This window comes from Intrasporangium zincisolvens, from assembly GCF_034724055.1.
In the GTDB taxonomy this organism is placed as follows: domain Bacteria; phylum Actinomycetota; class Actinomycetes; order Actinomycetales; family Dermatophilaceae; genus Monashia; species Monashia zincisolvens.
The window spans coordinates 54,692-109,858 of the sequence record NZ_JAWIIL010000014.1 but is presented as its reverse complement, the minus strand read 5'-3'; the positions used below and the strand labels follow the sequence as shown (position 1 = coordinate 109,858).

The following is a 55,167-nucleotide window of genomic DNA, read 5'->3' as shown; positions in this document are numbered from 1 at the left end:
TCACCGACGGCCATCGCATCACCGCGCGACGGGTCCTGGTCACCACCGGACTGCACGACGAGGTGCCCGACGTCCCGGGCCTGTCCGAACGCTGGGCCAGGGACGTGCTGCACTGCCCGTACTGCCACGGGTGGGAGGTGCGGGACAGGCGGCTCGGCGTCCTGTGGCACGGCGCGGCGACGGTCCGGTACGCCCACATCGTCCGCCAGTGGACGCCCGACCTCGTCCTCTTCGTCCCCGAGGGACTGCTCACCGATGAGGACCGGTCACGGCTCGTCGCCCGCGCGATCGGGATCGTCGAGGGCGACGTCGAACGCCTCGTCATCGAGGACGACGCCCTCCACGGGGTCGCGATGAGCGACGGCCGCGTGGTCCCGCGTGACGCCCTGTTCGTCCCGCCGCGGTTCACCCCTCACGCCGACCTGCTCGCCGGCATCGGGTGCGGCCTCGACGAGCACGGCTGGCCCACGACCGGCGCCGACGGTGCCACCACCGTGCCCGGGGTGTGGGTCGCCGGCAACGTGGCCGACCCCCGGGCCCAGGTCGTCACCGCCGCGGGCCAAGGGTCTGCCACCGCCATCGCCATCAACAACGACCTCGTCGACGACGACATCCGCACGGCTGTCGCGCTCTTCGACGAAGGATCGCTCGCCTGACCCGACCTGGTGCCGCCCCGGCACGAGCGTCCTCACCACCACACGACCCAGGAGGTCACCCATGCCCCACTCCCACACGCCTGCACCCGGCTCGGCCTCCCCGTCGCCGGCCGTCGCGCCCCCGACCAAGCACCAGCTCGCCCTGATGATCTGGCTCAGCGTCTTTCCGACGCTGACCCTCATCAACCTGGCTTTCGGTGGCTGGCTGGTGAGCCTGAACCCGGTGCTGCGCACCCTGGTGCTCGCCACGATCGCCGTGCCCGTCGTCATCTACGGACTCATGCCTCAGCTGCACAAGGTTCGGGTGCGCCTGGTGACTCGCTCCTCCGCGCGGTAGCGCTCGCGACGGGCGCAAGCCCCTCTGGCGTCGGCCTCGGCTGTTCTACGCTGCAAGCAGCCAGCTGGGGTGTCACGAACGGAGCAGGCATGACGGGTCCCCTGCTCAGCAGCAAGCTGTACGTTCCCGGCCCCAGGGCGGGCGCGCTCGAGCGGGCCCGCGTCAGCGACCTGCTCGACCGCGGCACGACGACGAAGCTCACCCTCGTCTCGGCCCAAGCCGGGTTCGGCAAGACCACCGCGATCGCCAACTGGGTGCAGCACCGTTCCGCCCCGGGTGGGGTGGCCTGGCTCTCCCTGGACCCCGGGGACGCGGTGCCGGACGGCTTCTGGACGTACGTCGCGACCGCTCTCTCGGGCGTCGACCCGGACCTCGCTGCCGGCGTCGCACCACTGCTGGCAGCGGGAGCAGCACTGCCGGCCGTGCTGACCGAGCTGCTCAACCGGCTCGCGGACCTCGACCACGACCTCGTCCTCGTCCTCGACGACTACCACCTCGTCGACGGCCCCGAGATCGCCGACGGGCTCGCGTTCGTGCTCGCGCACCTGCCGCCGCACGCCCACGTCGTGCTCAGCACCCGCGCCGACCCGAGCCTGCCGCTGAGCCGGCTGCGGTCGCACGGAGAGCTCGTCGAGATCCGCGCCGCAGACCTGCGGTTCACCAACGACGAGGCGACCAGCTACCTGCGCAGCCACGGAGTCGACCTCACCCCCGCCGACACCGCCGCGCTGGAACGGAAGACCGAGGGCTGGGCGGCGGCTCTCCAGCTGGCCGTCCTCTCACTGCGCGACCGCGCAGATGTCAGCGAGTTCCTCGCCGGCTTCGCCGGTGACGACCGGTTCATCGTCGACTACCTCGTCGAGGAGGTGCTGAGCCGCCAGCCCCGACCCGTTCGCGACTTCCTGCTGCGCACGTCCGTCCTCGATCGCCTGACCGGCAGGCTGTGCGACGCCGTGACGGGCCACGAGGGCGGCGGCGAGCTGCTGCGCGAGCTGGAACGCCAGAACCTTTTCGTCGTCCCGCTCGACGCGCGTCGGCAGTGGTACCGATACCATCACCTCTTCGCCGACGTCCTTCGCGCGCACGCCGCGTCGGACCCCGCCGTGCCCTCCTCGGGCACGCTCCACCGACGGGCGAGCGCCTGGTACGAGCGGGACGGCCAGCCGGTCCCTGCGGTCCGGCACGCCCTGATGGCAAGCGAATTCGCGCGCGCAGCCGTGCTGATGGAGAGAGCCGTCCCCGACCTGCTCCGTCAGCGACAGGAGGACATCATCGTCGGCTGGACCGTTGCCCTGCCCGACGACGTCGTCCGCACCCGGCCGGCCCTGGCCATGGGCCTCGTCGCGGGGCTCATGGCCCGCAACGAGGTCGACAGCGTGCCCCGGCGCCTCGACGAGATCGAGGACCTGCTCGAACGGCACCGTGCCGCGGCCACGGCCGGATCGGCCCCGATGGCGGTGCTGGTGGAGGACCCCGGTGAACTGGCTCGGCTACCGGGCAAGGTCCACCTCTACCGGGCGGCGCACGCCCTGGTGAGCGAGGACCTCGAGGCCACGCAGCGGTACGTGCAGCTCGCCACGGCGACGGCCGCGCCCGACGACCACCCCACCCGCGCCGGTGCGTGGGGCCTGTCCGGGTTGGCGCACTGGCGAACCGGCGACGTCGAGGCCACGCACCGCTGCTACTCCCGATGCGTCGAGGAGCTCCTCGAGGCCGGTCACCTCTCCGACGTCCTGGGATGCACGACGACCCTGGCCGACATCCGCATCTCCCAGGGCCGCATCGGGGAGGCGGAGCGGACCCTGCGACGTGCCCTGGCCCTCGTGGCGGACGCGGACGAGACGCCGCGGGGCGCGGCCGACATGCACACCGGCCTGGCGGGCATCGCGCTGGAGCGCGGCCAGCTCGACGACGCCGAGAGCCACCTACGTCGTGCCCAGCAGCTCGGCGACGCGGCGGGCATGCCGGCGCACGCCGCCCAGGTCCGGGTGACGATGGCCCTGGTGCGCGCGGCCCGTGGCGACGTCGACGAGGCGCTGACCCTGCTCGACGAGGCGGAGCGGCTCTACGTCGCCGACTTCAAGCCGGACGTCCGCCCGGTGCACGCCACTCGCGCACGCGTTCTCGTGGCCGCCGGTCGGCTGGGGGAGGCCCGGGCCTGGGCCGTCGAGCACGGGCTGCGCACGGATGACGAGCTGTCGTACCTGCGCGAGTACGAGCACGTCACCCTGGCCATGGTGCGTCTGGCCGAGCACCGAGAGGGGCTGCGCCAGCACGTGGGCGAGACCCGGGCCTTCCTGGGCCGGCTGCACACCTCCAGCGAGGCCGGGGGCAGGGCCGGCCCCCTTCTCGAGATCGCACTGCTGCAGGCAGTAGCCGCGGACGCGGCCGGTGACGCCGATGCCACCACGACGCACCTGCGGCTGGCGGTGCGCCTGGGTGAGCCAGGACACGTGGTCCGGCCCTTCACCGACCATGCGGCCGACCTGCCCCGGCTGGTCGGGACGCTCGACCCCGAGGAGCAGCAATCGCCTTACGTCCGAACGCTGCTCGCGGCGAGCAGTCCCGTTGGCCCACGCATCACGGAAACTGCGCCGCCGCCGCGCCAGGACCTCGTGGACCCACTCAGCCGGCGCGAGCTGGAGGTCCTGTGTCTGCTCGCCACCGACCTCAGCGGGCCCGAGCTGGCCCGGCACCTGGTCGTGTCGCTCAACACCGTGCGCACCCACACGAGGAACGTGTACAGCAAGCTCGGCGTCAGCGGTCGACGCGCGGCCGTCAGCCGCGCCCGCGAGCTGGACCTGCTCGGCCGGGACGGCTGACAGCGACGCCCGACGCCCGACGCGTGTCCGCGCGCTCCGGCGTCCGGGGTCCGGGGTCAGCGCAGCGCCTTCACCGGGAGGATGGCGAACGCCCCGGCGGCTGCGCACGCTGCCGCCACCGCGAACAGGACGCCGTAGCTGCCTGCGCCGAGCGACAGGATGGCCGGAGCCACGGCGGGCGCGAGCGCGAACGGCAGGGCTCCGGCGTAGTTGAAGACCCCGAGGTCCTTGGCGGCGTCGGCCGGATCCGGCAGCACCTGGGTGACGAGGGCGAGGTCGACCGCGAAGTAGAGGCCGAACCCGAGGCCGCTGAGGGTCACCGCGACCAGGTATCCCGTGAGGCTGGTCGCGACGCCGAGCAGCCCCATGGCCAGGGCGTACACGAGCGCGGCGGCCCCCACGAACACCTTGCGGCGCCCGGCCCGGTCGGAGAGGCGCCCGCCCACGAGGGACGCCAGCACGACGGCGGACGACTGCAGCAGCGTCGCCAGGAACACGAGGCTCGGGATCTCGGCCTCGGTGCGGTGCAGCCGGTCCAGCAGGAAGTACACCTGGTAGGTCGTGAGGAACGCGTACGCCATGACGAGGAGGAACCTGCTGAGGAAGGCCCACGCGAAGTCCGGGTGACGCCGCGGGTCGACGACGAGCGTGTCGACCGCGACGCGCCAGGTCCACGCCGGTCTCGCCTCGGGCGCGAGCCGGCGGTCGTCCAGGTTCGCGGCGAAGACCACGACGAAGAGGCCGCCGATCGCGCACGGCAGCAGGAACATCGCCAGCTCGTGACCGCTGAACATCCTCACGACGAAGGTCGCACCGATCGACGCGACGGGCAGGCACACGCCCAGGACGCCGGACACCCGGCCCCGCTGTGTCGTCGGAACCTGGTCGGGCAGCACCGCGACGTGCACGGCCAGGACGGCGTTGAAGGACAGCTGGGCGATGCACCAGCCGAGGACCACCGTGGCGACGTTCGACGCAGTGGCCACGAGGAGGATGCCCGCCGTGCCCACCAGCAGTCCGCCGACCATCCACGGCCGGCGCATCCCCCATCGTGACGTCGTCCGGTCGCTGAGCCGGCCGAAGACGGGGTTGCCGACGAGAGCCACGGCCGAGCCGGCGCCGGCCACGAGGGCCAGGCTGCTCGGAGCGGACGCCGACCCCACCAGGTCGTTCACCTTGAGTGCCAGCGTGACCGTCAGCGGCGCGATGAACAGCAGGCACGTGCCCAGGTAGGAGAGCGTGTAGAGCGTCACGAAGCCCCGCCCGACCCGACGCCCGGGCCGGGATGGGCGAACCGTGTCGGTGGACTCCTCGTGCACGTGCGCCCTTTCGGGCGACCGCCGGCCGGCGTCGGTCACAGTTCACACGGTAGGCAGCGGACGCGCGGCGCGGGGCTGAAGGGCGCAGGTCGGGGCGCCCTCGCGCGGACGCGAGATTCACCGCACCGCTCACCATATGCGGTGATGCCCGCTCACCACCCCCGCTCCTAGCGTGCGCCGTACCGACCCTTGCACCACTGCAGCGCCGACCCGGCGCCGGCCCCGAGGAGAGCCATGAAGGACCACATCGCCGACACCGGCCGTGACCGGGCGTGGTACGAGATCCGCCTCCAGGGACAGCTCGGCGCCCACTGGGCGAGCCGCTTCGACGGCATGAGCCTGGCCCCGCTCGAGGACGGCACGACCGTCCTGCGCGGTCCGGTCGCCGACCAGGCGGCGCTCCACGGGCTCCTGCGCCAGCTCGGCGACATCGGCATCCCCCTGCTGTCCCTGCACCGGCAGGACCCCGACACCACCGCCCCGCAATCCGCAGCAACCGCAGCAACCGCAGCAACCCCACCGACCCGACCGACCCATCCAGGAGACTGACATGGCCACCACCACCGCGACCGCGCCGACGAACGTCGGGCGTCCCGCCGCCGACTGGACCCGCAACCACGCGCGGGCATCCGGCATCTTCTACCTGCTGACCTTCGCCTCGTCGATCGCGGCAGTCGTGTACTTCCTCAAGCCGATCCTCGACGACCCCTTCTACGTCGTCGGCCCGGGGCAGGACACCCGGGTCATCATCGGGTGCCTGCTCGACACCGTGAACGCCGTCACGGCCGTCGGCTCGGCCGTCGCCGTCTACCCGGTGGTCAAGCGGCAGAACCACGCGATGGCCCTCGGGTTCGTCACCTCCCGCATGTACGAGGCGGCCGTCATCATGGTCGGCGTCCTCGCGCTCCTCGGCGTCGTCGCCCTCCGGCAGAGCAACCCGGGCGGTGACACGGCCGCCCTCCTGACGACCGGCCACGGCCTGGTGGAGATGCGCAACTACTCGTTCCTCTTCGGGCCGAACCTGGCGCCCGTGATGAACGCGGTGCTCTTCGGCACCCTGCTCTACCGGTCCCGTCTGGTGCCGCGCTTCATCCCGATCATGGCCCTGGCCGCCGCCCCGCTGCTGCTCGTCCCGACCGTCGCCACCATCCTCGGCGCCACCGAGCACGGGTCCGTCTGGTGGGCCCCCGGCGGCGTGCTCATCTTCGTCTGGGAGCTGACCGTCGGCCTCTACATGACGTTCAAGGGCTTCAAGCCCACGCCCCTGACGGCGAACCCACCCCGGTCGTGACCGCCCGGCACCGAGCGACCTCGAGAGAAGGACCCACTCATGATCACCGTGGAACGACTGACCAAGCGCTACGGCCTGGCTGTCGCCGTCGACGACATCTCCTTCACCGCCCGACCCGGACGCGTCACCGGGTTCCTCGGCCCCAACGGGGCCGGCAAGTCCACGACGATGCGGATGATGGTCGGTCTCACCTGGCCGACAGCCGGCACCGCGACCGTGCTGGGGCGCGCCTTCACCGAGCTGCCCAACACCGGCCGGGAGGTCGGCGTCCTGCTCGACGCGTCCGCCCAGCACGCCGGCCGGACCGGGCGCGAGACCCTCACCCTGGCCCAGCAGACGATGGGTCTCCCGTCCGACCGGGTGCCGGAGTTGCTCGGCACAGTCGGCCTCACCGACACCGAGGCAGCCCGACGCGTCCGCGACTACTCCCTTGGCATGCGGCAACGCCTCGGCATCGCCACCGCCCTCATCGGCGACCCGCAGGTCCTCATCCTCGACGAGCCGGCCAACGGGCTCGACCCCGCGGGCATCCGGTGGATGCGCGACCTCCTGCGCGGCCACGCCGACCGCGGCGGCACCGTGCTGCTCTCCTCCCACCTCCTGCACGAGATCGAGGTCATCGCCGACGACCTCGTCGTCATCGGCCACGGCCGGATCGTCGCCCAGGGCACCAAGTCCGACCTGCTCGCGACCACCGGGACCCTCGTGCAGACCCGGGACCGCGCCCGCCTCGCCACGGCGTTGGCGGATGCCGGGATGGCGTTCACCGACCACGGCCCCCGCACCACCACCGGCGTCTGCACGCTGCGCGTCGACGCCGACCCCGAACACGTCGGTCGCGAAGCCGCCCTCGCCGGCGTCGCCCTGCTCGGCCTGCGCCCCGCCGAGGGCGCCGGCCTCGAGGAGATGTTCCTCGAGCTCACCGCCCAGACCCAGCGAGAAGGAGCAGTCGCATGAGCACCACGACCCGGCCCGAGCCCATCACCCAGGTCGCCACACGACCTCTCCACGCGCCGACCCGCCTCCCGGTGCACCGCCTGGTCCGGGTGGAGCTGCGCAAGTCCCTCGACACGCGCTCCGGTTTCTGGCTCCTGGTCGGCACGGCCCTGACGGCCGTGGCCACGACGATCCTCGTCATCGCGTTCGCGCCGGCAGACCAGCTCAGCTACGCCACCTTCACGCTGGCCATCGCCAAGCCGATGAGCGTGACGCTGCCGCTCATGGCCGTCCTGTCCGTCACGGCCGAGTGGACCCAACGCAGCGGGCTGAGCACCTTCACCCTGGTCCCGCACCGCGGGCGCGTCATCCTCGCCAAAGGCATCGCCATGCTCCTGGTCGGCGTCCTCGCCATGGTCCTCGCGTTCCCGCTCGGTGCGCTCGGCAACCTCGCGGGCAGCGCCGTCCACGGCCTCGAGCCCGTCTGGGACCAGAGCGCCGTCGACCTGGCCTACTTCGCGCTCGCGAACACCCTGCTCATGGCGGTCGGCTTCATGTTCGGCGTCCTGATCCGGGCCTCCGCGGGCGCCATCGTCGCCTACTTCGTCTACGCCTTCGTGGCCCCGACGCTGCTCACCTTCCTGGCCATGGGTCAGGAGTGGTTCCGCACCGCGCAGCCGTGGGTCGACCCGAACTACAGCCAGGACGCCCTGTTCCACGGCGGCTTCGGCGCCGAACAGTGGGCGCAGCTCGGGGTCACCACAGCCGTGTGGCTCGTGGCGCCGCTGGTCGTCGGCGTCATCACCCTGCGGCGCACCGAGGTGAAGTAGCGGGCACCGGCCACGGCCCGCGCTCCGCCGATCTCGCTGACCTTCGCACGGCCGCGCTCCTACACTCGGCGCGTGGCCGTGTTGGGGACCAAGCTCCACCTGCCTGCCGCGCGCCCCGGTCTCGTCGCGCGCCCCCGGCTCAGCGGTCGCCTGGCCGGCGCCGCCCGTCCCCGGGTCGTGCTCGTCTCGGCCCCGGCCGGTTTCGGCAAGACGACCCTCCTGACGCAATGGCTCACCACCGCGGCCCCCGCCACCACCACCGACGACGACGAACCCCGACGCGTCGCCTGGGTCTCCCTCGACGACGACGACAACGACCCGGCGCGTCTGCTCGAGCACGTCGTCGCGGCCCTGGCCTCCGTGCGCGACCTGCCGGAGGCGTCGCGCCTCATGGCCGACGGCGGTGCGCCTCCACCGCAGGCCGTGCTCACGAGCGTCGTCAACGACCTCGACCTGCACGAGGGCCAGACCGTCCTGGCCCTCGACGACTACCACGTCATCGACGCCCCCGAGTCGCACGCCATCACCTCGTTCCTGATCGAGCACGCCCCACCCCGGCTCACCCTGGCCATCGGGACGCGGGCGGACCCGCCACTGGCCCTGTCCCGCCTCCGCGCGAGGGGCGAGCTGCTCGAGATCCGCGCCGCCGACCTGCGGTTCACCCCGGACGAGACCTCCTCGTTCCTCGACCAGGTCATGGGCCTGTCCCTGTCCCCGGCCGACGTGCAGGCGCTCGCAGACCGGACCGAGGGCTGGGCGGCCGGTCTCCAGCTCGCGGGCCTGTCGCTGCAAGGTGTGGAGGACCGCACCTCGTTCGTGCAGGAGTTCGCCGGCACCCACCGGTTCATCCTCGACTACCTCGTGGAGGAGGTGCTCGCACAGCAGCCCGAAGACGTCCGTCGGTTCCTCCTCGACACCTCCGTGCTGCACGAGCTGACCGGTCCGCTCACCGACGCGCTGACCGGCCGGCACGACGGACGCGCGGTCCTCGAGGCCCTCGACCGAGCCAACCTCTTCGTCGTCCCGCTCGACGACCGACGGACCTGGTACCGGTACCACCACCTGTTCGTCGAGGCGCTCCGCGCCCGGCTGGTCGCCGACGACCCCGACCGCGTCCCACGGCTGCACCACGCGGCCAGCGTCTGGCACGCAGGACACGGCCGACCCCGGGACGCGGTGCGGCACGCCCTGGCCGCCGGTGACCCGGACCACGCGGCCGACCTCGTCGAGTGGGCGCTGCCCGACCTTCGGCGCACCCGCCACGACCGACTCTTCCGGGACTGGCTGACCGCCCTGCCCGACGACGCCGTGCGGGCCCGGGCACTGCTGGCCACCTACCGGGCGTGGACCCGGCTCGTGGATGCAGACCTCGACGGTGTCGATGCGTGGCTCGCCGCGGCCGAGGCCGCCTTGGCCGCCCACCCGCCGGTCGCGGCGCCGGACGCGTCGGAGGTCACCCGCGAGGAGGTGCGGACGCTGCCCGCCACCATCGCGATCTTCCGGGCCTCCGCCGCCCAGGCCCGCGGCGACACCGCCGCGGCACAGTCGCACGCGCGGCATGCCCTCGACCTGTGCGGACCGGAGGACCACATGGCCCGAGGCGGGGCCGCCGGGTTCCTCGCGATGGCCGCCTGGGCCGACGGTGACCTCGTCGAGGCGGTCGCGACCTTCCAGGGCGCGCTGGAGGACCTCACCGCCGCCGGTGACGTCGCGGACGAGTTCGGCGGCACCGTGCCCCTGGGCGCCATGTGGACCGCCCGCGGGCGACCCGACGAGGCCCGGCGCCTGTTCGAGCGGGCCCTCGCTGCGGCCGAGGCCCACCCCGGCGCCGCCCTCGCGACCCTGGGCGACATCCACGTCGGTCTGGCGGACGTCCTCGTCGAACAGGGCCACCTCGACCGTGCCGACGCACAGCTCGCGGCGGCTTCCGCGCTGGGGGAGTCGGCGTCCCTGCTGGAGAACCGGTACCGCTGGGCGATGACGGCCGCTCGCCTGCGCCGCGCGCTCGGCGACCTCGACGGAGCTCTGCGGCTGCTCGAGCAGTCCGCCGACGCGTACCGGGCCGGCTTCTTCCCCGACGTGCGGCCCCTTCCGGCCCTCCGGGCCCGCACCCTCATCGCCCAGAGCCGACTGGCCGACGCCCGGGAGTGGGCGACCGCCACAGGCGTCGAGCAGCGACCGGCAGGGCGCTACCTCGACGAGTTCAACCAGGCCACCTACGTGCGGCTGCTGCTCGCGGAGCACCGCGCCGGCCCGGAGTCACACCCGGTCGCCGAGGCACTCGACGAGGCCGAGTCGCGCCTCGCCGCCATCGCTCGGGACGCCGACCGGGGCGGTCGCGGCGCGAGCCTCGTCGAGGTCCGGCTGATGCAGGCTCTGTGCAGCGACGCCCGCGGCGACCACCGCGTTGCCGTCGAGCGGCTGGCCGAGGCCCTCACCCTCGGCGTGCCGGCCGGGTTCGTCCGCCTCTTCCTCGACGAGGGTGAACCGCTCGAGCGGCTCCTGCCGGCGGTGGAGCGGCACCCGACCGCCGGTGGGCAGGCCCGCGCCCTCCGGCACGCCACGTACCGCCCGGTCGCGGCGTCCGCACCGACCTCCGCCCCGGACGCCCCCCGTCCCGACGCGCTCAGCGAGCGTGAGCTTGACGTGCTCCGCCTGCTCGCGACCACCCTCAGCGGCCCTGACATCGCCCGCGAGCTGTACGTGTCCGTCAACACCCTGCGCACCCACACCAAGCACATCTTCACCAAGCTGGACGTCAACACCCGCCGCGCCGCCGTCGAACGCGCCCGCGAGCTCGGCCACCTCTGAGCGGGCCGCGCCACCGCAGGCGAGCAGCCCGGTGGCACCGCAGGTCACCACCCGGATCACCACCGATGGTGATCCCGCGTCACCCGTGCGGTTCCTACCGTCGAGCCCATCGGCAAGCCCGCCGAGCCACCGAACAGAGGAACCGCCATGAACATCTCCACCGCCCGCCTCGGCCAGGCCGCCGGCGTGGCTGCCGCTGCAGCCGGAGCCATCTACATCGCCGTCCAGGTCAACCACCCCGCCATGACCGTCGAGTCGGCCACCACGACCGACTGGGTCGTCCGCAACGCGGCCAAGACCGCCATGGCCGCGCTGGCCCTCGCCGGGATCACCGGCATCTACCTGCGCCAGCACGCCAGGGCCGGGCTCGTCGGCCTCGTCGGGTACCTCGTCCTCTCCGCAGGCTTCCTCATGATGTTCGCCACGACGTTCATGGCCGCGTTCGCCCTGCCCACGACGGCCCGCACCGACCCCGCGTGGACCGGTGACGTGATCCAGGCGGCCTTCCACGGCAGCGCGGGCGGCGACATCGGCGCCCTGACCACCGTCTTCGCCGTCACGGGTGTCGCGTACGTGCTCGGCGGTCTGCTGTTCGGCGTCACGACGTTCCGTGCCGGCATCCTGAGCCGGTGGGCCGCGGTGCTGCTCGCCGTCGGCAACGTCTCCACCGCAGCCCTCGCCGTCCTGCCGCAGTCGTTCAACCGGCCCCTCGCCGTCCCCACCGGCCTCGCGCTCATCGGCCTCGGGATCTCCCTGTGGCGCGACCAGCACACTGCGGCGGGCGCGGTCACGACCCCGGCCCCGCAGGGCCGGCCCGCCGCGTCGGTCCGATGAGACACGCCCACGACGCCCGGGACATCGCCCTGACCTGCACACGCAGGTCGGGGCGATGGTGCGACCGGACCCCGAGCGGCCCGGCCGCTAGCTGCCGGTGGGCGTGACCGGCGACACCGTCGGCAGCCCGAAGCCGTCGACGAAGACGTTGACGGTGGCGGTACCGGCCCGGGCGAAGCGGAACTGAACCGGCAGCAGCCGGCCGGCTCGGACGTCCACCTTGAGGTCGACGAGCTCGAGGTGGGTCTGCCCCGGGTACTGCATCGAGACGACGCCGTGCGCGGGGACCGGCACGTTGACAGGGCGTTCGGCACCGTCGGCGCCGTCGCGCAGGATGGTGCGCGTGGCGTAGCTCGTGGACACGGCCACGAGCGTGTCGGCCTGGCTCCCGTCGTTGGCGAGCGTCGTGAACAGCCCGGTGCTCGTCGCGGCCAGCACCTTGCGCTCCTCCGGGGCGTCGATGCGGGTCGCGAGCAGGCGGATGTCGCCGACCTGGGCGTTGACGCTGTTGCCGCGCGCCGGGTTGTCGATGCGGGCCTGGGTGCTGTCGGGCTGGCTCTCGCAGGCGGCGGCCACCAGCGCTGCCGGGAGGAGCGCCAGGGCCACGAACGCCGTCCGTGGTCGTCGCCGCCGGGAGCGGACTGCGCTCCGGGTGCCGCGCTGCCGGGCTGTGGGTCGGTGAAACGCTCTCAATCTGCTCATCTCCCGTACGGTGCCTGGTCAGTAGTCGACGGGGTCGCGGACGATCGGGCAGGTCATGCAGTGACCACCCCCGCGGCCGCGTCCGAGCTCGGCCCCGACGATGGTGATGACCTCGATGCCCGCCTTGCGCAGCAGCGTGTTGGTCACGGTGTTGCGGTCGTAGGTGAACACCACGCCCGGCTCCACGGCGACGGCGTTGTTGCCGCTGTCCCACTGCTGGCGCTCGGCCTGGTAGACGTCGCCGCCCGTGTCGATGACGCGGATCGAGGGCAGGCCGAGGGCGCCGGCGACGACGTCGACGAACGCCGCGCTGCCCTCGTCGACGACCTCCACCCCGGGTGCCTTGTCGGTGGGGAGCAGCGTGAACGTGTGCACCGCGTCCATGATCGTGCGGTAGAGCGTGACGACGTCACGGTCGACGAACGTGAAGACGGTGTCGAGGTGCATCGCCGACCTCAGCCTCGGCATGCCGGCGACGACGACCCGTTGGGCCGCGCCCTGGCCGAACAGTGCCGCGGCAACCTGCGTGATCGCCTGGCGCGAGGTCCGCTCGCTCATGCCCATGAGGACGACACCGTTGCCGACCGGCATGATGTCGCCGCCCTCGAACGTGGCCTGGCTCCAGTCCTTCTCGGGATCGCCCCACCAGACCGTCGACCCGGCGTAGTCGGGGTGGAACTCGTAGATCGCCTTGTAGATGAGCGTCTCGTCGTGGCGCGCCGGCCAGTACAGCGGGTTGAGGGTGAGGCCGCCGTAGAGCCAGCAGGTGGTGTCGCGGGTGTAGAGGGTGTTCGGCAGGGGCGGCATCAGGTACTCGCGCGCGCCGGTGTGCTCCCGGGCGAGAGCGATGTAGCCGGTGCGGTGGTCCTCGGGCAGGTCGTCGGTAGCGAGCCCGCCGATGAGGAACTCCGCCAGCTCGCGGGGCGCCAGCGACTCGAGGAAGGCGCGCGTGCCCTCCACGAGCCCGAGCCCGACGTGGTTCGGCTCGATCTTGCGGTCCAGCAGCCAGTCCCGCGCCGTGGAGTCCTTCAGGGTCTCGGCGAGGAGGTCGTGCAGCTCCACCACCTCGACGCCGCGCTGGGTGAGCTTGTTGACGAAGTCGGCGTGGTCGCGCTGGGCGTTCTCGACCCACATCACGTCGTCGAAGAGCAGGTCGTCGCTGTTGGTGGGGGTGAGCCGGCGATGCGCGAGGCCGGGGGCGCACACGAGCACCTTGTGCAGCCGGCCGACCTCTGAGTGCACTCCGTACGTCGTCGCTGGGCTGGTCATCCGGTCGCCTCTTCTCGGTGGGGTCAGATGGTGATGCGCCCGGTGACCAGGCCGACGACGCCGGCCACGCCACCGAGGACGATGAGGACGAAGAGCGCGAGCTCGGAGGGCGTGAACAGCCGCCGCCCCTGCTCGCTGCGAGCCTTGATGTAGAGCAGCGAGGCCGGGGCGAGGATCACGGTCATGAGGAGCACGAACTTCAGCCCGGCGGCGTCGAACAGGAAGATCGTGTACGCGGTGGCGACGCCGGCGACGACGGTCTCCCTGCGTCGGGTCCTCGGCGCCACGTCCTCGTAGCTCTCACCCGTGAGCCCGAGCTTCAGGGCGTAGGCGGCCGCGAGGAGGTAGGGCAGGAGGGCGAGGCTCGTCGAGAGGTCGAGCATGAAGTTCAGGGCGTCGTCGACGAAGAGCGTCAACGAGAGCAGCGACTGCACCCCGATGGAGGTGACGACGAGCGCCGTGATCGGGGTGCCCTTCGCGTTCTCGTGGCCGAGGAAGCGGGGGAAGTCGTCCTGACGGGCGGGGATGAACATGACCTCGGCGGCCATCAGGGTCCAGGCGAGGTAGGCCCCGAGCACCGACACGATGACGGCGACGCTGATGAACACCTCGCCCCAGTCGCCGACGACCGAGCGGAAGACGCCGATCATCGACGGCTGGCGCGTCGCCGCGAGCTCCGGCTGGGGCACCACGGAGTAGCTCGACAGGGTCACCAGCGCGAAGATCGACAGGACGCTGAGGAAGCCGAGCACCGTTGCGCGGCCGACGTCCTCGCGGCGCCGGGCGTACCGGGAGTAGACGCTGGCCCCCTCGATGCCGATGAAGACGAACGTCGTGATGAGCATGGTGTTGCGGACCTGCTCGTTGAGGTTGCCGAGGTCGCCGTAGCTTCCGGCCGTCCAGTTGTCGGCGAAGACTCCGGCGTCGAAGTTGACGAACATCACGACGATGAACACGAGGATCGGCAGGATCTTGAACACCGTGACGATGCGGTTGATGACCGCTGCGTCACGCACGCCCCGGGCGATCAGGTAGTGGAAGAACCACACGCCGGCACTGGAGAGGCCGACGGCCAGGACGGTGGCGCCGTCGCCGAAGCCGCTGACGAAGGTGCCGAGCGTGGCGCTGATGAACACCCAGTAGAAGGTGTTGCCGGCGACGGCACTGGCCCAGAAGCCGATCGCGGAGTTGAAGCCGGCGTAGTCGCCGAACCCTGCCTTCGCATAGATGAAGACGCCGGAGTCGAGCTGGGGCCGGCGGATCGCGAGGCTCTGGAACACGAAGGCCAGCATCAGCATGCCGGTGCCCGCGACGGCCCAGGCGATGAGGGAGCCGAGGATGCCCGTGGCGACGCCGAACCGCGCCGGGAGCGAGAACACCCCGGCGCCCACCATGCTGCCGACCACCATCGCGGTCAGGGTGGGCACGCTCATCCTGGCGGCAGCAGGCTCTCCACCCTCCGTCGTCCCGGCCGTCCCAGCCGTCCCGATCGGCACGTCCGCCTGGGTCGAGGGGCTGCCCCCCGAGCCGGCGGACGGGACTCGCAATCCGTCTTCCTGAGTGCTCATGCGACCTCCTCGGCTGGCACTCGTGATCGACCTACGAGCAGGTGGGCATGCGCACGACGCGGTGGCGCCCCTTGCGCGCGTGGGGCGGCGCCGCGACAGGCGGCGAGCCGGGCCCGGTGACTGAGGCATTCATGACGGCAGCGTGGAGCATCTGCGGTCCTGTTGTGCGGCAAGCCGATTCGAGGCCGAAGCGGGTCGGCGTGGTGGGGGAGGGGCTGGTGCGGTGGCGCGGCCCATCCACGACCCGAGGCGTCCTGCCGGACGCGTGAGGCGATGGTTTCATCACGGCCTCCTCGAGCAGCACCCCTCGTGCCGCGCGCCTCACCAGCATGAACCCCGACGGGCGGTCGGATCAACCCTCACATTCTGGGTGGACGTCGCGTCACCGGACGGCGCCCGACGTGGCAGTTTCGGTGGGGATGGGTACTTCCACGACGTGAGCGCAACCGGGCGCGACGGCGAGGGGATCGGTCATGCGGCGCAGGACGTCGCAGACCTCATCCCTGTCGTGCGGCGCATCGTGGGCGCTCGCCTCGGGTCACACCCGGCAGCAGAGGATCTCGTGCAGGAGACCCTGGCCCGGGTCCTGGCAGCCTCCGACACGATCGAGCCGGGCATGCTGCAGCCGTACGCCATCGCGACGGCACGCAACGTCGTCGCGAGCCTGTGGCGGGAGGAGGATCGCCGGCGCCGCAACCAGCACCGTGTCGTGGACCTCAGCACGCCCGAGCTGCCCGAGGACCACCTGGTGGGCGGGGAGGACCACGGCGCGATGACACGCGCGCTGGCCCACCTCAGCGAGCAGGAGCGAGAGCTGCTGATCGACCACGAGGTCGAGGGCGCGACCACCCGGGCCATCGCCGAGACGGCCGGCAGCACTGCGGGGGCGGTCGGCGCCCGGCTCAACCGCGTCCGGGCCCGGCTGCGCGTGGAGTACCTGCTCGAGCTGGAGGACGCCACGACCGTGACGGACCGGTGCCGGCCGGTCCTGCTCGCGCTCAGCGGTGGGGACCAGCGTCGACAACGTGAGGTCGGCGTGGCCCAGCACGTGCTCGAGTGCGACCTCTGTGCGCGACTGAGCGAACCGCTCCTCGAACGAGGACAGGGCCGCGACGACGACACGGTGCGCATCGCGATCGAACGGGACGCCGACATCGTCCGGGCGCGCGGGGCGGCCCGGGAGCTCGCCTCGCGGCTCACCTTCGGGGCCACCGAGCTGACGCTCATCGCGACGTCCGTCTCGGAGGTGTGTCGCAACATCGTGCGGTTCGCCGGCAGGGGCGAGGTCGTCATCGAGCTGGTCGAGCAGGACCGGCGCGGACTCCGGGTGACCGCCCGCGACGGTGGTCCCGGCATCGCGGACGTCGATCGGGCGATGAGCGACGGGTTCAGCACGTACGGCGGCCTGGGGCTCGGCCTTCCGGGCGTCCGGCGTCTCATGGACGACTTCGCCGTGCTCAGCGGGACCGGGCACGGCACCACGGTGACCATGACCAAATGGGAGAGGACCTGACATGGAGGACCAGCACACCGACGGCGGCCGTGAGGAGAGCGGCGGGGGCGAGCACCTCCTGTCGCAGCTCGTCGCGCACCTGCGCGAGCACCGGACGCGGCTGCGTGAGGAGTGGGCCGAACGCATCCACCAGGCCCATCTCCTCAACGCCATGACACCGCAGGAGATGGCGGCGGAGACGACCTCCGTCTACGACAACTACGTCGAGGTGCTCGAGACCGGCAGCGTCGAGGCGCTGCAGCACTACGCCCGTGACCTGTCCGAACGCATCATCCCGCGCGGGGTCGAGACCCACGAGGTCGTCGGCATCGTGCTGCTGCTGCGCGACGTCCTGGCGCGCTCGCTGTTCGAGAAGTACCAACGCGACTTCGCGCTGCTCAACGAGGTCCTCGACGCCTACGAACCGGCGGCGAACCGCATCGCGAACACCGTCGCCGTGAGCTTCGTCGACGAACGCGAACGCGTCATCCGCCAGCAGCAGGACTCGATCCGCGAGCTGTCGACGCCGGTGCTGCCGGTGCGCGAGCGGCTGCTGATCCTGCCGATCATCGGCGTGCTCGACAGCGAGCGCGCCCGACAGCTCACCGAGCAGCTGCTCACCGGCATCCGCACGCACCGCGCCAAGGTCGTCGTCATCGACATCACCGGTTCTCCCGACGTCGACCAGGCGGTCGCCAACCACCTCGTGCAGACGGTCGACGCGTCACGCCTCATGGGTGCGAGCGTCATCATCACGGGACTGTCGCCGAAGATCGCCCAGACCCTCGTGACCATCGGGGTCGACCTCAGCAAGATGAACACCATCGGCGACCTGCAGGGAGGTCTCGAGGAGGCGGAACGACTGCTCGGCTTCAGCGTGATCCGGAAGGAGGTGGGCACCAGCTCGTGAACGGCGGTCCCGCTCTCGTGTCGATCATGCGTCAGGGTCACACCCTGATCGCATCGATCCACACCGCTCTCGACGACTCGGAGCTCGCGCGCTTCGAGCGGGACCTCGTCGACCGCATCGGCGAGCACCGGTCGCGCGGGGTGCTCATCGACGTGGCGGCACTCGATGTCATCGACTCGTTCGCCGCCCTGACGCTGCGCCGGATCGCCGAGATGGCACGGCTGCGTGGAGCCCAGACGGTGATCGTGGGGATCCAGCCCGAGGTGGCCTTCACCATGGTGCGGCTCGGGCTCGGGCCGGGGCACGTGCCGACGGCGCTCGACCTCGAGGAGGGTCTGCTCCTGCTCGCGACGCTCGTGCAGCCCGCCCCGTTCGACGCGCCCCGGGACGTCGACCCCGAGGAGCGCCGGTGACGCGGCTGCCGGCGGACCCGGACGAGCTGGACCGGTTCGCCCGCAACTACCGCCCGCTGCTGCTGCGGTTCCTGCCCCAACGGGCCGAGGAGGTGCGAGCGGAGGCCTACGACCTGGGCCGTGCCGCCTTCGCCGACGGCGTCGCCCTGCTCGACGTGTGCCGGATCCACCAGGAGGTCACCGGCGAGGTGCTGTCCGACGCCAGGCCCGACGAGGTCGTGCACGTTCACGCCACCTCCGGCGAGCTGCTCCTGGAGCTGCTCGCCGCGTACGAGATGACGCACCGGGCAGCATCCGGACGCTGACCCGCGCACGGGACGCCTTGGGTGCCGGTGCATGACGCGGCGACGGCGCCGGCCCTCGGAAATGCGTGGCGGTGCCGGCCGCGCGTCCGAGCGTGGGTGCCGGGCCGACTGGCCCGAACCGGCTCCGTCCGCCGTCCACGAGGCCGCGTCATGCCGGGCGGGTCTCGGCATCGTCAGTGGTGACCGACGGCCCACCCGGCCTTCCCGCACGAACCAGGAGAAACGCCCATGAAGTTCGCCTCCAAGCTGTACGCCAGCGGCGCCGCCCTCGCGACGACGGCCGCGCTCGGACTCGTGCCCGCTGCCGCCGCCTCCGCCGCACCGTCTGCGGCACCGGCCGCGCCCGCCGCGTCGACCCCGAGGGCCAGCGCGTCCTCGACGATCAACCAGGTCATCTCGGGCGTCGGCACCTTCACCGGCTCCTTCACGCCCACCGGCTTCAGCAACCAGAACGGCGCCCTCGGCGTCACGGGGCTCGTGACCGGCACGCTCACCAGGCTCGACGGCACCGTCGTGCCGGTGTCGCAGACCGTCACGACGACCGTCCAGAACGCGACGACGGCGGGCTCGTGCGACATCCTCAACCTCGTCCTCGGGCCCCTGCACCTCAACCTGCTCGGCCTCGTCGTCGACCTCAACCAGGTCGTCCTGAACATCACCGCGCAGTCGGGCGCCGGCAACCTGCTCGGCAACCTGCTGTGCGCGGTCGCCGGGCTGCTCGACGGCAACGGCGTCAACGGTCTCGCCGCCCTCCTGAACCGCCTGCTCGGACTCTGAGCGACGCGGCCCCTCACTGCCTCCGCGCCGGCGTCCGGAGGCAGGGGCGGCGCGGCCTGCTCCCCCCGCTGCGCCGCCACACGCGGCACCCCGCGACCGATCGGCTCGGTCGCGGGGTGCCGTGCCCGGGCCCGCGGTACGCCGGTGACCAGCGCTTCCGCCGCGGAGCCCGGCCAATCCATCCATCAGACCCACCACGGGCTGTCCCCTCGGCACACTGGGAAGAAGACCCGGCTCGGGGGCGACACCCAGGAGCGAACGCATGCGACCCCTCACCAGGACCGACCCGGTGGGCGCCCTCGTCCTCTACACCGGGCGCGCGGACCCCGTCCTCGTCACACGCCCCGATGCCGTCGACGCCGGCCGCGTCCTGGGCGAGCACCACCCCGGCACCGTCACGGACGTGGACCCCGTGGACGGTGTGTGCGTGTCCTTCCTCGGGCTCGAGGACGAAGACGTGTGCCGTGCCCGGTTCGCACCGGACGCCGACGGTCACGTCCCGGGTCTCGTGCACGTCTCGGGCGCCGAGTGGGAGGCCGCCCGGACCACCGGCTGGTGGTCGAGCCTGGCCGGCTGACCGCGGTGCGGTCCGCGGCGCTCCCTCCGGCACCGTCGTCGGACCGCTGCGCGTCCCCCGTCAGAGGACGGTGGTGCCGTACATCTCGCCGAGCGGGTCGGCGATGAGCTCGAGCCGGGCGCCGTTGGGGTCGCGGAAGTAGATCGACGTGCCGCTCTCCTGGAGGTACTCGACGCCGGCGTCGTCGAGCCGGCCCCGGAGCCGCTCCCACGTCTGCGGCTCGACCGAGATGGCGATGTGGTGCAGGCCTCCGAGCACCTCCGCGTAGGGGCCGACGTCGAGCCCCGGGAAGTCGAAGAACGCCAGCAGGTTGCCGTTGCCGATGTCGAAGAAGAAGTGGTTCGAGCCCTTGTAGTCACGGTTCTCGAAGATCTCCGTCAGCGGGAACTCCAGGACGCCCTGGTAGAACCGGATGGTCTCCTCGACGTCGCGGGCGACGACGGCGAAGTGGTGCAGACCTCGCGCGCTCGAGACCGGGCGGCGCTCGGCGGGCTGGAGGTAAGCGCCACGGATCCGCTCGCGCTCGGCGTCGACGGCGGCGAGGTCGATCTCGGTCATGTGTGCCTCAGATCCTGAAGAAGATGTTGAGGAAGCGGTCCGCCATGGCGCGGTCGCCCCTGATCGTGCCCGCGTTGCTGCGCCCGAACGCCGTGAGCACGAAGCTACCGGGGTCGAACTCGAGGACGGTGAGGTCGGTCGCCTCCCCGGGAGCGTACGAGAACCCCGCTTCGGTCAGGGAGACGCGCGTGTCGCCGGCATGGGTACCGGACGTGATCCGGATGCCGATCTCGCACGCGTCGTCGGGGGTGACCGGCTTTGTCGTGTACTGCCACAGCACGAACATGAAGGGCGTGAGCAGGTCGGCCGCCTCGCCCGAGAGGCCGTGCGCGCGCCCGGTGCCCTGGCGGATGTCCCAGGAGTGGACGCCGTAGTCCATCAGCTGGAAGGCGGGGTAGAAGAACGACGGCAGCGGCCCCATGTAGAAGTGGGCCACCTGCAGACCGGTCCAGTCCTCGTCGGTCAGCTCGTCGAAGGTCTTCATCATCGTGTCGAAGTCGGTGCGCGCTCGCGCCACCAGCTCCCTACGTGGCAGGTCCCGGAGCGCCCGGGCCATCGTGTCGACGCGCTGGGCCATGCCGGGCAACCCGTACGCCGGTTCGACCTCGCGGTGGTTGCGCGCGGCGTCGAAGGCCACGAAGTACGCCTCGGTCGTGTCGACGAGGTGCCCGACGACGTCGCGGACCTCCCAGTGTCCGGCGCCGGTGGGCGCCGCCCAGGCCGAGTCCTGGTCGACGAGGGCGAAGAACTGCTCCGCCTCCTGCCGCACGACCCGCAGGATCGTGCTCTTGCCAGCCGGGGTCATGGCGTTCCAGTCGTCCATGCCCACACCTCCGCAGACGAGTCGGTGAGCGGTAGTTGCGCCTTCAACTCAGGCTAGTCCTGCAGGGGGCCGCCGCTCCAGTGCTCGCGACGGGTCATCTCGGCCACGGCCACCCGCCGCAGCCGCGTCAGCTGCTTGACCGGCTTGCCGAGGGGGACGACCGCGGCCACGGCGAAGGGCTCCGGGATGCCGAGCAGCCGTTTGAGGGCAGGCTCCTCGGCGACGGCCATCGTCGTGATGGTGCCCCCGAAGCCCTCGTTGCGGGCAGCGAGCAGGATGTTCCACACCAGGGGGTAGACCGACGCGCCCGCGACGACGCCGACGCGGTCGAGGTCCTGGTCGAGCGCGGCCACCGCGCGCAGGTCGACACAGACGACGAGGACCACGGCGGCGCGGCGCAGCGGCTCGGTGACCCAGCCCGGGACGACGGTCCGCGCGACCTCCTCCTCGGTGACCGAGCTCGGGGTCCAGGCGCTCCACGGGCCCTCGCCGGCGGCCCGCTGGGCGTGGTAGCGCCGGGCCCCCGGCTCGGTGATCTCGACCAGCCGCTCGCGGACGGCGGGATCGCGGACCACGACGATCTGCACGCCCTGGCGGTTGCCGCCGCTGGGGGCGAACCGCGCGTTCTCGAGGATCGTCTCGAGCACGGCGTCGGGCAGCGGGTCGTCGGTGAAGTCGCGGACGGCCGCCGTGGTGCGCATGACCTCGTACAGGTCCATGCGGGCACCATAGCCCCGCACGCGCGACCCGCGAGGGCCCTACGCGCGCAAGGGGCTCGGGACGGCGGTGCTCGGCACGACGGTCACGGGGCAGGACGCGTGGTTGAGCACGGCGCGGCTCACCGAGCCGAGCACCATGCGCTCGAGCGGGCCCAGCCGCCGCGACCCGAGGACGAGCAGCCCCGAGCGTCGGGAGTCCTCCTCCAGGGTGGGTGCCGCGGGGGTCTCGGGGGTAACGAGCTCGACCACGAGGTCGTGGGCCACCTGCCTGGCCAGCCCGGCGGCGTCGAGCGCAGCGCCACGAGCCATCTCGAACCGCGTCCGGGCCCACTCGTTGATCTCGTCCGGCGGCTGGTGCGCCAGCCCGGCCGCACCCTGGTTGAGCAGGGCCCACGCCGAGACGATGCGCAGCGGGACGCCCCACCTGGCAGCCTGGTCCGCCGCGAAGCGCACGGCAGCGCCGGACGGCTGCAGGTAGTCCACGCCCACCGTGACCGGACGCCGCCGGTCGGGTTCGTCGACGGCTCCGCGCACGACGGTCACCGGACAGTAGGCGTGCCGAGCCACCGACGCGGACACCGAGCCGAGGACCGCCGAGCCGAACGCCCCGTGCCCGCGGTTGCCGACGACGACCAGCCGTGCCTCCTCGGAGGCGTGGATCAGGGTCGACGCGGCAGCGCCGGCGATCTCGGTCAGCGTCACTGCGGCGTCGGGGAGGAACTTGGCGGCCAGCTGCCGCGCATCCTCGACACGGGCGTCGGGCAGGTGGTGCGGACGCGCGGGCACCACCGCGAGGGCCAGACCGATCGGCACCGCCCACGCATCGTGCAGCGGCAGGGCCGTGACGACCTCCAGGTGGCACCGGCGGTCGGCGGCCGCACCGGCCGCCCACTCGAGGGCCGCCGCGGCGCTCGCGGAGCCGTCGTAGCCGACGACGATCCGGGACCTGCGCGGCGGCGTCGACCTCTCCGCGTTCATCGGGGGTCCTCCTCGGCCGCTCCGGTGTGGACGCCGGGGCACCTCGTCACGGCGCTGGGTCCACTGTCGGGTGCGGGGCCCGGATCCGGTCGGGCCGAAGGTCCCCCGATCGCTGCGCCGCGGCCTGCCGGTGCAGCGGGCGGCGCACGCGCGGTGCACCAGGGCTTCAGGACCTCAGGGCTTGTGCCCCTCCACCGTCGAGTCGGCCGAGTGGTGGACGGCGACGTACACGGCGGCCTGGGTGCGCCGCTCCATGCCGAGCTTGGCCAGCACCGAGGTGACGTAGTTCTTGACGGTCTTCTCGGCCAGCGACATCGCCTCGCCGATCTGACGGTTGGTCTCCCCGGCCGCGACGTGGTCCAGCACGCGTCGCTCCTGCGGGGTGAGGGAACGCAGCCGTGGGTCCTTCTCCTGCCCGTCGGCCCAGCTGGCGCGCAGCCGGTGGGCACGCGCGGTGTCGAGCAGGTTCTCCCCGGCCGCCACCCTCTCGACCGCCTCGACGAGGCCGTTGCTGCGCACGTCCTTGAGCAGGAACCCGGAGGCGCCCGCGAGCACCGCAGCCGCCAGCGCGTCGTCGTCGTCGTAGGACGTGAGGATGAGGCACGCGATGGTCGGGTCGACGGAGAGGACCTGCCGGCAGGCCTCGATGCCGGAACCGTCGGGCAGCCTGACGTCGAAGACCGCGACGTCGGGGCGCAGGGCCGGGATCCGCCTGGCGGCCTCGGCCGCGAGTCCGGACTCGCCCACGACCTCGAAACCCGGGTTCGCCTCGAGCAGGTCGCGCAGGCCGCGTCGCACGATCTCGTGGTCGTCCAGCAGGAAGACTCTGATGGTCACGGCTCTCACCTCTCGTGTCGTCGACGGCTCCGTGACGGGCCCGTGCCCGTCGGCCGACGCCTCACCCGCGCGGGCCTCGACGCGTCGCGCCTCGGCCCACGGCCACCGGGGGCCGGAGGGGCACCGTCCAGCGCACCCGCGTCCCGCTCGGCTCGACCCCCTCGATGGTCAGCTCGCCCCAGCGCGTGGCCGCCCGGTGCTCGAGGTTGGCGAGCCCGCTGCGGCGTTCGGTCGAGGTCATGCCGACGCCGTCGTCGGCCACCTCGACCGTGAGGACGTCCCCGAACGACACGAGCACCGTCGCCGTGCTCGCCTCCGCGTGACGGGACACGTTGGCCAGCGACTCGCGGACGACGGCGAGGACGTCCGACCGAAGACCCTCGTCGTCCTCGTCCGGCTCGCCCCGAACCTCGAGGGAGGGCAGGAAGCCGAGCGTCGGGAACCACGAGGTCACGACGTTCTCGAGCTGGTCGACGAGGCTCCCGCCGGGGGCGACCGTGTGCAGCTCGAAGATGGTGGAGCGGATGACCTTGATGGCCTCGTCGAGGCTCGTGACGGCCTCGTCCAGCCGGGACCGCACCACCGGGTGCATGGCGAGCCGCGCCGCCGCCTGGAGGGAGAGGCCGGTGGCGAAGAGGCGCTGGATGACGTGGTCGTGCATGTCGCGGGCGATCCGGTCGCGTTCCTCGAGCATGGCCAGGTGCTGGCGGTCCTCCTGCGCGCGCGCCGCGACCAGGCCGAGCGCCGCCTGTCGTGCGAAGACCTTCAGCATCGACATGGCCCCCGCCGGGGCGTCGTCCTCGCCGTCGCGCCAGTGGACCAGCAGGTGGCCGATGGCCCGCTGGCCCGTGGAGATCGTCAGGAAGGCGGTCGGGACGTCGTGGTCGACGTCGGCCAGCCGCAGCAGCGTCGCGAGCAGGGGCTGCGCGGGGACCGGCCCCGGCAGCACCTGGTCCGCGCCCGCGGCCGCCGGCCAGTCCTCCTCCGTCTCCAGAGAAGGCCAGGACCGCCACGGCACCGGGCGCTCGGTCGGCTCCGCCTCGTACAGGGCGCGCACCCGCACCGTCGCGGTGCCCTCGTCGCGGAGGGCGACCAGCCCCAGCCGGGCCCCGGTGAGCCGGCACGCGTCCTTGGCGACCATCGTCAGGGCGGCATCCTCGTCATGACCCTCGAGCAGGCTCTGCGTCAGCTCGTTGACCGACTGTGCCCAGAGCCGCTGCTGCTGGCTGTGGGCGTAGAGGCGGGCGTTGTCGATGGCGAAGCCCGCCGCGCCCGCGAGGGCCACGAGCAAGGCCTCGTCGGACTCGGAGAACTCCTCCTGTCCCTGCCGCTCGGCGAGGTAGAGGTTGCCGAAGACCTCGTCGCGGATGCGGATGGGGGCGCCGAGGAAGCTGGTCATCGAGGGGTGGCCGGGCGGGAAGCCGCGGGAGTCGGGATGGGCCGAGATGTCGGTCAGCCGCTGGGGTCGCGGGTCGCGGATCAGCAGCCCGAGGATGCCGTGGCCCGACGGAGGGTCCCCGATCCGGGCGCGCTGCTCGGCGGTGACGCCATGGGTGATGAACTGCATGAGGTGCTCGCCGTCCGGGCCCAGGACCCCGAGAGCCCCGTACCGCGCGTTGACGAGCGCGCAGGCGGACCGGACGATCCGCTGCAGCACCTCGGAGAGCTCGAGGTCCTCGCTGATGGCGGTCACGGCGTCCAAGAGTCCCCGGAACTGTGCATGCGAGCGCTGCGCCGAGTCGGCCCTCGAACGGAGCTCGTCCATGAGGTCGTCGACGCGTACAGACCTGCCCTCAGCCCCTCGCCGCAGGCGACGATCGGGCTCGGCGTCCGAACCCATGGTTCGAGCATAGGCTTCCGCGGGCGGCTGGCGCCCCCGTTGTTGCGATGTTCCCGTCGCGACGCGCCACCGGCGCCGGATGGCCTCTCAGGAGCCACGGACGTCGAGCACGGCGACACCCGCGAACCGGCCCGCCGAGAGGTCATCCAGGGCGCGGTCGGCCTCCCCGAAGGGGTAGCTGACGACGTCGGCACGCACCGAGAGCGCCGTCGCCAGTCGCAGCAGCTCCTCGCCGTCCGCCCGGGTGTTCGCGGTGACGGAGGTGAGCCGCTTCTCGTGGAAGAGGTGCGCCTGGTAGTCGAGCGGCGGGACCTGGGTCACGTGGATGCCCGCGAGTGCCACGGTGCCGCCGCGGTCCAGGGCGGCCAGCGCGAGCGGGACGAGCTCGCCCGCGGGCGCGAAGACGATGGCGGAGTCCAGCGGCACCGGCGGCGCGTCGTACGGCCCGCCGGCCGAGGCGACCCCGAGGGAGAGCGCGAGCCGACGCGCCGACTCACCGCGTGTCAGGACGTGCACCTCGGCGCCCTCGGCCAGCGCGATCTGCGCGGTCAGGTGCGCGCTGGCGCCGAACCCGTAGATGCCGAGCCGGCCCCCGGGCGGCAGCGCGGCCCGGCGCAGCGAGCGGTAGCCGATGATCCCGGCGCACAGCAGCGGCGCCGCCTGCTCGCTCGGCAGCCCGGCGGGCAGGGCGTAGGCGTAGGCGGCGGGCGCGACGACGTACTCGGCGTAGCCGCCGTCGGCGTCCCAGCCGGTGAAGATGGCCTCCGGGCACAGGTTCTCGCGGCCCGTGCGGCACCACCGGCACGTGCCGCAGGTGCCGCGCAGCCACGCGAGCCCGACGCGGTCGCCGCTGCCGAAGGGGCCGCCACCGGGTCCGACCTGCACCACGTGCCCGACCACCTCGTGGCCGGGGACCACGGCGGGCCGGTGCACCGGCAGGTCCTCGTCGGCCACGTGGAGGTCGGTGCGGCACACGCCGCAGACCTCCACCCGCAGGAGCACCTCGCCGGGCCCGGGGGAGGGCACTTCACGCTCGCCGAGCCGGACGCGCTCACGGCGCCCCGGCCGGCCGGTCACCTCCCACGCCCGCATGCGCGACGGCCGCGGCCGGCCGTCCGAGCCCTCGTCGACTGCCATGTGTCCTCCCGCTCCGCCGTCGCCAGACTGCACCCGGGCCGTGAGCCGGGACAAGGCCTTTCGGCCCTTCTCCGACGCCGTGGGCCGACGAAGACTGGGCGGCAGGCGAAGGAGCACGTCATGACGAACCGCTCGGGCTCCGGGCCCGTCCTCATCGGGTACGACGGCCGTCGAGGCACCCACGCCGCCTTGGCCTGGGCGGCGCACGAGGCCGCCTCGCGCGGCCGGGCGCTGCACGTCGTCCACGCGCTGACCGGCGACGACGAGCCCCGCCCCGGGTCGAGCGCGGCGCACGAGGCCCAGGCGGCCACCGACGCGGCTCTCACGCTCGTCGAACGGCTGGCGCCCGGGCTCGAGGTGCACGCCGAGACCGTGGTCGGGCCACCCGCGCGCGAGCTCCTCTCACGGGCGCGCAGCAGTGCCGTGGTGGTGCTCGGGGGCCGGCGTGACGACGACGAGGCCCTGACCCGGGGCCATGCCGTCGCGGAGCAGCTCGCCGGTCGCTGCGGCTGCCCGCTCGTCGTCGTCCGGGACACGGCCCACCTCACCGCCACGCCGAGCTACGCCGGCCGGACGGGACACCGTCGGCGGGTGGCCGTCGGCGTCGACGGAAGCGGCTCGTGCGGTGCGGCGCTCGCGTTCGCCTTCGACCGGGCGAGCCGGCTCGGCCTCGGCGTCACCGTGCTGACCTGCCGGTGGCGTCAGGAGACGTGGCCGCACGGCGCCGACGCGGTGGACTGGGCGGCGCCCCCGCAGGAGGAGCAGGCTCGCCTCGTCGGCGAGGAGCTGGCCGGCTGGCGCGACACCTACCCGGACGTCGACGTCGAGACCAGGCTCGTCGGCGGGCACCCGGTCGACGCACTCATCGAGGAGTCGGCGGCCTCCGAGATGCTCGTGCTGGGCAGCCGCGGCTGCGGCGGGTTCGAGGGGCTGACCCTCGGGTCGGTGAGCCGCCGGGTGCTCACCCACGCCCGGACGCCCGTCGCCGTGGTGCCCTCCGAGCCGCGACCGGCACACTGACGCGCCTGGCCCGGTCAGTGGCCGGGAGCCGGGAGGCGCAGCGTGGCGCGGCGTCGACGGAGCGTGGTGACGACGAGGCGCTGGCGGCGGAGCAGCAGCCGGCGCTCCGGGTTGACGACGAGCCGGCCGCCCCGCACCACCAGGCCGGGCGCGTGCCGCAGGCGGTCCTCGATGCCCGCGAGCGTGCCGATCAGCTCACGGATCGACAGGGTCGACAGGTGCGGGACCTGCTCGTCGATGGCCGTGGACAGGTGCGGTGCGTGTGACATGCCTGACTCCAATGTCGTTCGGTCACGGTCGTTCGTCGTTCGGTCACGGTCGTTGGGACACAGCGGTTCTCGATCACGTGCGCCGTGGTGCGCCGCGCGGCTCAGACCTGGCGGGGCACGTTGCCGGTCAGGCTGAACATCCAGCGCATCACCTTGTGGCCGGTGTCGGCCGTCGGCTCGAACATGAGCGGGCAGCCGCCGTCGATGACGGTCATCCCGTGACCGCGACCCCACCGGGTCGCCTCCTCCGAGACGCTGCCGGCCCCGGGGCCGCGGTGCATCCACACCTGCTTGATGCCCAGCCCAGCGCACTCCTCGAGGGTGGCAAGCGCGTGGTCGGGACGCGTCCCGATGACGACGGCCTCCACGCCGCCGGGGATGGCCCCGAGGTTCGGGTAGGCGGTGTCGCCCTCGACCTCCGACGCGTTCGGGTTGACCGCGTAGACCTCGTAGCCGCGCGCTCGAAGCCGCTGGTAGACGGCGTTGCTGCCGTGCGAGGCGGGGGTGCGCGAGACGCCGGTGACGGCAACCCGCTTGTGGCTCAAGAAGTCTGCTGCGGCGTCGTTGATCGATGGCATGCGCTGCGTCCCCTCGCGGCGGCGCGTCCATCGCGCCGCTCCTCGACGCGTCCACGATCTCCCGGCCCGCCGCGCGCGGGCAGGGCCGAAGGTCCCGGTCAGGGGCCGGCGTGGATGGCGTCGCACGTCACGTGGTGCGCGTGGAGCCGGCAGATGACGCGAGTTTCCTTGGAGGCCAGTGCTGCTGGGTGGACGTGACCGTAGAAGCCCGGCTTGTCCGTGTACGTCCGGGTCAGGGCGTCGAGGTGCGCGTGGGCCCCGTCGCGCACGAGCTCCACCTCCCCGCGGATCTGCACGTAGCGCGACGTGTCGTCCGGGTCGACGACGAGCAGGCTGGCGCTCGGGTCGGCGAGAAGGTTTCGGCCCTTCTGTCGCTCGAGGGTGGTGTTGACCCGGGCGCACTCGCCGTCGGCGTCGAGCCACACGAGGCTCGACTGCGGACGGCCGCGGGAGTCCATCGTCGTGAACACGCCGCAGATCCCCCGACGCAGCAGGTCCAGGTGCGAGCGGGGGACCGGGCCGCCGGCGGCGGCCGGGACCGGCGGCGTCGTCGGCGGAGCCGACATTGAGCGTGGCCCACGGGCCGAGCCCGGATCCGTGGGTGGGTTCGGCTCGTCGTCGACCGCGACCACGTGCCGGGGCCGGATCCGGCACAGGACGGGGACCTCGCTCTGCGCGTAGTGCGCCGGGACGACGTCGCCGAAGTACCGGACCGGTCGTCCGACGTACGCGGAGGCGATGGCGTCGAGGTGCTCGCGGGCCCCGTCCTCGTCGAGACCGACGACGGTGCCCCGCACCTCGAGGTAGCGCAGCGGCCGGCGCGGGTCGTAGCCCAGCAGGCTCACCTGCGGACGGCGACGCATGTTGCGCTCCTTGGCGAAGCCTCGCATCGTGTTGACCCGCACCACCTCGCCGTCGAGGTCGCACCAGACGACGGAGGTCTGGGGGGAGCCGTCGCGCGCGACGGTGGTCAGTGCGGCGACGCGCGGGTGCTGCGCGAGGTCGGTGTGGGAAGCGGGGATCACGCCGGCGGCGTGACCCGCTCGCGGAGCACGGGCCGACATCCTCACCCCTCGAGGTTCGCGTCCTCGGGCCCCGGGCGTCAGGGGCGATGGTCCCTCGAGCCCGGGCGTGACTCGTGCGTCACAGCCGCGGTGACGCCGGTGTCGCCGCTTCTAGGCTGGAGGTGGCACCCGCGGTCGGTCGCGGTCACCCGCCGACGGCCCGTACGGAGCCCGGAGGTGATGGCATGCACACGGCGACGACATCCCCGGCCCACCCCGTCACCCGTCCCGGCGACGGAGCGAGGTCACTGTGGGCCGACAACCTCAAGGTCGTCCTCGTCGCCGGCGTCGTCGTCGCGCACACGACGATGGCGTGGACGCACGTGGGCAACTGGGTCTTCCTCGAGCCGCTCGTGCGTGACCCGCTCCTGTCGGTGCTGGCGCTGGCCACGGCGACCGTGGGCTTGTTCGGCATGCCCCTCTTCTTCCTCGTGGCCGGGTACTTCACTCCGACGTCGCTGTCGCGCAAAGGACTTCGGCATTTCGTGACCGACCGCGCCGTGCGTCTCCTCCTGCCGATGCTGGCCTTCGCGCTCCTGCTGAGCCCACCGATCGAGTTCGTCGACCCCCAGAACGCCGGCTGGACCGGTGGGTTCCGGGACTTCCTGCCGCACGTCCTCTGGGTGCCCGCACCCGGGCCGACCTGGTTCCTCGGCGTCCTGTTCCTGTTCTCGGTGGGGTATGCCGTCCTCCGACGCGTCCGGCCGCTTCGCGCGTTCGTGACGCGTGCACCGACGCTGCGGTCCCTCGTGGTGGTCGCCCTCGCCGTCGCGGTCGCGGGCTTCCCGATCATGGCGGTCGCGCCGCTCGGGCAGGAGGTCTGGCGCCTCGCCATCGCCCAGGCGCCCGCCTGGCTCACGGGCTTCGCGCTCGGCGTCGTGGCCCGCGAGCGCGGCTGGCTGCCGTTCGACCGCGAGCTCGCGCGGCGCATCCGGTGTACCGCGTGGCTGGCCCTGTCCGGGTGCGTCCTCGTGTTCGTCGTCGCCAGCGTCACGGGCACGGACCTGACGCTGCTGCTCGGCGGCGGCTCGTGGCAGTCCGCCGTCGTCGCGCTCGTCGAGGGCCTGCTCGTCGTGTTCGCCTCGCTCTGGGTCGTCGACCTGTTCGAGCGGAGGTTCGACGCGCAGGGCGCCCGAGGGGCGGTCCTCGGCCGAGCGGCCTACGGCGCCTTCCTCGTGCACCAGGGAGTGCTCGTGGCGCTGGTGCTGGCCTCGCACGCGGCGGCCTGGCCGCCCGAGGTGTCCTACCTCGCCGTCACCACCGCGGGGGTCGCGGGGTCGTTCGCCCTCGGCGTCCTGCTGGCGCACGTGCCCGGGATCCGACGCGTCGTGTGACCGGGTGGCGACCACCGTGCGCCGCGGCTTGGGTGCGCCGGACGGGGCGCGCGTCGCCCTCAGTCGGGGATGCCGTCGCCCGGGAAGCCGAGGCAGGGGAGGACCTCCACGGTCATCATCCCGGCCCGCACGCAGGGGTCGTCCGACATGAGCTCGTCGGCCTCGTCGGCCGGCAGGGCCAGCACGGCGATGCCGGCCACGGTGTCGGACAGGACGGGACACAGCACCGTGATGACGCCGTCGGCGCGCAGCGACACCATGCGCCGCTGGTGCTCCAGCTCGATCGCGTCGGCCCCGTCGCGGTGCCGGTCGGGAGCCCAGCGCAGCGTCGCGACGCTGTAGGGCCTGGCAGTGGCCGCCAGCTGCTGGATCTGCTCGTCCGTCACGGCGGCGTCCATCAGGGTCCCTTCACCGGGTCGGCTCCGGGTGCCTTGCTGACGTGGTCGCCGACCTCGAGACTGTCCCACAGCTCGCGGTCGACGCGGACCTTCGTGACCTCGCCGTCGGCGAGGCGCACCTCGAGACGGCGGTAGAGGTTTGACCCGTCGAGCAGGCCGCGGGACTTCCTGACGACGGTGCCGTTCCAGGACTCAGACATGTGCACGCTCCTTCCGGTCGGCGCCAGCGTGGTCGGTGACGCGTGAACCACTCTGGCGCCCCGGGCCAGCGCCGGCATCGGCCGAAGGTCGCGACCCACCCGTCCGAAAGTCGCGTGTCGGGCAGGCAGGCTGGTCCCGGCGTCCCGGTGTGCGGGCGCCGTGAGAAGCAGCCGCGCCTGGGTGCGCGGAAGGCCCGGGAACGCGGGTTCGCACCAGGAGTGCGTGCAGCATCGCGCACCCCTCGAGGAAACCCGCACTGCTGCGCCGGACGCGCACCGGTGCGTGGGTTCGACGCTCAGGCGCCGAGGGGAGCGCGGAGGTCCCAGCCCTCGAGGATGGCCTGGACGGCACGCCCCTCCGCCTCGTTGACGAGGACGGGAGCGGCGAGGTTGACCGACGTGCCCGACGCGCCGGGCGTCGCGACGACGAGGATCCGCGCCTGCTCGTCGGGCTCGAGCCCGATCGACGCGCTCGGCACGTCGACCTCGGGGGAGTAGGACGGCGCGTACACCGCGGCGTCGAGCACGAAGAGGCGCACGTCGGGCGCATCCGAGGGGCGCAGGCTGAAGACGCCCTCCGCGCCGTCGACCGCGTCGAGCTGGTAGACGGTGTGCGGCGCGAGGCCGGGCAGGGGCTGTTCGAAGACGAGGGTGCTCATCGCAGGAACTCCGTGAGGCTGGGCTGGAGGACCTTCGCCGTGACGGCGAGGGCGGCCTGGTAGGCGGTCTGTTGCAGCTGCAGGTCGAGCACGGCCTGACCGAGGTCGACGTCCTCGATCGCCGTGCGGCGCGAGGTCAGGGCGGTCGTGGCCTCGGTGGTGGCCTGGCTCGCGCGCTGGAGCAGGGCCGAGCGCGTACCGGCCTCGGCCCGCGCGGCGACGACGTTCTTCATCGCGCCGTCGAGGGCGCCGAGCCGGGCCGTCGGGTCGACGCCGGCGCGCAGGTCGGCGGCGATGTCGTCGAGGACCGTGAACGCCGATGTCGCGCCGGTGCCGAACGCGGTGCGCCCGTCGGTGTCGACGGCCACGGTGGTGTCGGGCCCGACCCGACGCGCGACGCTGCCGGCGGCGCCGTTGAAGGTCGGCGGGGTGCCGTCGGTGAACGCGGCGTCGGCGTCGGACGTGCCGGCGAAGACGCTGCGGCCGAGGTAGCGCGTGTTGGCCGAGGACAGCAGGTCGGTGCGCAGGCCGTCGACGACGGTCGCGAGGGCGTCGCGGGCGTCCTGGGTGAGCGACCCGTTGCCGCCCTGCACGACGGCGTCGCGCACCTGGCGCAGGAGGCCCGTCGCACCGTCGAGCGCGGAGTCGATGGTGGACAGCCAGGCGGCGCCGTCGTCGATGTTGCGCTGGTACTGGGCCTGCGCGGCGAGGTCGCCGCGGACGCGCAGCGCCTCGCCCGTGCCGGCGGGGTCGTCGGACGGCCGCGTGATGCGGGCTCCGGACGTGGCGGTCGACTGGGCGGAGGCCAGCCGCGACTGCCGCTCGCCGAGTGCGCGCTGCGCGGCGAGGGACATCGACTGGTCGGTCACACGGAGCATGTCAGCGTCCTACCATCCCGGTGCGGTTGATGAGGGTGTCGAGGGCTTCGTCGACGGCGGTGAGCACGCGGGCCGCGGCCTGGTAGGCGTGCTGGGAGGCCATGAGGCTCACGCTCTCCTCGTCGAGGCTGACCGACGCGCTGGAGATCTGGGCGTGCTTGGCGTTGCCGGCCGCGGTGTCGGCGATCCCCGCCTGCTGCGTCGCGGCCCGGGACGCGCTGCCGGTCGCCGTGACGAACGCGGCCCACCGGGCGTCGGGGGAGCCTGCGCCACGGGCGAGCTGGGCGATGGCGTCAGCCGTGCTGCCGTCGAGCGCGCCGGCACCCACGGCGCCGGTGGCGAGGCCGGACGCGTCGGTCGGGACGATGGACAGCCCACGCGCGGCGGGCAGGCTCGGGTCGAGGCGGAAGAAGTCGAGGCCGGTGGCCCCCGTGGAGCTCTGGCCGGTGCGGTGCACGGCGTTGACCGACGTGGCGATCGTGGTGGCCACCGCGTCGTAGGACGCCGCGGCCTCCGCGATGGCGCCGCCCGCGCCTCCCGCTGCCGGGGCGAGCGTCGAGAGGGCGCCGGCGATGCTGCCGCCCTCGAGGCCGACCTCGTGGCCGGGCTGGTCGGCCCACTCGAGCCGCAGCGCCGAGGAGGTCGTGTCGGCCATCGACGCCGCACCGGTCAGGGCGACCTGGCGCGCCGTGTCGCCGCGGACGAGCGCGTTGCCGCCGAGGTACACGGTGACCGTGCCGTCGGCCTCGTCGCGGACCGAGGCACCGGCGAGCGAGGAGATCGACTCGGTGAGCCGGGCCCGCGCGTCGATGAGCTCGTTGGGCGAACCGCCCTGGGCCACCGCCGACCTGATCTGCTTGTTGAGCGAGGCCACTTGTGCCGCAGCGTCGTTGAGGGAGGCCACCATGCGCCGGGTGTCGGTCGCGGTGTCGTTCCACTGGGCCTCGAGAGACGCGCGTCCGCTCGACAGCGTGGTGGCCAGCTGACCCGCGGCGCTGAGCAGTGCGCTCGACGCTCCCGCCTCGCCGGGGTGGTTGGCGACGTCCTGCCACGCGGACCAGAACGCCTGCAGACGCGTCGAGAGCCCGTCGCTGCCGGGCTCGCGGAGCGTCGCCTCGATGCGGTCGAAGGCCGCCGAGCGCTGGGCCGTGTACCCGGCCGAGGAGGAGGTCGTGCGCACCGACGCGTCGAGCAGCGCGTTGCCGAGGCGGGCGATGCGGTCGACCGAGACGCCTTGTCCGGCCTGGGGGCCCGTGGCGCCGGGCCACATGGGCGCCGGGGCACCGATCGAGGACTGCTCGATGCGCTGGCGGGTGTAGCCGTCGGTGCCGACGTTGGCGACGTTGTGACCGGCGAGGTCCATGGCCTGCTGGGCCGCCGACAGTCCGCGGTAGGCGGTGTTCAGGGCGCCGAAGGTGCTCATGGTGACCCTTCTGGTGAGAGGTTGGTCGAGATCGAGGGGGGAATCGAGGGGACCGGATCGGGAGCAGGTCAGAGGTTGCGGTCGAACAGGTGCGCCTCGCCCTGCGCGGCCGCCCGTCCCTGCGAGTCGTAGGTCGTGGCCGCGGCGTCGGTCGTGGCGAGTGTCTCCTGCGTGGACCGCGCTGCGGCCCTGAGGAACTGGGCGTTGGCGTCGCGCAGCTGGCGGATCGCGGCGGATTGGTCGGTCATGGCCGTGAGGTGCGCCGAGAGGATGTCGGCCCAGGCCGCCTCGGTGGCACCGGCAGCGAGGTCGCGCAGGCTAGCGTCCTCGGGCAGCCCCCACTCGTGCGCGACCGCCGCTGCGGCAGCGGCGCGTTCGAGACCGGCGACGCGCAGCCGCTCGAGCACCTGCTCGACCTCACGGGTCGCGTGCGAGAGCCATCGCGTCTTGCCGGCCGTGAGGAGCAGCTGCTCCTCCTCGAGCTTGAAAGTCAACAGGTCGAGGAGCTCACGCTCGTACCAGAGCAGGGCCGACAGGTCCTGCACGGTCGACCCGACCGTCGCCCCGGAGCCGCCGTCTCCGGCCATCCGAGCTCCGCCATCCACTCGAGCTTCCCCCATCCAACAGACGTCGCGGACCGGCGCACTCCGCACCGTCAGTCTCCACTATCGGCAGCGGGCCGGGACGGATTAGGCCCAGGGTAAAGACGCGGTAAAACCCGCGGAGGGCGACGCCGTCCGCGAAAAGTTCTCGACGCGTCGCTAACGCGCCGGGACGGCCTGCCGACAGTGGCGGCTGAGGGCCCACGGACGGGCCCGGAACCACCCACCCGTTTCATGGAGGAACCCCAAATGGCTCTCACCGTCAACACCAACCTGTCGGCTCTCCAGGCCTACAACAACCTCTCCCGCACGTCCGCCAGCATGGCGAGCTCGATGGCCAAGCTCTCGAGCGGCCTGCGCATCAACACCGCGGCCGACGACGCTGCCGGCCTCACGATCTCCGAGGGCCTGAAGTCCCAGGTCAACGGCTACGGTGTCGCCGCCCGCAACGCGCAGGACGGCATCAACATGATCCAGACCGCCGACGGCGGCCTGGGCGAGGTCCACTCGATCCTGCAGCGCATGCGCGACCTCGCGGTCCAGGGCGCCAACGACTCGAACAACACCGACTCCCGCACGGCCATCAAGGCCGAGGCGGACGAGCTCGGCAAGGAGCTCGACCGCATCACCAACGGCACGAACTTCAACTCGATCGACCTGCTCAAGGGCGGGACGAAGGCGTTCCAGGTCGGCGCCGGTGGCACGGCCAACGACACGATCAGCGTGGACCTCGCCGACGTCGCCACCTCGGTCGGCACGCTGAGCGGCGCTGCCGGTGCGACCGGTTTCGACGTCACCGACAACGCGGCGTCGCAGACCACGATCACCGCCATCGACACCGCCATCAAGGCGGTCTCGACCGACCGCGCCAACCTCGGTGCCGCGCAGAACCGCCTCAACCACGCGCTCAACATCGCGAACGTCTCGTCGCAGAACCTCGCGGCGTCGCAGTCGCACATCACCGACACCGACATGGCTCAGGAGATGGTCAACTACACGAAGACCAACATCCTGTCCCAGGCCGGCACGGCGATGCTCGCCCAGGCCAACCAGTCCGGCCAGGGCATCCTCAAGCTGCTCGGCTGAGCCGTTCAGCAACCGCACCGGGGCATAGCCGACGGCGGCCGGGGAACCCGACCCCGGCCGTCGTCGGCGTCCCGGCGCCCATCGCCAGGACATCGCCGACCACGTCGCCGGACGCAAGGAGCATCTCGTGGGAGTCTCGGTCAACGGCCTCGGCAGCGGGCTCGACATCACCTCGATCGTCAACTCGCTCATGAACGCCGAGGCGCTGCCGCAGCAGCAGCTGAAGCAGGCGCAGTCCCAGCAGCAGAGCCTCATGACCGTGTTGCGCACGCTCAACACCAAGGCGTCGGCGCTCGGCACGCTCGCGGCCAAGGTCGCCGCGCCGAACGCGCTCAACCTGCTCACCGCGGCGTCGAGCACCACCGGCATCACCGCCACGGCAGCGACGACGGCGACCGCCGGGACCTTCGACCTCACGGTGACGCGGCTGGCCCGCACCCAGGTCGACGTGACCGCGCCGCTCGGCACGTGGCCCACCGACGGTGGCGGCGCCCCCACCCACCTGACGTTCACCGACGCGTCCGGCGCGACCACCGAGGTGACACCCGCGAGCACGTCGCTCGACGACGTCGTGTCGGCGATCAACGCCTCCGGCGGGCCGGCCCGCGCGCTCAAGGTCAGCGCCGGCACCGACGGCAGCGGTGCCCCGCTCTACCGGCTGCAGCTGACCTCGACACGCTCCGGTGCGGCCGGCGCGTTCAGCATCGCCGAGGGCACTCCTGCCGACGTCACCGCCGGCACGGCCACCGACCTCATGAGCCGCCCCGGCGCCGCCGTCGTGGCGCCCGCCCAGGACGCGTCGGCACTGCTCTACGCCGGGACCGCGGCCGAGCAGGTCATCACCTCGGCCACCAACACCTTCGCCGACGTCGTGCCCGGCGTCTCCGTGACGGCCACGGCCGCCGGCGTCGGGACCGCCACGACCATCACCGTCAGCGGCGACACCGCGGCCGTCACGAGGCAGGCGAGTGACCTCGTCGCCTCCGTCAACGACCTGCTCGGCGCCATCGCGACGAACGCGAAGGTCACGACGACGTCCGGATCCGCGGGCGTCTCCTCGGCCCAGGGCGGGCTGCTGACCGGCGACTCCACCGTGCGCGGCATCGCGTCGGCCATCACCGACGCCACCTACCGCCCGACGAGCAACGGCCGCTCGCCCTCGGAGATCGGCATCGTCATCCAGCGCGACGGCACGTTCACCTTCGACCAGGACAAGCTGACCGCGGCCCTCGCCGCCGACGCGGCCGGCACCCGCGCGGCGCTGACCGAGGTCGCGGGACGCGTCGCCACCGCCGCCAAGAACGCGTCGGCCCCGGTGAGCGGCTCGATCACCCAGCTGATCGCCGGGCGCCAGTCGGTCTCCGACGACCTCGGCGACCGGATCGCCGGCTGGGACCAGCGCCTCGCCGACCGCCGCACCCAGCTGCTCGCGCTGTACAACGCCATGGACACCGCGCTCGGCACTCTGAAGTCGCAGCAGTCCTGGCTCACGAGCCAGATCGCCGGCCTCCCGAGCTTCTCGCAGAACACCAAGTAAGGACACGACGCGTGACCAACGCAGCCAACGCGCGCCAGCAGTACGCCCGCGACGCCATCCTCTCGGCCAGCCCCGCCCGTCTCCTGACGATGCTCTACGACCGGCTGCTGCTCGACCTGCGCCGGGCCGAGGCCGCCCAGGAGGCCGCCGACTGGCAGACGGCGAACACCCAGCTGCTCCACGCGCAGGACATCATCGCCGAGCTGTCCTCGACCCTGCGCCCCGACGTCTGGGACGGCGCCGAGGGCCTGCGCGGCCTCTACGAGTACGCCCGGATGGCGCTCGTCAACGCCAACATCCACCGTGACGTCGCCCGCACCCGCGAGGCGATCACACTGCTGACGCCGCTGCAGGAGGCATGGCACGCGGCCGCCGGGGCGCTCCAGGACGCGACGCCGTCCCCGGCGTCCGGCTCCGCTGCGCCCGCTGCGCCGGCCGCGCCCGCCTCGCCCGTCGCGCCCGCATCGCGGGCCGGGTCGGCCGGGTCGGCGGGGTCCCCCTGGTCGTCCTCGACCGGTGCCGCGCGCACGGTGCACGCTGTTGGCTGAGAGCTGGGACGCCGTCCTCGACCGCCTGGAGGCCGACCTCACCGCCGTCGAGCGGTCGTTGGCCGAGCGGGCGCCGACGGAGTCCGACGTCGCCGCCGCGCAGCTGCGCACGTGGGTGCCGCCGCGCGGCCTCGGCCCGCTTCCCGAGCGGCTCATCGACCGGGCCCGCGAGCTCGCCGACGCGCAGGCGCGGGTCGCCGAGCGCCTCGACCTCCTCCACACGGCGACCGCCCACCAGCTCACGGCGCTTCGGGCTCTCCCGCCGACGCCGCAGCGGACGCCGGTCTTCGTCGACGTCCAGAGCTGACGGCCTGAGCCGACGTCCGGAGCCGACGTCCGGAGCTGACGTCCGGACCTGACGTCCAGAGCTGACGTCCGGGCCCGTCCGGAACCCGACACCAGCCGTCACTAACGCGGCGCACGGACCTGCCGATAGGGACCGTCGAGCACGGATTGCTCGCCGCGTCAGGCCACGGATCGGCCATTCCCCTTGCGAGTTCCTGCAGGAGAACTGTGCTCGATTCCGTGACGTCCGCCGCGCTCACGAGTGCCCTCGACGGGCTCTCGCAGCGCCAGCGCGCCATTGCCGACAACATCGCCAACGTCAACACCCCCGGCTACCACGCCCAGCGCGTCGCCTTCGAGGACGCCCTCGCGGCGTCCGTGCAGGCCGGCGACGGGAACGCGGCCGCCACGACGTCGCTCTCGGCCGAGCCGACGCGCACCAACGGCAACAACGTCAACCTCGACACCGAGACGCTGTCGAACGTCGACACCGTGCTGCGCTTCCAGTTCGCGAGCCAGGCGATGAACGCGCAGTTCGCCGGCATCCGTGCGGCCCTGAGGACGAGCTGATGACCTTCGACGCAATCGGCATCGCCGGCTCCGCCCTGACGGTGCACCGCAAGTGGCTCGACGCCGTGGCCGACAACCTCGCCAACGTCAACAACGCCTCGCCGACGAGCGGTCCGGCCTTCCAGGCGCGCTACGTCGAGGCGCAGGCCGGCGCGGGCACCTCGGGTGTCTACGTCGCCGGCATCCGCGAGGGTGACGCCACGGGCCGCCTCGTGTACGAGCCGGACAACCCGATCGCCGACGCCGAGGGCTACGTGCGCTACCCCGACATCGACATGAGCGAGCAGATGGGCTCGCTCATCATGGCCCAGCGCGGCTACCAGGCCAACGCCCAGGTGGTCGACCGCGCCCGGACGATGTACGAGTCGGCGCTGCAGATCGGCAGGTCCTCGTGAGCATTGCGCCCATCGGCGCCGTCGGACCGGTCGGGCCCGTCCTCGGGTCGGTCACGGCCCCCACGGGATCCGCGCCCGCGGGCGGCGGCGGCTTCGCCTCGACCCTCGCCGGCGCCGTCGACGACCTCCAGCAGCTGCAGTCGACCTCCAACCAGCTCGCCGTCCAGGCCGTCACCGGCAGCCTCGACGACATCCACTCCGCGACGATCGCGGCGACCCGCGCCCAGGTGACGCTCGAGGTCGCGGCGGCCTTGCGCAACAAGGGAGTCGACGCCTTCAACGAGATCATGAGGATGCAGGCCTGATGCCCCCGTTCCTGACGTCCGCGGCCCAGCGCTTCGGCACCACCGTCAAGGGTTTCACCGTCGGGCAGAAGACGGTGGCGGCCATCGGCCTGGCCGTCCTCGCCCTCGGCGCGGTCGCCCTGACGAGCTGGCTGACCAAGCCGAGCTACAGCCCGCTGTTCACCGGCCTGGCGAGCGCCGACGCGAGCGCCGTCGTCCAGCAGCTCGGCAAGGACGGCGTGCCCTACCAGCTCGCCGACGGCGGCTCGACGGTGCTCGTGCCGCAGGAGAGCGTCTACGACGAGCGGCTCAAGGCGGCGTCGGCGGGCCTGCCCGCGGCCCCGGCGTCGGGCTACTCGCTCCTCGACAAGATGGGCGTCACGTCCTCGGAGTTCCAGCAGAACGTCACGTACAAGCGCGCCATCGAGGGCGAGCTCGGCACGACGATCTCCCACCTCGAGGGCGTGCAGACCGCGTCGGTGCAGCTGGCGATCCCCGAGAAGACCGTGTTCACCTCGCAGCAGGGCGAGCCCACGGCATCGGTGTTCGTGCAGACGCTCCCGGGCCAGACGCTGTCGGCCGACAAGGTCGACGCCATCGTGCACCTCACCTCGGCCGCCGTGCCCGAGCTCAAGGCGGCCAACGTGTCGGTCGTCGACGCGTCGGGCACCGTGCTCTCGGCCGTCGGCGTCGGCACGAACGGCTCGGGCTCGAAGCAGGCGAGCGAGTACCAGCAGCGCACCCAGGCCTCGGTGCAGGCCGTCCTCGACAAGGTGCTCGGCCCCGGGAACGCCACCGTGGCCGTGACACCCGAGATCGACTCGAACTCCGCGCAGCAGACGTCCGAGACGTTCGCGGGCGTCAAGAACGTGCCGCCGCTCAGCCAGTCGACGACGACCGAGAAGTACCGGGGCACGGGCACCTCGCAGGGGTCCGGCGTGCTCGGCCCCGACAACATCGCGGTGCCCGGTGGCACCGGCGGCAACGGGTCCTACGACTCGACGAAGGACACCCGCGACAACGCCGTCAACAAGGTCACCGAGGAGCGCACCATCCCGGCGGGCGCCCTGAAGCGCCAGTCGGTCTCGGTCGCGATCAGCGCGTCCGCGGCCCGCAACCTCAACGTCCAGGACCTGCAGAACCTCGTGTCGGCCGCGGCCGGCATCGACACCACCCGCGGCGACGTCCTGTCGCTGCAGGTGCTGCCCTTCAGCACGGCCGCCGCCGACCAGGCCAAGGCCGCGCTCGCCGCGCAGCAGGCCCAGGACGAGGCGCAGGCCGGCGCCCAGCTCATGACGACCCTCGTCTGGGCCGGCGTGCTCCTGCTCATCGCCATCGCCGTGCTCGTGCTGTGGCTGCGCTCGCGGAAGCGGGCCGTCCGCGAGCCGGTCGACCTCGAGGGCGAGCTCGTCGCCGACGAGGTGCCGGCGATCGCCGGGCCCGACGCGACGATGGTGCTTCCGGTCCTCAAGGTGAGCCCTGACGCCGCCGCCGTGCCCGAGCTGCCCGGCCCGAGCGAGGACGTCCTCGACGCCGAGCGCCGCCGCGCCCAGGTCAACCGGCTCGGGGCGTCCGAGCCGCTCAAGACCGCCGAGCTGCTGCGCGGCCTCATGGACGAGCGGCAGCCGGTATGACCCTCGACACCACGGTCCTGTCGTCGCTGACGACGGCCTCGCACCTCACCGGCACCCAGAAGGTCGCCATCGTCCTGATGCAGATGAGCCCCGAGAGCGCGTCGGCGGTCATGGGGCACTTCAGCGACTCCGAGGCCGAGGACATCGCCGCCGAGATCGTGCGCCTGAGCCGCGTCGACCCGTCGGTCTCCGAGGACGTCATCGCCGAGTTCCACGAGCTGGCGGTGTCGGGCCGCCGGACGACGCTGGGCGGGCGCGACTTCGCCGTCGGCCTGCTCGAGTCCTCCTTCGGGGCGAACCGTGCCGCCGGCGTCATGGACCGGCTCGCCTCGACGATGGCGGGCAAGTCCTACGACTTCCTCGAGAGCGTCGACCCCTCGCAGCTGCTCAGCCTCCTCGACGGCGAGCTGCCCGAGACGATCGCCCTCGTCCTGGCCCACCTGCGCCCGGAGCAGGCCTCGCACGTCATCGCCGGGCTCGGCGCGGCGCGGGCCGCCGACGTGGCCCACGCCGTCGCGACGATGGGCACGCCGACGCCGGAGGCCGTGCGGGTCGTCGCCGACAACCTCCGCTCGCGCACCGGAGCGGCCATCGCCGCCGGTCCGCGCCAGCAGCGGGCCCTCGGCGGCATCCAGCCGCTCGTCGACATCATCAACCGCTCCGACGCCGCCACCGAGCGCGCGGTGCTCGACGCGCTGTCCGAGCGCGACCCGGTGCTCGCCGAGGAGGTCCGCAGCAAGATGCTGACCTTCGCCGACCTCGTCAAGCTCGAGCGCAAGGACGTCCAGCTGGTGCTGCGCGGCCTCGACGCCGCCGTGCTGGCGCGCGCCATGAAGGGCGCCCCGCAGCCGGTGGTCGACACCATCACCGGCAACATCTCCGACCGCATCCGCGAGATCCTCGAGTCCGAGCTCGCGGCCCTCGGCCCGGTCCGTGCCTCGGAGGTGGAGGAGGCCCGCGCCGACATCGTCCGCTCGATCCGCGACCTCGAGGAGGCCGGCACCATCACGCTGCGTCGGGCCGAGGAGGACGACCTTGTCTACTGACACCTCTTTCGGCGGCGGAGCGGCCTACCCGACGCGTCCGGCCCCGGAGGTCGTCGTCTTCCCCGCGCTCGACCTCATGGGCGAGACCGAGGGGTACACGCGCGGTCACGCCGCCGGGTACGCCGCCGGACTGCGCCGGGCCGCCGACGAGGTGGCCGCCCGTGAGTCCGAGCTCGTGGCCCGGCAGGCCGCCGCCGTGGCGGCCGAGCGGGCCCGCACCGACCGTGCGGTCGCCGTGCTCGACTCCGCGGCCCGCGCCCTCGAGCTGCGCACCGCGCCGGTGCTCGCCGACGCCGACGACCAGCTCGTCGCGGCGGCGCTCGCGCTCGCCGAGGTCATCGTCGGGGGCGAGCTGTCGGACGCTCCGCACGCGGCCCGCGCCGCCCTGGCCCGGGCGCTGTCGGCGCCCGACGCGTCGGTGGTCGTGGCGGTGCGGCTGCACCCGGACGACCTTGCGCTCGTGGGGGACTCGCTCGACGCCGCCCGAGTCGAGCTCGTCGCCGACCCCGGGCTCTCGCGCGGTGACGCCGTCGCCGTGTACCCGGATGGCGAGCTCGACGCCCGCATCGGCTCGGCCCTCGCGCGCGCCCGCGCCACCGTGACGGGGGAGCTCGCGTGAGGGGGCTCGCCGACGTCCTCGACGCCGCCGCGCCCGAGCGCGTGGGGACCGTCACGGCCGTGCGTGGTCTGGCCCTCGAAGTGGCCGGGCTGCCGTGCGCCGTCGGTGACCACCTCGAGGTGGCTGCCGACGCCGGGGCCCCGACGCGCGCCGAGGTCGTCTCGTCCGCGCGCGGCACCCTGACCTGCATGCCGCTCGGGCCGCTCGCCGGCCTGCGCGTCGGGCAGCGCGCCCGCGCCGTGCGCGGCGGTCCGCACGTGCCCACCGGGCCGGCCCTGCTCGGACGCGTGCTCGACGGCCTCGGCCGCCCCATCGACGGCAAGGGCCCGCTCGTCGCCCCGACCGTCCGTTCGTCGGACCGCGCGCCCTCGCCGATGGAACGGGCCCGCATCGACCTGCCGCTCGCCACCGGCGTCCGGGCGCTCGACACGCTCGTCACCCTCGGCCGCGGCCAGCGTATCGGCCTGTTCGCCGGCTCGGGGGTCGGCAAGTCCTCGCTGCTGTCGATGATCGCGCGGGGGAGCGAGGCGGAGGTCTGCGTCATCGCCCTCGTCGGCGAGCGCGGCCGCGAGGTCCGCGAGTTCCTCGAGGACGACCTCGGGCACGAGGGCCTGGCCCGCTCGGTCGTCGTCGTCGCCACCTCCGACGAGCCCGCGCTCGTGCGCCTGCGTGCCGCCGACACAGCGACGAGCATCGCCGAGTCGTTCCGCGCCGACGGCGCCCACGCACTGCTCATGATGGACTCCCTGACGCGAGTCGCAATGGCGCAGAGGGAGATCGGCCTGTCGGCCGGCGAACCACCGGCCACCCGCGGCTACCCGCCGTCGGCCTTCGCCCTGCTCGCACGCCTGCTCGAGCGCGCCGGCACGGCCCGGGCCGGATCGGTCACCGGCATCTACACCGTCCTCGTCGACGGCGACGACCACAACGAGCCGGTCGCCGACACCGCCCGCTCGATCCTCGACGGCCACGTCGTGCTCGACCGCAAGCTCGCCGTCATGGGCCACTACCCGCCCATCGACGTGCTCGGCTCGATCTCGCGCGTCGCCTCGAAGGTCAACCCGCCCGAGCGCACCGCCGCCGCGACGGCCCTGCGCCGCGTCCTCGCGGCACGCAAGGCGGCCCAGGACCTCATCGACGTCGGTGCGTACACCCGCGGGGCCAACCCGCTCGTCGACGCCGCCCTCGACCAGGCCGCGCCGATCGAGGCCTTCCTCACCCAGCACCTCGACGACCGCACCGCGGCCGAGGAGGCCTGGGCCGCTCTTGTCCGACTCACGACGACCCTCGGGGGGCCGCGATGACCCAACCGTTCTCGCTCGCCGGGCTGCTCCGGCTGCGCCGGCTCGAGGAGGACCAGGCCGCAGCGGTGTTCGGCGCCGCCGCGTCCCGGCACGCCGGCATCGCCGCGCGCACCGAGCGCGCCCTCGCCGAGGTCGACCGCCTCCCGACCGACGTCGACAGCCTCGACGTCATGCACACCATCGCCGCGGGCCGCGCCTCATCGGCCGCCATGCTCACCGAGCTGCGGGCCCTCACCAACACCGCGGCCGCCGAGCGGGCACTGGCCGAGCGCGACTTCGGAGCGGCCCGGGCCCGCACCCTCGGGCTGGAGAAGCTCGAGGCGCGGCACGCGTCGACCGTCCACGCCGCCGAGCTCGCCGCCGAGCAGGTCGTGCTCGACGAGCTGGGCTCGACCGCCCGGCTGCGCAAGCCGGGCGAGGGGGCACCGGCATGAGCTTCACCGAGTCGCTGGGCCGGATCCAGCAGATCGAGTCGACCCTGACCCAGTTCGACCCGGCGGCCGCCTCGCGGGCGGCCTCGGCCGCGGCGGCCCGCACGGGCGCAGCGGGCGGAGCGACGGGCGCGGGTGGGTCGACGGCGTTCGCCGACACCCTCGCGTCGGTGCTCGGCCCCGATGCCGCGCAGGGCCTCACCGGCGCCGCGGACGCGACCGGTTCGTCCGGCGGTGTCACCGGCGATCAGGTCGTCGCCGCGGCCAAGCGCTACGTCGGGGTGCCCTACGTGTGGGGCGGCACCGACCCGAGCAAGGGCATGGACTGTTCCGGCTTCGTCCAGCGCGTGTACGGCGACGTCGGCATCGACCTGCCCCGCCTCGTCCGCGACCAGATGACGCGCGGCACCGAGGTGCCCTCGCTCGCCCAGGCACGGCCCGGCGACCTGCTCGTCAGCCACGGCCACGGCCACGTCGCGATCTACCTCGGCGACGGCAAGGCGATCGACGCACCGATGCCGGGCAAGACGATCCAGGTGCGCGACGCGTGGGAGATGCACGGCAACCTCACGACGATCCGGCGCATCGTGCCCGAGCGGCCGACGGTCCCGGCGGGCGTCGCGGCGAGCGGCCCGGGAACGGCGTCGCTCGACCCGACGCAGCGCCACTACGCCCAGGTCATCGTCGACGAGGTCAAGGCGCAGGGCCTGCCGCGGCAGGCGGCCGTCAACGCCATCTCGACCGCCCTGCAGGAGTCGTCGCTGCGGATGTACTGGAACCCCAAGGTCGCCGGCTCACAGGCCCTCGCGCCCGACGCGTCGGCACGTGGCGTCGACGGCCACTCGGTGGGCCTGTTCCAGCAGCAGGTGAACGGCTCGCGCTACTCGTGGGGCACCGTCACCGACGCCATGGACCCGCGCACCTCGACCCGGATGTTCCTCGACCGGCTCACCGCCATGCCGAACTGGCAGTCGATGCCGGTGGCCGCCGCCGACCAGGCCGTCCAGCGCTCCGCCTACCCCGACGCGTACGCCAAGTGGGAGGGCACCGCCCGCCAGATCGTCTCCGAGCTCTACGGGTCGGGGGCCTGATGGCCGCCGTCGTCTCCTCCGGCTCGGGATCGGCCCTGCCCGTGCCCGGCGCCGGCGCCGCCCCGTCACGCGGTGCCGCCGCCGGCACCCCCGGCGACTTCCTGGCCACGCTGGCCACGCTCCTCACGCCCACGGCGACCGGGCCCGCGACGGCGGCAGCGGGCGCCGACCCGCTGCCCACACCGTCCACCGGGACGCCCGACGCAGCCTCCGGGGGCGCGGCCGCTGGCGGAGTGCTCGGGTCCGACGGCCAGGGCGGCACTGACGGCCCGGCCCCGGCAGACGCGTCGACCGCCGGTGCCGTCGACCCGAACCAGTCTCTCGCCCAGCAGGTTCCGCTCGTCCTCATGTCCCTGCCGGCCGCCGCTGCGGCCACCGCGACCACCGTGACCGCTCCCGCCGCAGGGGGCGGGCCAGGGATGGCTGCAGACCGTGCCGCCCAGGTCGCGGCCTCGACCGCTCTGGCTGCCCCGGGTGGCGCGGTCGCAGCCCCGGCACGCTCGTCCCTACCGTCGGTCGCAGCCGGGCCGACCCTTGTCACGCCGGCGACGTCGGGCCCCGGGGCCACCGCGCAGGCGGCTGATGGGTCGGCCGCTCCGCCCTCGGGGTCGCCGGTTCAGGCGGTTCAGGCGGTTCAGGCGGTGGTGGCGCCTGTCCCCACCGACACGTCGTCGGCCGCGCCGGCACTCGTCGTGCCGCAGCCGGTGGCGTCCCGACCCAGGACGACCGACTCCCCGAACACCCTCGGCGCACAGGCGGTCGCTGCCGTGACCGCGCCGATGGCGCCGACGGCGTCGGTCGTCACCGGCCCGGCCCCCTCGGCGGCGAGCGCGCCGGCCACCCCGCAGCCGTTCGCCGAGCAGCTGTCCCGGCCGGTCCTGCGCCTGGCTGCCGGCGCGCCGGGGGAGCACATCCTCACGGTCCGCGTCAGCCCCGAGCACCTCGGTCCGGTCACCGTGCAGGCGCACATCGGCGCCGACGGCGTGCGCATCGAGCTGTTCAGCGCCACCGACGCGGGGCGCGCGGCCGTGAACGCGGCGCTGCCCGACCTGCGCCGCGACCTCGCCGGCACGGGCCTCGGCGCGAGCCTCGACCTGTCCCACCGATCCCACAGCGGCGCTCCGGCGCACGACCCCAACGCCGGGGACGGACGTGGTGACCGCGGCGACGCCGGCGGGCAGGGCCGCGACGGCGGCCGGCCGGACACCCTGTCCCGGGTCGCCGCGGCGTCCGGGCCGGGCCACCACGCCTCCACCCCCTCCCAGCCGTCCCCAACCGTGGCCGTCCTCGACGTCCTCGCCTGAGAGAGAAGGAGACCCATGACCACCACCCCCATCGGTCCGATCGGGTCCGTCGCGTCGGTCGGAGGCTCGAGCATGACCTCGACCGCCCCTACCCGCGCCCCCAAGCAGACCATGGACTCGACCGTCTTCATGGACCTGCTCGTGACCCAGCTGAAGAACCAGGACCCGAGCTCGCCCATGGACACCAACGCCATGATCGGGCAGACGACCCAGCTGGCCGTCATGGAGAAGCTGAGCCAGATGGCGGCCGACAGCACGCAGGGCCTGCAGGCCCAGCAGCGCAGCGCGGCCGCCGCCCTCCTCGGGCGCACCGTCACCTACCTCGACGCCACCGGCGCCACGGCGACCGGCACGGCATCGGCCGTGTCCTTCACCGGCGCCACCCCGACCGTCACCGTCGGCTCGGCGAGCATCCCCCTCGCCTCGATCACCGGGGTCGCCGGTTCCTGAGCCGGCCCCCGCACCAGACCACCCACCCCAGAAAGGCCGTCCCCATGCTTCGCTCGCTCTACTCCGGCATCTCGGGCCTGCGCGCCCACCAGACGATGCTCGACGTCACCGGCAACAACATCGCCAACGTCAACACCACCGGGTTCAAGGGCTCCTCGGCCCAGTTCCAGGACACGCTCTCGCAGATGACCCAGGGCGCATCCGGCCCGCAGGCCGCGACCGGCGGCACGAACCCGGCCCAGGTCGGCCTCGGCGTCCGCGTCGCCGCGGTCACGACGACCTTCACCCAGGGCTCGGCCCAGACCACGGGCAAGGCCACCGACATGATGATCTCGGGCGACGGCTTCTTCGTCACCAGCCGCGGGGGCCAGCAGTACTTCACCCGCGCGGGCTCCTTCGGCCTCGACGCCTCCGGCCACCTGGTCGGGCCCGACGGCGGCATCCTGCAGGGCTGGATGGCCGACGCCTCGGGCCGGGTCAACACCGGGTCGCCCACCACCGGCCTCGTCCTGTCGCCCACCGCGATGATCCCCGCGCGTGCCACCACGGGCGTCGAGGTCGCGGGCAACCTGCCCTCCGACGCCGCCACGGGCGCCGCGCTGCAGCGCGACATCCAGGTCTTCGATGCCAACGGCACGGCCCGCACGCTGTCGCTGTCCTTCACCCGGACGGCCGGCGGCTGGAACGTCGCCGCGACCGACGCGTCAGGAGCGACGGGCAGCGGCTCGCTCGCCTTCACCGACGGCAAGCAGACGACGCCGGGGTCGGTCAGCGTCGGCGGCATCACCGTCGACCTCGGCACCGTCACCGGCTACGCCGGCAGCACGACCGTGGCCGCCACCGGCCAGAACGGTTGGGAGGCAGGAACGCTCGAGGCGTTCAGCGTCGGCGCGGACGGCTCGCTCGTCGGCTCGTTCAGCAACGGCATCCGCCAGTCCGTCGGTCAGGTGGCCCTGGCCCGGTTCACCAACCCGGCCGGCCTCGAGAAGTCCGGTCAGTCCTCGTACTCGGCCACGGCGAACTCCGGCAACGCGCAGGTCGGGCAGGCCGGCGACTCCGGTTTCGGCTCGCTCGTCGGTGGCGCGCTCGAGATGAGCAACGTCGACCTCTCGCAGGAGTTCACCAACCTCATCGTGGCGCAGCGCGGCTTCCAGGCGAACGCCCGCATCATCACGACGTCGGACCAGGTGCTCCAGGAGCTCGTCGACCTGAAGCGCTGACCTTACGGTCGGCCGCTCCCTGCCGATAGAGGGGGGCGGAGGCACGAGCGCCCCGCCCCCCGACAGGAACGGCCCCATGATCGCAGTCACCCGCCTGAACGGGTCACGCTTCGCGGTGAACCCCGACCTCATCGAGCGTGTCCAGGAGAACCCGGACACGACCCTCGTCATGGTCGGTGGCGCCACGTACGTCGTGCGCGAGAGCCTGCCCGAGGTCATCACGCTCATCGCCGAGTTCCGCGCGCTCGTCATCGCCACGGCCCACTCGTTCACGCCGGGGGAGGGGCCGCGCCTCAGCGTCCTGCGGGGAGAGGGCGACTCGCTCGCCGCCGCGGAGGCGGCCAGCGCCGCCGGCGCGGCCGCGGCAGCCACACCCACCCCGATCCGGCCCACCGAGCGATAAGGAGCCCAGCGATGGACCCCTCACTCGTCATCGGACTCGTCCTCGCGTTCGGCTCCGTCTTCGCCGTCGTCACCCTCGAGGGTGCGCACATCGGGTCCCTGTTCCTGCCCCCGCCGATGATCCTCGTCTTCGGTGCCACCATCGCCGTGGGCATCGCCGGCAACACGCTCAAGGACAGCCTGCGTGCCTTCAAGGCCGTGCCCAAGGCGTTCACCGGCAAGGCGCCCGCGCCGCAGGAGAGCATCGAGCAGATCATCCGGCTCGCCGAGAAGGCCCGTGCCGAGGGCCTGCTCGCCCTCGAGGCCGAGGCCTCCGAGACCAAGGACCCGTTCCTGTCCCAGGCCCTGCAGAACGTCGCCGACGGCACCGACCCCGAAGAGCTGCGGATCCTCATGGAGGACCAGATCGGCACCCGGGCCCGCTCCGACCACTCCGACTCGAAGTTCTTCGCTGCGCTCGGCGGCTACGCGCCGACGATGGGCATCGTCGGCACCGTCGTGTCGCTGACCCATGTGCTCGAGAACCTGTCCAACCCCGACGAGCTCGGCCCGATGATCGCCAGCGCCTTCGTCGCAACCCTGTGGGGCCTGCTGTCGGCCAACTTCATCTGGCTGCCGCTGTCGGCCCGCATCGCGCGCCTGTCCGAGCTCGAGATCGAGCGGATGACGCTCGTCATGGAGGGGGTCCTCGCCGTCCAGAGCGGCGCCCAGCCGCTGCTGCTCGCCGACCGCCTGCGCGCCATGGTGCCCGAGCGCGGCAAGCCGGACGCCAAGGGCACCAAGGGCGGCAAGGACGCCAAGGACAAGGCGAAGGAAGCGGCGTGAGCCGCCGGCGCTCGACGCGTAAGCCACCGGAGAAGTTCCACGTCGACGAGCGGTGGGCCGTGTCCTACATGGACATGATCACCGTGCTCTTCTGCCTCTTCGTCGTGCTCTACGCGATGTCGACCGTCGACCAGAACCGGTTCGAGAAGCTGCGCAACTCGCTCGCCACCGGGTTCGGCACGAAGATCAGCCAGCGCATCGACACCGCGAGCGGCACCGTCGTGCCGCCGTCGATGGCCAAGAAGGACTCCGAGGGCTTCGCCGACCTCGCGCTCGCGACCAAGGACGTCAACCGGTTCACGGCGATCCAGAAGGAGATGACGCGGCGCCTCACCGCCCAGGGCCTGCAGAAGGACGTCCAGTTCCACATCGACCAGCGCGGCCTCACGGTGCGCCTCGTCGGGTCGCAGACGTTCTTCAGCCCGGACAGCTCGATGCTGACCACGCGCGCCAACCGCATCCTCGACGCCATCACGCCGGTCATCGTGCCGACGCGTCTGCAGGTGTCGGTCGAGGGGCACGCGGCGGCCCTGCGCACGTCCTACCCGTCGGTGTGGGAGCTGTCGGCCGAGCGGGCCACGAAGGTGCTGCGCGCCATGGTCGAGCGCGACCACCTGTCGGGCTCACGCATCGGGGCCACGGGCTTCGGCTCGTCGCGCCCCGCGAGCACCGGCAGGACCGACGCCGACTACCGCCAGAACCGACGGGTCGACGTCGTCGTGCTCTCCGACCAGCCCGAGAGCGTGCGGGCCCTCATCCCCGAGGCGCTCAAGGCGCGCGCCGCCCAGACGCGCTCGTAGCGCGCTCGTAACGGGCTCGGATCGGGCTCGGATCGGGCTCCACGCGTCCCTTAACACACGGCGGCACCTGCCGATAGTGCCGGGCGTGACCATGCACGCCGTCGGGGCGACCGCGCAGCGCACGGCGGAGCCCTACGACTTCCGCCGCCCGACCACCCTCGCGCGAGAGCACAGCCGGATCCTCGAGGCGGCCTTCGACTCCTTCGCCCGCCAGTGGGGCACCCAGCTGACCGCCAAGGTCCGCACCAAGTCGACCGCCACGACCGAGTCGGTCATCGTGCAGACCTACGACGAGTACACCGCGTCGCTGCCGACCGTCACGTGCATGGTCCGCTGCGTCCTCGGCGACACCTCGGCCAAGATGGTCGTGCAGTTCCCGACGCCGGTCGCCCTCGGCTGGGTGGCCCGGATGCTCGGCGGCAGCTCGGACAAGGCCGGCCTCGAGCGGAAGCTGACCCCCATCGAGCACGCCCTCGTCAAGGCCGTGGTCGAGGAGTCGCTCGACGTCCTCGCGTACGCGCTGGGGCCGCTGCTGCCGGCCGAGGCCCGCGTCGAGTCGATCCAGTACAACTCGCAGTTCGCCCAGGCCGCCGCCCCGTCCGACCTCATGGTCGTCGTGACGTGCGGGGTCCAGGTGGGGGAGACGACCTCGCCCGTCACCTTCGCGATCCCGGCCGACACGCTCCTGCCGCAGCTCGGCGCCGTCAACCCGGTGGCGAGCAGCGAGAACGCGGCCGAGCTGACCCGCGAGCAGGTCGCCCAGGTGCCCGTCGAGGTGACGGTGCGGCTCGCGTCGGTCGCCGTGACGCCCGAGCAGGTGCTGACGCTCGCGGTGGGGGACACCCTGCCGCTGCCGCACCACGCGCGCGAGCCGTTCCACGTCACCGTCGAGGGCCAGGACCTCGCCCGGGCCATGGTCGTGCGCTCCGGTGCGCGGGCGGCCGCCCAGATCGTGTCGCTCGTGCCGGCGCCCGCGGGCCCGGCCCTCCTCACCACCCCCGACGCCTCCGCCACCACCCAGGAGTACCGCCCGTGAGCACCGCAACCCTCGCCTCCGCCGCAGAGCACCTCGTGGCCTCCCTGCCCGTCCCCGGCCTGCGCGTCCTCGGGCAGGTCGGGCCGGACGCCGTCGCAGGGCCCGCCGACGCGGCCGTCGTGGCGGCCTCGCTCGTGGGCCCGCACCCGGCCGACCTCGTGCTCGTCGCGCTCGACACCCGGTTCGTCGCCGAGGCGGGCGGCGGGCCCGCCGCGTCGGCCACCGTCGTGCTGCGTCCGGCGTTCGAGCGCGCGGCCGCGGCGCTCGGTGACGGCGTGCTGTCCGAGCTCGTCGACGGTGACCCGAGTGGCCTGCTGTCCGACCCGGAGGGCACCGCCTTCTTCGAGATCTCCGACGGCGCAGCACCGTTCGGCTGGCTCGGCGTCCGAGGCGGTCGCGGCGCAGGAGCGTCCGGAGCCCCATTGCCGTCCGCCGCCTCGTCCGTCGTTGGGGCCGTCGCCGGGTCGGTCGCAGGCGCGACCGGGGCCTTCGACGGCCGCCTGCGTCGCATCCAGGACGTCGAGATGGCGCTGACCGTCGAGATCGGCCGGACCCGGATGAGTGTCCGCGACGCGCTGTCGCTCGAGCCCGGTGCGGTCGTCGAGCTCGACCGCTCCGCCGGCGCGCCGGTCGACGTGCTGCTCAACGGCCGCCGGATCGCCCTCGGCGAGGTCGTCGTCGTCGACCAGGACTACGCCGTTCGCATCTCCCGGATCCTCGACACCGCCGAGGGCCGGCCCTGAATGGAACCGCTCGTCCTGGGCCTTCGGGTCCTCGTCTCGCTCGCCGCGGTGTTCGGCCTCATGTGGCTGCTGCACCGTCGGCTGCGGGCCGGTACCCCCGGCCTGCGGGCCAAGGTGCTCAGCGTCGTCGCGCGCCAGACGGTCGGCCCCAAGGCGTCCGTCGTGCTCGTCGACACCGACGGCAAGCGGTTCCTCCTCGGCGTGACCGAGCACGGCATCAGCGTCCTGCACACGGCCGACGTGCCCGAGCCGGTCGTGCCGGTCGTGGCCGCACCAGCACTCCCGGCCGCGGGCTCAGGTGCTGACGCCGACCCCGACCCCGACCACGACGCCGTCCCGGGTGACTCGCTGCCGGTGACGGCCACGCGTCGCTCGGTCAGGCACGCGGCCTCCTTCGAGGCCGAGCTGCGGCGCCAGCGGGCCCAGTCCGTCGGCGAGCCCGGTCGGCCCGCGCGGCCCGGGTCGATCCTCGAGCCGGCCACGTGGCGGCTCGCTGCCGAGGCGCTGCGGTCCGGTCGACGCCCGTGACGACGACCCTGACGGTCCCGGTGCTCGCGCTGCCGCGCCCGTCCCGCCGCACGCGTCGCGTCCTCGCCCTGGCGCTGGCGGTCCTCGTCGTCGCCGGCGTCCTGCTCGTCGTGGCGGCGTCGGCGGGCCACGCGGCGACGCTGCCGCACCTGCCGGCCCCGGCCCCGACGCCGACCCCCACGCCCGGTGCCGGCTCCGGCATCGAGCTGAAGATCAACGCCCCCGACAACGCGCCGTCCTCGTCGGTCGTGACGCTCCTCGGGATCACGCTGCTGTCGGTGGCCCCGGCGCTGCTGCTCATGATGACCTCGTTCACGAAGATCTTCGTCGTCCTCGCGATGACGCGGAACGCGCTCGGCCTCGCCTCGGTGCCGCCGAACCAGGTGCTCGCCGGCCTGACGCTGTTCCTGTCCCTCTTCATCATGTGGCCGGTGCTGACGCACGTGAACACCCTTGCGGTGCAGCCCTACCTGCACGGCCACCTCGACTTCGGGGCCGCGCTCACCGCCGGCGCCAAGCCGCTGGCGAGCTTCATGCTGGCCCACACGCGTCAGGAGGACATCGCCCTCATGACGCGGGCCGCCGGCATCGCCAACCCGGCCTCGCCGGCGGCCACCCCGCTGCAGACGCTCATCCCGGCGTTCATGATCTCCGAGCTGCGGGCCGCGTTCATCATCGGCTTCGTCATCTTCATCCCGTTCCTCGTCATCGACCTCGTCGTGTCCTCGGCCCTGATGTCGATGGGCATGATGATGCTGCCGCCGGTCATGGTGTCGCTGCCGTTCAAGGTGCTGCTCTTCATCCTCGTCGACGGCTGGGGCCTCATCATCACCGCGCTCGTGCAGAGCTACGCCGGCGGCGGGGGGCCGACGTGAACGCCGCCGCCGTCCTCGACATCTGCGTCCAGGCCCTCGCCGCGGCGGCCAAGCTGTCGGCGCCGGTGCTCATCACCTCGCTCGTCGTCGGGCTCGCCGTGTCGCTCGTGCAGTCGATCACCCAGCTGCAGGAGGTCACGCTCTCGTTCGTGCCCAAGGCCGTCGCCGTCGCCATCGCCCTCGCGGTCTCGGGCCAGTGGATGATCGCCGAGATGGTGTCGTTCACCAACGACCTCTTCGCGCGCCTGCCCAGCCTGCTCGGGACGTGACCACCCGATGACCGTCCCCATCGACCAGGCGTGGGCCGAGGCGACGCTGCTCGCCATCGTGCGCATGACGGCGTTCCTCTTCGTCGCACCGCCCTTCTCCTACAACGCCTTTCCCGCGCGGATCAAGGCGATGCTCGGCGTGGGGCTCGGCCTCGCGGTCTCGACGCGGGCGCATTCCGTGTACACGAGCCGGGGCGACGCGGCCTTCATCACCGGCCTCGTCCTCGAGCTCGCCACGGGTCTCGCGCTGGGGTTCCTCGTCTACCTCGTCTTCGCCGCCATCCAGTCGGCCGGGTCGCTCGTCGACCTCGCCGCCGGCTTCCAGATGGCCCAGGCCTACGACCCGCAGAGCATGGTCAACGGCGCCCAGTTCGCGCGCCTGACCCAGATGGCAGCCCTCGCGCTCCTCTTCTCCTCCGACGGCTACCAGCTCGTCATCGGCGGCCTCACCGGCAGCGTCACGGCGATCCCGCTCGGCGGCGGGTTCGACCTGTCGCGTCCGGTCGAGGTCATGACGACGGCGACCACCGGGATGTTCGTGGCCGCGGTGCAGATCGCCGGTCCGCTCATGGCCGTGCTCTTCCTCGCCGACGTCGGCCTCGGGCTGCTGACCCGGGTCGCCCCGGCGCTCAACGCCTTCCAGCTCGGCTTCCCCCTCAAGGTCCTCATCACGCTCGCCCTCGCCGGCGTCATGTTCCTCGCCATCCCGCGCGTCGTGT

62 protein-coding genes (2 of these 62 only partly in view) are annotated in these 55,167 nt (G+C 73.0%); 42 read left to right on the top strand and 20 right to left on the bottom strand.

Translation table 11 applies throughout. The features are described from left to right. The 3 genes from RY076_RS22875 to RY076_RS22865 all read left to right on the top strand — a co-directional run. Positions 1-656, top strand: the 3' portion of a protein-coding gene (locus RY076_RS22875) for an NAD(P)/FAD-dependent oxidoreductase (RefSeq protein ID WP_323102169.1). It extends 280 nt beyond the left edge of the window; 656 of the gene's 936 nt are visible here — the last part of the coding sequence; the start codon falls outside the window, past its left edge; the stop codon is at positions 654-656. A 61-nt stretch (positions 657-717) separates the two neighbouring features. Beyond that, on the top strand, positions 718-993 hold the full coding sequence (locus RY076_RS22870) for a hypothetical protein (RefSeq protein WP_323102168.1): 276 nt from the start codon (positions 718-720) through the stop codon (positions 991-993). Between the two features lie 89 nt (positions 994-1,082). Continuing rightward, complete coding sequence (locus RY076_RS22865; RefSeq protein ID WP_323102166.1) at positions 1,083-3,815, top strand: LuxR C-terminal-related transcriptional regulator; 2,733 nt, start codon at positions 1,083-1,085, stop codon at positions 3,813-3,815. 56 nt (positions 3,816-3,871) lie between these two features. On the opposite strand, the gene RY076_RS22860 is transcribed toward RY076_RS22865, so the two are convergent. After that, positions 3,872-5,173: an MFS transporter gene (locus RY076_RS22860; RefSeq protein ID WP_323102164.1), complete on the bottom strand. Its 1,302-nt coding sequence runs from the start codon at positions 5,171-5,173 to the stop codon at positions 3,872-3,874. Positions 5,174-5,368: 195 nt separating this feature from the next. On the opposite strand from RY076_RS22860, the gene RY076_RS22855 reads away from it, so the two are divergent. The 6 genes from RY076_RS22855 to RY076_RS22830 all read left to right on the top strand — a co-directional run bounded on the left by RY076_RS22855 (position 5,369) and on the right by RY076_RS22830 (position 11,836). Then, the gene (locus tag RY076_RS22855) at positions 5,369-5,683 is read left to right on the top strand and encodes a hypothetical protein (protein WP_323102161.1); all 315 of its coding nucleotides are present in this window, start codon (positions 5,369-5,371) and stop codon (positions 5,681-5,683) included. 1 nt (position 5,684) lies between these two features. Beyond that, positions 5,685-6,425 (top strand): DUF4386 domain-containing protein, encoded by a 741-nt coding sequence (locus RY076_RS22850; protein ID WP_323102159.1) that lies wholly within the window; start codon positions 5,685-5,687, stop codon positions 6,423-6,425. Positions 6,426-6,464: 39 nt separating this feature from the next. Beyond that, complete coding sequence (locus RY076_RS22845; RefSeq protein WP_323102156.1) at positions 6,465-7,382, top strand: ABC transporter ATP-binding protein; 918 nt, start codon at positions 6,465-6,467, stop codon at positions 7,380-7,382. Continuing rightward, the gene (locus RY076_RS22840) at positions 7,379-8,191 is read left to right on the top strand and encodes an ABC transporter permease (protein ID WP_323102154.1); all 813 of its coding nucleotides are present in this window, start codon (positions 7,379-7,381) and stop codon (positions 8,189-8,191) included. The genes RY076_RS22845 and RY076_RS22840 overlap by 4 nt, the downstream gene beginning before the upstream one ends. A 72-nt stretch (positions 8,192-8,263) precedes the next feature. Beyond that, positions 8,264-11,002: a LuxR C-terminal-related transcriptional regulator gene (locus RY076_RS22835; protein WP_323102152.1), complete on the top strand. Its 2,739-nt coding sequence runs from the start codon at positions 8,264-8,266 to the stop codon at positions 11,000-11,002. Between the two features lie 147 nt (positions 11,003-11,149). Beyond that, complete coding sequence (locus RY076_RS22830; RefSeq protein ID WP_323102150.1) at positions 11,150-11,836, top strand: hypothetical protein; 687 nt, start codon at positions 11,150-11,152, stop codon at positions 11,834-11,836. Positions 11,837-11,923: 87 nt separating this feature from the next. On the opposite strand, the gene RY076_RS22825 is transcribed toward RY076_RS22830, so the two are convergent. The 3 genes from RY076_RS22825 to RY076_RS22815 all read right to left on the bottom strand — a co-directional run bounded on the left by RY076_RS22825 (position 11,924) and on the right by RY076_RS22815 (position 15,240). Continuing rightward, positions 11,924-12,442, bottom strand: a complete 519-nt coding sequence (locus RY076_RS22825) for a copper chaperone PCu(A)C (protein WP_323102148.1) — start codon at positions 12,440-12,442, stop codon at positions 11,924-11,926. Positions 12,443-12,556: 114 nt separating this feature from the next. Next, on the bottom strand, positions 12,557-13,807 hold the full coding sequence (locus RY076_RS22820; RefSeq protein ID WP_323102146.1) for an arginine deiminase: 1,251 nt from the start codon (positions 13,805-13,807) through the stop codon (positions 12,557-12,559). Positions 13,808-13,830: 23 nt separating this feature from the next. Then, entirely contained in the window at positions 13,831-15,240 is a 1,410-nt protein-coding gene (locus RY076_RS22815) for a basic amino acid/polyamine antiporter (protein ID WP_323102144.1), read from the bottom strand. A gap of 571 nt (positions 15,241-15,811) precedes the next feature. On the opposite strand from RY076_RS22815, the gene RY076_RS22810 reads away from it, so the two are divergent. The 6 genes from RY076_RS22810 to RY076_RS22785 all read left to right on the top strand — a co-directional run bounded on the left by RY076_RS22810 (position 15,812) and on the right by RY076_RS22785 (position 19,849). After that, positions 15,812-16,888: a sigma-70 family RNA polymerase sigma factor gene (locus tag RY076_RS22810; RefSeq protein WP_323102143.1), complete on the top strand. Its 1,077-nt coding sequence runs from the start codon at positions 15,812-15,814 to the stop codon at positions 16,886-16,888. Position 16,889: 1 nt separating this feature from the next. Further along, entirely contained in the window at positions 16,890-17,777 is an 888-nt protein-coding gene (locus tag RY076_RS22805) for an STAS domain-containing protein (RefSeq protein WP_323102142.1), read from the top strand. A 26-nt stretch (positions 17,778-17,803) separates the two neighbouring features. After that, positions 17,804-18,190: an STAS domain-containing protein gene (locus RY076_RS22800; protein WP_323102140.1), complete on the top strand. Its 387-nt coding sequence runs from the start codon at positions 17,804-17,806 to the stop codon at positions 18,188-18,190. Further along, positions 18,187-18,495 carry a phosphatase RsbU N-terminal domain-containing protein gene (locus tag RY076_RS22795; RefSeq protein WP_323102137.1) on the top strand — a complete coding sequence of 103 codons (309 nt, stop codon included), beginning with the start codon at positions 18,187-18,189 and terminating at the stop codon, positions 18,493-18,495. The genes RY076_RS22800 and RY076_RS22795 overlap by 4 nt, the downstream gene beginning before the upstream one ends. Before the next feature lie 228 nt (positions 18,496-18,723). Beyond that, on the top strand, positions 18,724-19,272 hold the full coding sequence (locus RY076_RS22790; protein ID WP_323102135.1) for an ABC transporter substrate-binding protein: 549 nt from the start codon (positions 18,724-18,726) through the stop codon (positions 19,270-19,272). 262 nt (positions 19,273-19,534) lie between these two features. Further along, positions 19,535-19,849, top strand: a complete 315-nt coding sequence (locus tag RY076_RS22785; RefSeq protein WP_323102132.1) for a hypothetical protein — start codon at positions 19,535-19,537, stop codon at positions 19,847-19,849. Positions 19,850-19,909: 60 nt separating this feature from the next. Here the strand turns inward: RY076_RS22785 and RY076_RS22780 are convergent, their stop codons facing one another. From RY076_RS22780 to RY076_RS22750, 7 genes are all read right to left on the bottom strand, one after another. Beyond that, positions 19,910-20,407 carry a VOC family protein gene (locus RY076_RS22780; RefSeq protein ID WP_323102130.1) on the bottom strand — a complete coding sequence of 166 codons (498 nt, stop codon included), beginning with the start codon at positions 20,405-20,407 and terminating at the stop codon, positions 19,910-19,912. Between the two features lie 7 nt (positions 20,408-20,414). Continuing rightward, entirely contained in the window at positions 20,415-21,230 is an 816-nt protein-coding gene (locus tag RY076_RS22775; protein ID WP_323102127.1) for a maleylpyruvate isomerase family mycothiol-dependent enzyme, read from the bottom strand. Positions 21,231-21,283: 53 nt separating this feature from the next. Then, positions 21,284-21,949: a nitroreductase family protein gene (locus tag RY076_RS22770; RefSeq protein WP_323102125.1), complete on the bottom strand. Its 666-nt coding sequence runs from the start codon at positions 21,947-21,949 to the stop codon at positions 21,284-21,286. 39 nt (positions 21,950-21,988) lie between these two features. Further along, complete coding sequence (locus RY076_RS22765; RefSeq protein WP_323102124.1) at positions 21,989-22,927, bottom strand: universal stress protein; 939 nt, start codon at positions 22,925-22,927, stop codon at positions 21,989-21,991. A gap of 174 nt (positions 22,928-23,101) precedes the next feature. Next, complete coding sequence (locus RY076_RS22760) at positions 23,102-23,764, bottom strand: response regulator transcription factor (RefSeq protein WP_323102121.1); 663 nt, start codon at positions 23,762-23,764, stop codon at positions 23,102-23,104. A gap of 61 nt (positions 23,765-23,825) precedes the next feature. Next, positions 23,826-25,457, bottom strand: coding sequence for a sensor histidine kinase (locus tag RY076_RS22755; protein WP_323102118.1), 1,632 nt, complete (start codon positions 25,455-25,457; stop codon positions 23,826-23,828). Positions 25,458-25,691: 234 nt separating this feature from the next. Next, positions 25,692-26,741, bottom strand: a complete 1,050-nt coding sequence (locus RY076_RS22750) for a zinc-binding alcohol dehydrogenase family protein (protein WP_413785819.1) — start codon at positions 26,739-26,741, stop codon at positions 25,692-25,694. 120 nt (positions 26,742-26,861) lie between these two features. Here RY076_RS22750 and RY076_RS22745 point away from each other — a divergent pair, with 120 nt between their 5' ends. Further along, complete coding sequence (locus tag RY076_RS22745) at positions 26,862-27,761, top strand: universal stress protein (protein WP_323102115.1); 900 nt, start codon at positions 26,862-26,864, stop codon at positions 27,759-27,761. A gap of 14 nt (positions 27,762-27,775) precedes the next feature. Here RY076_RS22745 and RY076_RS22740 read toward each other — a convergent pair whose 3' ends face one another. The 3 genes from RY076_RS22740 to RY076_RS22730 form a co-directional block, all read right to left on the bottom strand. Next, entirely contained in the window at positions 27,776-28,030 is a 255-nt protein-coding gene (locus RY076_RS22740; RefSeq protein WP_323102113.1) for a hypothetical protein, read from the bottom strand. Positions 28,031-28,131: 101 nt separating this feature from the next. After that, positions 28,132-28,608, bottom strand: coding sequence for a CoA-binding protein (locus RY076_RS22735; RefSeq protein ID WP_323102111.1), 477 nt, complete (start codon positions 28,606-28,608; stop codon positions 28,132-28,134). Between the two features lie 98 nt (positions 28,609-28,706). Then, on the bottom strand, positions 28,707-29,633 hold the full coding sequence (locus tag RY076_RS22730; protein WP_323102109.1) for a TIGR03618 family F420-dependent PPOX class oxidoreductase: 927 nt from the start codon (positions 29,631-29,633) through the stop codon (positions 28,707-28,709). 224 nt (positions 29,634-29,857) lie between these two features. Here RY076_RS22730 and RY076_RS22725 point away from each other — a divergent pair, with 224 nt between their 5' ends. After that, the gene (locus tag RY076_RS22725; protein ID WP_323102107.1) at positions 29,858-31,006 is read left to right on the top strand and encodes an acyltransferase family protein; all 1,149 of its coding nucleotides are present in this window, start codon (positions 29,858-29,860) and stop codon (positions 31,004-31,006) included. 59 nt (positions 31,007-31,065) lie between these two features. Here the strand turns inward: RY076_RS22725 and RY076_RS22720 are convergent, their stop codons facing one another. The 6 genes from RY076_RS22720 to flgN all read right to left on the bottom strand — a co-directional run bounded on the left by RY076_RS22720 (position 31,066) and on the right by flgN (position 35,151). Further along, the gene (locus RY076_RS22720; protein WP_323102104.1) at positions 31,066-31,404 is read right to left on the bottom strand and encodes a hypothetical protein; all 339 of its coding nucleotides are present in this window, start codon (positions 31,402-31,404) and stop codon (positions 31,066-31,068) included. Then, a complete protein-coding gene (locus RY076_RS22715) occupies positions 31,404-31,604 on the bottom strand; it encodes a DUF7489 domain-containing protein (RefSeq protein WP_323102101.1) in 201 nt (66 codons plus the stop codon). The genes RY076_RS22720 and RY076_RS22715 overlap by 1 nt, the downstream gene beginning before the upstream one ends. A gap of 296 nt (positions 31,605-31,900) precedes the next feature. Beyond that, positions 31,901-32,263: a flagellar assembly protein FliW gene (locus tag RY076_RS22710; protein WP_323102099.1), complete on the bottom strand. Its 363-nt coding sequence runs from the start codon at positions 32,261-32,263 to the stop codon at positions 31,901-31,903. Further along, positions 32,260-33,141, bottom strand: coding sequence for a flagellar hook-associated protein FlgL (gene flgL, locus RY076_RS22705; protein ID WP_323102095.1), 882 nt, complete (start codon positions 33,139-33,141; stop codon positions 32,260-32,262). Before flgL ends, RY076_RS22710 begins: the two co-directional genes overlap by 4 nt. Position 33,142: 1 nt before the next feature. Next, on the bottom strand, positions 33,143-34,564 hold the full coding sequence (gene flgK / locus RY076_RS22700; RefSeq protein WP_323102093.1) for a flagellar hook-associated protein FlgK: 1,422 nt from the start codon (positions 34,562-34,564) through the stop codon (positions 33,143-33,145). Between the two features lie 68 nt (positions 34,565-34,632). Next, positions 34,633-35,151: a flagellar export chaperone FlgN gene (gene flgN, locus RY076_RS22695; protein ID WP_323102091.1), complete on the bottom strand. Its 519-nt coding sequence runs from the start codon at positions 35,149-35,151 to the stop codon at positions 34,633-34,635. Between the two features lie 264 nt (positions 35,152-35,415). Between flgN and RY076_RS22690 the strand changes: the two genes are divergently transcribed. From RY076_RS22690 to RY076_RS22570, 25 genes are all read left to right on the top strand, one after another. Next, positions 35,416-36,252, top strand: coding sequence for a flagellin N-terminal helical domain-containing protein (locus tag RY076_RS22690; protein WP_323102089.1), 837 nt, complete (start codon positions 35,416-35,418; stop codon positions 36,250-36,252). Between the two features lie 127 nt (positions 36,253-36,379). After that, on the top strand, positions 36,380-37,789 hold the full coding sequence (gene fliD, locus RY076_RS22685; RefSeq protein WP_323102088.1) for a flagellar filament capping protein FliD: 1,410 nt from the start codon (positions 36,380-36,382) through the stop codon (positions 37,787-37,789). An 11-nt stretch (positions 37,790-37,800) separates the two neighbouring features. After that, positions 37,801-38,337: a flagellar export chaperone FliS gene (fliS, locus tag RY076_RS22680; RefSeq protein ID WP_323102086.1), complete on the top strand. Its 537-nt coding sequence runs from the start codon at positions 37,801-37,803 to the stop codon at positions 38,335-38,337. Continuing rightward, on the top strand, positions 38,330-38,644 hold the full coding sequence (locus RY076_RS22675) for a hypothetical protein (RefSeq protein WP_323102085.1): 315 nt from the start codon (positions 38,330-38,332) through the stop codon (positions 38,642-38,644). Before fliS ends, RY076_RS22675 begins: the two co-directional genes overlap by 8 nt. A gap of 206 nt (positions 38,645-38,850) precedes the next feature. Continuing rightward, positions 38,851-39,192 carry a flagellar basal body rod protein FlgB gene (gene flgB, locus RY076_RS22670; protein ID WP_323102084.1) on the top strand — a complete coding sequence of 114 codons (342 nt, stop codon included), beginning with the start codon at positions 38,851-38,853 and terminating at the stop codon, positions 39,190-39,192. After that, positions 39,192-39,587: a flagellar basal body rod protein FlgC gene (locus RY076_RS22665; protein ID WP_323102083.1), complete on the top strand. Its 396-nt coding sequence runs from the start codon at positions 39,192-39,194 to the stop codon at positions 39,585-39,587. The genes flgB and RY076_RS22665 overlap by 1 nt, the downstream gene beginning before the upstream one ends. Next, positions 39,584-39,892 carry a flagellar hook-basal body complex protein FliE gene (gene fliE, locus RY076_RS22660; RefSeq protein WP_323102082.1) on the top strand — a complete coding sequence of 103 codons (309 nt, stop codon included), beginning with the start codon at positions 39,584-39,586 and terminating at the stop codon, positions 39,890-39,892. Before RY076_RS22665 ends, fliE begins: the two co-directional genes overlap by 4 nt. After that, positions 39,892-41,505 (top strand): flagellar basal-body MS-ring/collar protein FliF, encoded by a 1,614-nt coding sequence (gene fliF, locus RY076_RS22655; RefSeq protein ID WP_323102080.1) that lies wholly within the window; start codon positions 39,892-39,894, stop codon positions 41,503-41,505. The genes fliE and fliF overlap by 1 nt, the downstream gene beginning before the upstream one ends. Next, positions 41,502-42,551 (top strand): flagellar motor switch protein FliG, encoded by a 1,050-nt coding sequence (fliG, locus tag RY076_RS22650; protein WP_323102078.1) that lies wholly within the window; start codon positions 41,502-41,504, stop codon positions 42,549-42,551. Before fliF ends, fliG begins: the two co-directional genes overlap by 4 nt. Then, positions 42,541-43,170, top strand: a complete 630-nt coding sequence (locus RY076_RS22645) for a FliH/SctL family protein (RefSeq protein WP_323102074.1) — start codon at positions 42,541-42,543, stop codon at positions 43,168-43,170. The genes fliG and RY076_RS22645 overlap by 11 nt, the downstream gene beginning before the upstream one ends. Further along, complete coding sequence (locus RY076_RS22640) at positions 43,167-44,474, top strand: FliI/YscN family ATPase (protein ID WP_323102071.1); 1,308 nt, start codon at positions 43,167-43,169, stop codon at positions 44,472-44,474. Before RY076_RS22645 ends, RY076_RS22640 begins: the two co-directional genes overlap by 4 nt. Further along, positions 44,471-44,908 carry a flagellar export protein FliJ gene (locus RY076_RS22635; RefSeq protein ID WP_323102069.1) on the top strand — a complete coding sequence of 146 codons (438 nt, stop codon included), beginning with the start codon at positions 44,471-44,473 and terminating at the stop codon, positions 44,906-44,908. The genes RY076_RS22640 and RY076_RS22635 overlap by 4 nt, the downstream gene beginning before the upstream one ends. Beyond that, the gene (locus tag RY076_RS22630; RefSeq protein WP_323102068.1) at positions 44,905-45,996 is read left to right on the top strand and encodes a C40 family peptidase; all 1,092 of its coding nucleotides are present in this window, start codon (positions 44,905-44,907) and stop codon (positions 45,994-45,996) included. Before RY076_RS22635 ends, RY076_RS22630 begins: the two co-directional genes overlap by 4 nt. Then, positions 45,996-47,300, top strand: coding sequence for a flagellar hook-length control protein FliK (locus RY076_RS22625; RefSeq protein ID WP_323102066.1), 1,305 nt, complete (start codon positions 45,996-45,998; stop codon positions 47,298-47,300). The genes RY076_RS22630 and RY076_RS22625 overlap by 1 nt, the downstream gene beginning before the upstream one ends. A 15-nt stretch (positions 47,301-47,315) precedes the next feature. Then, positions 47,316-47,750, top strand: a complete 435-nt coding sequence (locus tag RY076_RS22620; protein WP_323102065.1) for a flagellar hook capping FlgD N-terminal domain-containing protein — start codon at positions 47,316-47,318, stop codon at positions 47,748-47,750. Between the two features lie 44 nt (positions 47,751-47,794). Then, entirely contained in the window at positions 47,795-48,970 is a 1,176-nt protein-coding gene (locus tag RY076_RS22615) for a flagellar hook protein FlgE (protein WP_323102063.1), read from the top strand. Positions 48,971-49,046: 76 nt separating this feature from the next. After that, positions 49,047-49,373, top strand: a complete 327-nt coding sequence (locus RY076_RS22610) for a flagellar FlbD family protein (protein WP_323102060.1) — start codon at positions 49,047-49,049, stop codon at positions 49,371-49,373. A gap of 11 nt (positions 49,374-49,384) precedes the next feature. Then, positions 49,385-50,197, top strand: a complete 813-nt coding sequence (locus tag RY076_RS22605; protein ID WP_323102059.1) for a motility protein A — start codon at positions 49,385-49,387, stop codon at positions 50,195-50,197. After that, positions 50,194-50,997, top strand: a complete 804-nt coding sequence (locus RY076_RS22600; RefSeq protein ID WP_323102058.1) for an OmpA/MotB family protein — start codon at positions 50,194-50,196, stop codon at positions 50,995-50,997. Before RY076_RS22605 ends, RY076_RS22600 begins: the two co-directional genes overlap by 4 nt. Before the next feature lie 91 nt (positions 50,998-51,088). Continuing rightward, on the top strand, positions 51,089-52,033 hold the full coding sequence (locus RY076_RS22595) for a flagellar motor switch protein FliM (protein WP_323102185.1): 945 nt from the start codon (positions 51,089-51,091) through the stop codon (positions 52,031-52,033). Beyond that, positions 52,030-52,776, top strand: a complete 747-nt coding sequence (gene fliN, locus RY076_RS22590) for a flagellar motor switch protein FliN (RefSeq protein WP_323102056.1) — start codon at positions 52,030-52,032, stop codon at positions 52,774-52,776. The genes RY076_RS22595 and fliN overlap by 4 nt, the downstream gene beginning before the upstream one ends. Next, a complete protein-coding gene (fliO, locus tag RY076_RS22585) occupies positions 52,777-53,304 on the top strand; it encodes a flagellar biosynthetic protein FliO (RefSeq protein ID WP_323102053.1) in 528 nt (175 codons plus the stop codon). It abuts the gene before it with no gap. 8 nt (positions 53,305-53,312) lie between these two features. Further along, positions 53,313-54,179: a flagellar type III secretion system pore protein FliP gene (fliP, locus tag RY076_RS22580; protein ID WP_413785820.1), complete on the top strand. Its 867-nt coding sequence runs from the start codon at positions 53,313-53,315 to the stop codon at positions 54,177-54,179. Then, positions 54,176-54,448, top strand: a complete 273-nt coding sequence (gene fliQ, locus RY076_RS22575) for a flagellar biosynthesis protein FliQ (protein ID WP_323102050.1) — start codon at positions 54,176-54,178, stop codon at positions 54,446-54,448. The genes fliP and fliQ overlap by 4 nt, the downstream gene beginning before the upstream one ends. A gap of 7 nt (positions 54,449-54,455) precedes the next feature. Next, positions 54,456-55,167, top strand: the 5' portion of a protein-coding gene (locus tag RY076_RS22570; RefSeq protein WP_323102049.1) for a flagellar biosynthetic protein FliR. Its footprint extends 47 nt past the window's final position; 712 of the gene's 759 nt are visible here — the first part of the coding sequence; its start codon is at positions 54,456-54,458; the stop codon falls past the right edge of the window.

What these genes read in the sequence shown, in the direction of transcription:
- RY076_RS22635 (WP_323102069.1), top strand. Translation starts at nt 44,471, where the DNA reads ATGACCCAACCGTTCTCGCTCGCCGGGCTGCTCCGGCTGCGCCGGCTC.
- RY076_RS22845 (WP_323102156.1), top strand. Translation starts at nt 6,465, where the DNA reads ATGATCACCGTGGAACGACTGACCAAGCGCTACGGCCTGGCTGTCGCC.
- fliO (WP_323102053.1), top strand. Translation starts at nt 52,777, where the DNA reads ATGGAACCGCTCGTCCTGGGCCTTCGGGTCCTCGTCTCGCTCGCCGCG.
- RY076_RS22605 (WP_323102059.1), top strand. Translation starts at nt 49,385, where the DNA reads ATGGACCCCTCACTCGTCATCGGACTCGTCCTCGCGTTCGGCTCCGTC.
- RY076_RS22620 (WP_323102065.1), top strand. Translation starts at nt 47,316, where the DNA reads ATGACCACCACCCCCATCGGTCCGATCGGGTCCGTCGCGTCGGTCGGA.
- RY076_RS22765 (WP_323102124.1), bottom strand. Translation starts at nt 22,927, where the DNA reads ATGAACGCGGAGAGGTCGACGCCGCCGCGCAGGTCCCGGATCGTCGTC.
- RY076_RS22780 (WP_323102130.1), bottom strand. Translation starts at nt 20,407, where the DNA reads ATGACCGAGATCGACCTCGCCGCCGTCGACGCCGAGCGCGAGCGGATC.
- RY076_RS22750 (WP_413785819.1), bottom strand. Translation starts at nt 26,741, where the DNA reads ATGGCAGTCGACGAGGGCTCGGACGGCCGGCCGCGGCCGTCGCGCATG.
- RY076_RS22790 (WP_323102135.1), top strand. Translation starts at nt 18,724, where the DNA reads ATGAAGTTCGCCTCCAAGCTGTACGCCAGCGGCGCCGCCCTCGCGACG.
- RY076_RS22785 (WP_323102132.1), top strand. Translation starts at nt 19,535, where the DNA reads ATGCGACCCCTCACCAGGACCGACCCGGTGGGCGCCCTCGTCCTCTAC.
- RY076_RS22625 (WP_323102066.1), top strand. Translation starts at nt 45,996, where the DNA reads ATGGCCGCCGTCGTCTCCTCCGGCTCGGGATCGGCCCTGCCCGTGCCC.
- RY076_RS22725 (WP_323102107.1), top strand. Translation starts at nt 29,858, where the DNA reads ATGCACACGGCGACGACATCCCCGGCCCACCCCGTCACCCGTCCCGGC.
- RY076_RS22630 (WP_323102068.1), top strand. Translation starts at nt 44,905, where the DNA reads ATGAGCTTCACCGAGTCGCTGGGCCGGATCCAGCAGATCGAGTCGACC.
- RY076_RS22615 (WP_323102063.1), top strand. Translation starts at nt 47,795, where the DNA reads ATGCTTCGCTCGCTCTACTCCGGCATCTCGGGCCTGCGCGCCCACCAG.
- RY076_RS22770 (WP_323102125.1), bottom strand. Translation starts at nt 21,949, where the DNA reads ATGGACCTGTACGAGGTCATGCGCACCACGGCGGCCGTCCGCGACTTC.
- RY076_RS22865 (WP_323102166.1), top strand. Translation starts at nt 1,083, where the DNA reads ATGACGGGTCCCCTGCTCAGCAGCAAGCTGTACGTTCCCGGCCCCAGG.
- fliG (WP_323102078.1), top strand. Translation starts at nt 41,502, where the DNA reads ATGACCCTCGACACCACGGTCCTGTCGTCGCTGACGACGGCCTCGCAC.
- fliF (WP_323102080.1), top strand. Translation starts at nt 39,892, where the DNA reads ATGCCCCCGTTCCTGACGTCCGCGGCCCAGCGCTTCGGCACCACCGTC.
- RY076_RS22855 (WP_323102161.1), top strand. Translation starts at nt 5,369, where the DNA reads ATGAAGGACCACATCGCCGACACCGGCCGTGACCGGGCGTGGTACGAG.
- RY076_RS22870 (WP_323102168.1), top strand. Translation starts at nt 718, where the DNA reads ATGCCCCACTCCCACACGCCTGCACCCGGCTCGGCCTCCCCGTCGCCG.
- RY076_RS22595 (WP_323102185.1), top strand. Translation starts at nt 51,089, where the DNA reads ATGCACGCCGTCGGGGCGACCGCGCAGCGCACGGCGGAGCCCTACGAC.
- RY076_RS22610 (WP_323102060.1), top strand. Translation starts at nt 49,047, where the DNA reads ATGATCGCAGTCACCCGCCTGAACGGGTCACGCTTCGCGGTGAACCCC.
- RY076_RS22850 (WP_323102159.1), top strand. Translation starts at nt 5,685, where the DNA reads ATGGCCACCACCACCGCGACCGCGCCGACGAACGTCGGGCGTCCCGCC.
- RY076_RS22820 (WP_323102146.1), bottom strand. Translation starts at nt 13,807, where the DNA reads ATGACCAGCCCAGCGACGACGTACGGAGTGCACTCAGAGGTCGGCCGG.
- RY076_RS22740 (WP_323102113.1), bottom strand. Translation starts at nt 28,030, where the DNA reads ATGTCACACGCACCGCACCTGTCCACGGCCATCGACGAGCAGGTCCCG.
- RY076_RS22830 (WP_323102150.1), top strand. Translation starts at nt 11,150, where the DNA reads ATGAACATCTCCACCGCCCGCCTCGGCCAGGCCGCCGGCGTGGCTGCC.
- RY076_RS22800 (WP_323102140.1), top strand. Translation starts at nt 17,804, where the DNA reads ATGCGTCAGGGTCACACCCTGATCGCATCGATCCACACCGCTCTCGAC.
- flgK (WP_323102093.1), bottom strand. Translation starts at nt 34,564, where the DNA reads ATGAGCACCTTCGGCGCCCTGAACACCGCCTACCGCGGACTGTCGGCG.
- RY076_RS22745 (WP_323102115.1), top strand. Translation starts at nt 26,862, where the DNA reads ATGACGAACCGCTCGGGCTCCGGGCCCGTCCTCATCGGGTACGACGGC.
- RY076_RS22775 (WP_323102127.1), bottom strand. Translation starts at nt 21,230, where the DNA reads ATGGACGACTGGAACGCCATGACCCCGGCTGGCAAGAGCACGATCCTG.
- RY076_RS22815 (WP_323102144.1), bottom strand. Translation starts at nt 15,240, where the DNA reads ATGAGCGTGCCCACCCTGACCGCGATGGTGGTCGGCAGCATGGTGGGC.
- RY076_RS22715 (WP_323102101.1), bottom strand. Translation starts at nt 31,604, where the DNA reads ATGTCTGAGTCCTGGAACGGCACCGTCGTCAGGAAGTCCCGCGGCCTG.
- RY076_RS22665 (WP_323102083.1), top strand. Translation starts at nt 39,192, where the DNA reads ATGACCTTCGACGCAATCGGCATCGCCGGCTCCGCCCTGACGGTGCAC.
- RY076_RS22720 (WP_323102104.1), bottom strand. Translation starts at nt 31,404, where the DNA reads ATGGACGCCGCCGTGACGGACGAGCAGATCCAGCAGCTGGCGGCCACT.
- RY076_RS22710 (WP_323102099.1), bottom strand. Translation starts at nt 32,263, where the DNA reads ATGAGCACCCTCGTCTTCGAACAGCCCCTGCCCGGCCTCGCGCCGCAC.
- RY076_RS22735 (WP_323102111.1), bottom strand. Translation starts at nt 28,608, where the DNA reads ATGCCATCGATCAACGACGCCGCAGCAGACTTCTTGAGCCACAAGCGG.
- flgN (WP_323102091.1), bottom strand. Translation starts at nt 35,151, where the DNA reads ATGGCCGGAGACGGCGGCTCCGGGGCGACGGTCGGGTCGACCGTGCAG.
- RY076_RS22690 (WP_323102089.1), top strand. Translation starts at nt 35,416, where the DNA reads ATGGCTCTCACCGTCAACACCAACCTGTCGGCTCTCCAGGCCTACAAC.
- RY076_RS22805 (WP_323102142.1), top strand. Translation starts at nt 16,890, where the DNA reads ATGGAGGACCAGCACACCGACGGCGGCCGTGAGGAGAGCGGCGGGGGC.
- RY076_RS22840 (WP_323102154.1), top strand. Translation starts at nt 7,379, where the DNA reads ATGAGCACCACGACCCGGCCCGAGCCCATCACCCAGGTCGCCACACGA.
- flgL (WP_323102095.1), bottom strand. Translation starts at nt 33,141, where the DNA reads ATGCTCCGTGTGACCGACCAGTCGATGTCCCTCGCCGCGCAGCGCGCA.